30 protein-coding genes, 2 rRNA genes and 1 pseudogene (2 of these 33 cut by a window edge) are annotated in these 57,671 nt (G+C 61.9%); 17 read left to right on the top strand and 16 right to left on the bottom strand.

Going from position 1 to position 57,671, the window contains the following annotated elements; genetic code table 11:
* A 23S ribosomal RNA gene (locus tag BLU26_RS14270) occupies positions 1–2,251 on the top strand; it begins 638 nt to the left of the window's first position.
* A gap of 135 nt (positions 2,252–2,386) precedes the next feature.
* A 5S ribosomal RNA gene (gene rrf, locus BLU26_RS14275) occupies positions 2,387–2,502 on the top strand.
* 229 nt (positions 2,503–2,731) lie between these two features.
* On the opposite strand, the gene BLU26_RS14280 is transcribed toward rrf, so the two are convergent.
* Entirely contained in the window at positions 2,732–3,757 is a 1,026-nt protein-coding gene (locus tag BLU26_RS14280) for an alpha/beta fold hydrolase (protein ID WP_092287547.1), read from the bottom strand.
* A gap of 151 nt (positions 3,758–3,908) precedes the next feature.
* Between BLU26_RS14280 and glnT the strand changes: the two genes are divergently transcribed.
* The 3 genes from glnT to BLU26_RS14295 all read left to right on the top strand — a co-directional run bounded on the left by glnT (position 3,909) and on the right by BLU26_RS14295 (position 7,116).
* Positions 3,909–5,270 carry a type III glutamate--ammonia ligase gene (gene glnT, locus BLU26_RS14285; protein WP_092287548.1) on the top strand — a complete coding sequence of 454 codons (1,362 nt, stop codon included), beginning with the start codon at positions 3,909–3,911 and terminating at the stop codon, positions 5,268–5,270.
* Positions 5,271–5,354: 84 nt separating this feature from the next.
* Positions 5,355–6,449 carry a putative urea ABC transporter substrate-binding protein gene (locus BLU26_RS14290; protein ID WP_092287549.1) on the top strand — a complete coding sequence of 365 codons (1,095 nt, stop codon included), beginning with the start codon at positions 5,355–5,357 and terminating at the stop codon, positions 6,447–6,449.
* 55 nt (positions 6,450–6,504) lie between these two features.
* Positions 6,505–7,116, top strand: coding sequence for a TetR family transcriptional regulator (locus BLU26_RS14295; protein ID WP_092287550.1), 612 nt, complete (start codon positions 6,505–6,507; stop codon positions 7,114–7,116).
* A 45-nt stretch (positions 7,117–7,161) separates the two neighbouring features.
* Here BLU26_RS14295 and BLU26_RS14300 read toward each other — a convergent pair whose 3' ends face one another.
* Positions 7,162–9,126 carry an alkyl/aryl-sulfatase gene (locus BLU26_RS14300; RefSeq protein WP_092287551.1) on the bottom strand — a complete coding sequence of 655 codons (1,965 nt, stop codon included), beginning with the start codon at positions 9,124–9,126 and terminating at the stop codon, positions 7,162–7,164.
* 317 nt (positions 9,127–9,443) lie between these two features.
* Between BLU26_RS14300 and BLU26_RS14305 the strand changes: the two genes are divergently transcribed.
* Positions 9,444–10,541 (top strand): carboxynorspermidine decarboxylase, encoded by a 1,098-nt coding sequence (locus BLU26_RS14305; RefSeq protein ID WP_092287552.1) that lies wholly within the window; start codon positions 9,444–9,446, stop codon positions 10,539–10,541.
* A 46-nt stretch (positions 10,542–10,587) separates the two neighbouring features.
* Positions 10,588–11,826 (top strand): saccharopine dehydrogenase family protein, encoded by a 1,239-nt coding sequence (locus tag BLU26_RS14310; RefSeq protein WP_092287553.1) that lies wholly within the window; start codon positions 10,588–10,590, stop codon positions 11,824–11,826.
* Between the two features lie 71 nt (positions 11,827–11,897).
* Here the strand turns inward: BLU26_RS14310 and BLU26_RS14315 are convergent, their stop codons facing one another.
* Positions 11,898–13,613, bottom strand: a complete 1,716-nt coding sequence (locus BLU26_RS14315; protein WP_092287554.1) for a VOC family protein — start codon at positions 13,611–13,613, stop codon at positions 11,898–11,900.
* Between the two features lie 215 nt (positions 13,614–13,828).
* Between BLU26_RS14315 and BLU26_RS14320 the strand changes: the two genes are divergently transcribed.
* From BLU26_RS14320 to recD, 4 genes are all read left to right on the top strand, one after another.
* The gene (locus BLU26_RS14320) at positions 13,829–15,178 is read left to right on the top strand and encodes a glutamine synthetase family protein (RefSeq protein ID WP_092287555.1); all 1,350 of its coding nucleotides are present in this window, start codon (positions 13,829–13,831) and stop codon (positions 15,176–15,178) included.
* A 71-nt stretch (positions 15,179–15,249) separates the two neighbouring features.
* Positions 15,250–18,732, top strand: coding sequence for an exodeoxyribonuclease V subunit gamma (gene recC, locus BLU26_RS14325; protein ID WP_092287556.1), 3,483 nt, complete (start codon positions 15,250–15,252; stop codon positions 18,730–18,732).
* Entirely contained in the window at positions 18,729–22,364 is a 3,636-nt protein-coding gene (recB, locus tag BLU26_RS14330) for an exodeoxyribonuclease V subunit beta (RefSeq protein ID WP_092287557.1), read from the top strand. The genes recC and recB overlap by 4 nt, the downstream gene beginning before the upstream one ends.
* Positions 22,354–24,417, top strand: coding sequence for an exodeoxyribonuclease V subunit alpha (recD, locus tag BLU26_RS14335; RefSeq protein WP_092287558.1), 2,064 nt, complete (start codon positions 22,354–22,356; stop codon positions 24,415–24,417). The genes recB and recD overlap by 11 nt, the downstream gene beginning before the upstream one ends.
* Before the next feature lie 9 nt (positions 24,418–24,426).
* On the opposite strand, the gene BLU26_RS14340 is transcribed toward recD, so the two are convergent.
* Together BLU26_RS14340 and BLU26_RS14345 are read right to left on the bottom strand one after the other, a co-directional pair.
* Entirely contained in the window at positions 24,427–25,014 is a 588-nt protein-coding gene (locus BLU26_RS14340; RefSeq protein ID WP_092287559.1) for an NADPH-dependent FMN reductase, read from the bottom strand.
* On the bottom strand, positions 25,011–25,868 hold the full coding sequence (locus tag BLU26_RS14345) for a sterol desaturase family protein (protein ID WP_092288505.1): 858 nt from the start codon (positions 25,866–25,868) through the stop codon (positions 25,011–25,013). The genes BLU26_RS14340 and BLU26_RS14345 overlap by 4 nt, the downstream gene beginning before the upstream one ends.
* A gap of 69 nt (positions 25,869–25,937) precedes the next feature.
* Here BLU26_RS14345 and BLU26_RS14350 point away from each other — a divergent pair, with 69 nt between their 5' ends.
* The gene (locus BLU26_RS14350) at positions 25,938–26,888 is read left to right on the top strand and encodes an AraC family transcriptional regulator ligand-binding domain-containing protein (protein ID WP_092287560.1); all 951 of its coding nucleotides are present in this window, start codon (positions 25,938–25,940) and stop codon (positions 26,886–26,888) included.
* A gap of 25 nt (positions 26,889–26,913) precedes the next feature.
* On the opposite strand, the gene BLU26_RS14355 is transcribed toward BLU26_RS14350, so the two are convergent.
* From BLU26_RS14355 to BLU26_RS14365, 3 genes are all read right to left on the bottom strand, one after another.
* Positions 26,914–27,237, bottom strand: a complete 324-nt coding sequence (locus BLU26_RS14355) for a hypothetical protein (protein ID WP_092287561.1) — start codon at positions 27,235–27,237, stop codon at positions 26,914–26,916.
* A gap of 189 nt (positions 27,238–27,426) precedes the next feature.
* Positions 27,427–28,098, bottom strand: a complete 672-nt coding sequence (locus BLU26_RS14360) for a gamma-glutamyl-gamma-aminobutyrate hydrolase family protein (RefSeq protein WP_092287562.1) — start codon at positions 28,096–28,098, stop codon at positions 27,427–27,429.
* Complete coding sequence (locus BLU26_RS14365) at positions 28,095–29,099, bottom strand: amidoligase family protein (RefSeq protein ID WP_092287563.1); 1,005 nt, start codon at positions 29,097–29,099, stop codon at positions 28,095–28,097. Before BLU26_RS14365 ends, BLU26_RS14360 begins: the two co-directional genes overlap by 4 nt.
* Positions 29,100–29,254: 155 nt before the next feature.
* Between BLU26_RS14365 and BLU26_RS14370 the strand changes: the two are divergent.
* From BLU26_RS14370 to BLU26_RS14380, 3 genes and pseudogenes are all read left to right on the top strand, one after another.
* Positions 29,255–29,431 (top strand): annotated as a pseudogene (locus tag BLU26_RS14370) (transcriptional regulator); the annotation flags it as partial.
* Positions 29,432–29,481: 50 nt separating this feature from the next.
* A complete protein-coding gene (locus tag BLU26_RS14375; RefSeq protein ID WP_092287565.1) occupies positions 29,482–30,177 on the top strand; it encodes a TetR family transcriptional regulator in 696 nt (231 codons plus the stop codon).
* Between the two features lie 276 nt (positions 30,178–30,453).
* Positions 30,454–32,124 carry a BCCT family transporter gene (locus tag BLU26_RS14380; RefSeq protein WP_092287566.1) on the top strand — a complete coding sequence of 557 codons (1,671 nt, stop codon included), beginning with the start codon at positions 30,454–30,456 and terminating at the stop codon, positions 32,122–32,124.
* 50 nt (positions 32,125–32,174) lie between these two features.
* Here BLU26_RS14380 and BLU26_RS14385 read toward each other — a convergent pair whose 3' ends face one another.
* Genes BLU26_RS14385 through BLU26_RS14395 form a run of 3 tightly spaced genes read right to left on the bottom strand, consistent with a single transcriptional unit; the run spans position 32,175 to position 35,821 of the window.
* Positions 32,175–32,912: a 3'-5' exonuclease gene (locus BLU26_RS14385; RefSeq protein WP_092287567.1), complete on the bottom strand. Its 738-nt coding sequence runs from the start codon at positions 32,910–32,912 to the stop codon at positions 32,175–32,177.
* Positions 32,909–34,822, bottom strand: coding sequence for a DUF294 nucleotidyltransferase-like domain-containing protein (locus BLU26_RS14390; RefSeq protein WP_092287568.1), 1,914 nt, complete (start codon positions 34,820–34,822; stop codon positions 32,909–32,911). The genes BLU26_RS14385 and BLU26_RS14390 overlap by 4 nt, the downstream gene beginning before the upstream one ends.
* Positions 34,823–34,876: 54 nt before the next feature.
* Positions 34,877–35,821, bottom strand: coding sequence for a LysR family transcriptional regulator (locus BLU26_RS14395; RefSeq protein ID WP_092287569.1), 945 nt, complete (start codon positions 35,819–35,821; stop codon positions 34,877–34,879).
* Positions 35,822–35,924: 103 nt separating this feature from the next.
* Here BLU26_RS14395 and BLU26_RS14400 point away from each other — a divergent pair, with 103 nt between their 5' ends.
* Complete coding sequence (locus BLU26_RS14400; RefSeq protein ID WP_092287570.1) at positions 35,925–36,389, top strand: DoxX family protein; 465 nt, start codon at positions 35,925–35,927, stop codon at positions 36,387–36,389.
* A 68-nt stretch (positions 36,390–36,457) separates the two neighbouring features.
* Positions 36,458–37,273 (top strand): DODA-type extradiol aromatic ring-opening family dioxygenase, encoded by an 816-nt coding sequence (locus BLU26_RS14405; protein ID WP_092287571.1) that lies wholly within the window; start codon positions 36,458–36,460, stop codon positions 37,271–37,273.
* Between the two features lie 169 nt (positions 37,274–37,442).
* On the opposite strand, the gene BLU26_RS14410 is transcribed toward BLU26_RS14405, so the two are convergent.
* The 5 genes in view from BLU26_RS14410 to BLU26_RS14430 are tightly spaced (at most 33 nt apart) and all read right to left on the bottom strand, a layout consistent with a single transcriptional unit that may run on beyond the window.
* Positions 37,443–39,539, bottom strand: a complete 2,097-nt coding sequence (locus tag BLU26_RS14410; protein WP_092287572.1) for an HlyD family efflux transporter periplasmic adaptor subunit — start codon at positions 39,537–39,539, stop codon at positions 37,443–37,445.
* Positions 39,536–40,876 (bottom strand): efflux RND transporter periplasmic adaptor subunit, encoded by a 1,341-nt coding sequence (locus tag BLU26_RS14415; protein WP_092287573.1) that lies wholly within the window; start codon positions 40,874–40,876, stop codon positions 39,536–39,538. The genes BLU26_RS14410 and BLU26_RS14415 overlap by 4 nt, the downstream gene beginning before the upstream one ends.
* A complete protein-coding gene (locus BLU26_RS14420) occupies positions 40,869–41,651 on the bottom strand; it encodes an efflux RND transporter periplasmic adaptor subunit (protein ID WP_231701955.1) in 783 nt (260 codons plus the stop codon). The genes BLU26_RS14415 and BLU26_RS14420 overlap by 8 nt, the downstream gene beginning before the upstream one ends.
* On the bottom strand, positions 41,632–43,179 hold the full coding sequence (locus BLU26_RS14425; protein ID WP_092287574.1) for a TolC family protein: 1,548 nt from the start codon (positions 43,177–43,179) through the stop codon (positions 41,632–41,634). The genes BLU26_RS14420 and BLU26_RS14425 overlap by 20 nt, the downstream gene beginning before the upstream one ends.
* A 33-nt stretch (positions 43,180–43,212) precedes the next feature.
* Positions 43,213–57,671: the 3' portion of a VCBS domain-containing protein gene (locus BLU26_RS14430; RefSeq protein ID WP_092287575.1), read on the bottom strand. Its footprint extends 5,548 nt past the window's final position; the window shows 14,459 of its 20,007 coding nt (coding positions 5,549–20,007); its start codon lies beyond the right edge, outside the window; its stop codon occupies positions 43,213–43,215.

The following is a 57,671-nucleotide window of genomic DNA, read 5'->3' on the forward strand; positions in this document are numbered from 1 at the left end:
GCGTTTAGTCGCTGGGTATAGACCCGAAACCGGGCGATCTATCCATGGGCAGGTTGAAGGTGCCGTAACAGGCACTGGAGGACCGAACCGACTACCGTTGAAAAGTTAGCGGATGACTTGTGGATAGGAGTGAAAGGCTAATCAAGCTCGGAGATAGCTGGTTCTCCTCGAAAGCTATTTAGGTAGCGCCTCGTGTATCACCGCTGGGGGTAGAGCACTGTTTCGGCTAGGGGGTCATCCCGACTTACCAAACCGATGCAAACTCCGAATACCAGCGAGTGTCAGCACGGGAGACACACGGCGGGTGCTAACGTCCGTCGTGAAAAGGGAAACAACCCAGACCGTCAGCTAAGGTCCCAAAGTTATGGTTAAGTGGGAAACGATGTGGGAAGGCTTAGACAGCTAGGAGGTTGGCTTAGAAGCAGCCATCCTTTAAAGAAAGCGTAATAGCTCACTAGTCGAGTCGGCCTGCGCGGAAGATGTAACGGGGCTCAAACCATACACCGAAGCTACGGGTTCATCTTATGATGAGCGGTAGAGGAGCGTTCTGTAAGCCTGTGAAGGTCAATTGAGAAGTTGGCTGGAGGTATCAGAAGTGCGAATGCTGACATGAGTAACGACAATGGGAGTGAAAAACTCCCACGCCGGAAGACCAAGGGTTCCTGCGCAACGTTAATCGACGCAGGGTGAGTCGACCCCTAAGGCGAGGCCGAAAGGCGTAGTCGATGGGAAACGGGTTAATATTCCCGTACTTCTAGTTACTGCGATGGAGGGACGGAGAAGGCTAGGCCAGCACGGCGTTGGTTGTCCGTGTTTAAGGTTGTAGGCTGAGTGCTTAGGTAAATCCGGGCGCTTAAGGCCGAGAGCTGATGACGAGTGTTCTTTAGAACGCGAAGTGGTTGATGCCATGCTTCCAGGAAAAGCTTCTAAGCTTCAGGTAACTAGAAATCGTACCCCAAACCGACACAGGTGGTCAGGTAGAGAATACCAAGGCGCTTGAGAGAACTCGGGTGAAGGAACTAGGCAAAATGGCACCGTAACTTCGGGAGAAGGTGCGCCGGTGAGGGTGAAGGACTTGCTCCGTAAGCCCACGCCGGTCGAAGATACCAGGCCGCTGCAACTGTTTATTAAAAACATAGCACTCTGCAAACACGAAAGTGGACGTATAGGGTGTGACGCCTGCCCGGTGCCGGAAGGTTAATTGATGGGGTTAGCTTCGGCGAAGCTCTTGATCGAAGCCCCGGTAAACGGCGGCCGTAACTATAACGGTCCTAAGGTAGCGAAATTCCTTGTCGGGTAAGTTCCGACCTGCACGAATGGCGTAATGATGGCGGCGCTGTCTCCACCCGAGACTCAGTGAAATTGAAATCGCTGTGAAGATGCAGTGTATCCGCGGCTAGACGGAAAGACCCCGTGAACCTTTACTATAGCTTTGCACTGGACTTTGAATTTGCTTGTGTAGGATAGGTGGGAGGCTTCGAAGCGTGGACGCCAGTCTGCGTGGAGCCAACCTTGAAATACCACCCTGGCAACTTTGAGGTTCTAACTCTGGTCCGTTATCCGGATCGAGGACAGTGTATGGTGGGTAGTTTGACTGGGGCGGTCTCCTCCCAAAGAGTAACGGAGGAGTACGAAGGTGCGCTCAGCACGGTCGGAAATCGTGCGTAGAGTATAAAGGCAAAAGCGCGCTTGACTGCGAGACCAACACGTCGAGCAGGTACGAAAGTAGGTCTTAGTGATCCGGTGGTTCTGTATGGAAGGGCCATCGCTCAACGGATAAAAGGTACTCCGGGGATAACAGGCTGATACCGCCCAAGAGTTCATATCGACGGCGGTGTTTGGCACCTCGATGTCGGCTCATCACATCCTGGGGCTGAAGCCGGTCCCAAGGGTATGGCTGTTCGCCATTTAAAGTGGTACGCGAGCTGGGTTTAGAACGTCGTGAGACAGTTCGGTCCCTATCTGCCGTGGACGTTTGAGATTTGAGAGGGGCTGTCCTTAGTACGAGAGGACCGGGATGGACGAACCCCTGGTGTTCCGGTTGTATCGCCAGATGCATTGCCGGGTAGCTACGTTCGGAAAAGATAACCGCTGAAAGCATCTAAGCGGGAAACTTGCCTCAAGATGAGATCTCACTGGGAGCTTGACTCCCCTAAAGGGCCGTCGAAGACTACGACGTTGATAGGTTGGGTGTGTAAGCGCTGTGAGGCGTTGAGCTAACCAATACTAATTGCCCGTGTGGCTTGACCATATAACACCCAAGCAATCTGGTGTTATCAGGCACACAGAATGACAATTCTAGAACTTGTCGAGATTACGACTTACCGTTCTTCTATCACCTATTCAAGCTTTTAAGCTGTTCGGCTCGCCGGGCAGTAACGAATTGCTTGACGACAATAGAGCATTGGAACCACCTGATCCCATCCCGAACTCAGAAGTGAAACGATGCATCGCCGATGGTAGTGTGGGGTCTCCCCATGTGAGAGTAGGTCATCGTCAAGCGCTTATACCAAAACCCCCGATCTGGAAACAGATCGGGGGTTTTACTTTGGGCGGGAGAAAAGGCCGTGCTAGGCCGGCAAGCTCAAGAGACCTACCTTTGAGGTTGTTGCTGAGTCTGAGCGTTATAACGACGTTGCAGACGCCTATGATGTGGACTTGTTGTCTGCTGGCGTACGTTACAACTTCTGATGACTGAAAAAAGGAGGCTTTGGTCTCCTTTTTCATTGGCTCATTTTTTCGTCAGTAACTGATTAATCTCGCCAAGAATATACCGTGTGTCTGCGGCGTTTCGCCCAGGTGCACCTGCGCAATGTCCCCATTCAGATCTGAGTACATTCAGCCGGGCATCCGGAATAAACCCAGCTTCGTAAGCCGCGTCTTCTTTTGTGAAGTACAGATCACTGCTGCCGGGCATGATCAGAGTGCGGGCCTGGATGGCGCCGAGTGCTGCCGTCATATCGCCATTGAATATGGGGTTCCGACTGATATCGGCTGTTTGCCAAGTATTCAGCATGCACAGCAGGTCATTTGCATCCTGCTGCAGATGATCGTCCTCCCAAAAGCGCAGCAAGTCTTCGATGGACTGGTGGCCGAGTTGACGATAGGTTTCGTTGCGATAGAACGCCTGGCTGTAGGCCCAGCCGGCGTAAACGCGAGCGAATGCCTTAAGCCCAGCGGCGGGGGGTGTCGTGTAGTCACCGTTATCCCAGTTCGGGTCGCAGGTCAGCGCGGCTTTCACTCCTTCGAGAAATACCTGGTTATGCGGCCAACAGCGGGCGGTGGCGCAGATGCTGGCAACTGCACGGACTTGCTCTGGATATAGGCATGCCCACTGCAAAGCCTGCATGCCGCCCATGGACCACCCTGCTACCAAGGCGATAGATGCATTGGCAAAGGTTTCCTGCACGAGCTGATGCTGCAGGCAGACATTGTCATACAGACTGATGGTTGGAAAGCGAGCGTTTCGCTGCTCCGGGTGTGCGTTGCTTGGGGAGCTGGACTGGCCGTTGCCTATTAGGTTGGGTATGACGATGCAGTAACGCTCGGGGTCCAGGGCGCTGTTTGCACCAATCAGGGGCAAGTTGCCTTCGTGTGTTCCACCATAGTACGTGGGCAGCACGACCAGGTTGTTCTTATCGGCGTTCAACTGGCCTACCTGTGCGTAGCTTAACTGAGCGTCAAGGAGTGTCTCGCCGCTCTGGAGACTGAAATTTCTGGCCCGGTAAGTTTTAACAACTGTCTGATTTAATTTCATAAATTGGTGTTCCACGTATCCGCTTGGTGTTTCTCGGCTGCTGTAAATGGGCGCTATCCATTCAATATACATGCATGCTGGCATGTATATTGAATGAAAGATCCGTACCAGTTACCGCAGCGGGTGCGGTCAGAATCAACGGAGTATCAGCATGAGTGAGCACGCTACAACCGAGCAACTGAAACAGAACCTGCACGAACAGGGCGTCAAGTATGCGCTCGGCGGTTATGTAGATTTGCATGGCGTCATCAAGGGCAAGTTTGTGCCGCTGGAGCACCTTGGCCGCATGATGAAGGGCTCGGAGTTGTATACGGGCGCTGCGCTGGATGGGGTGCCGCAGGATATCAGCGATAACGAAGTCGCCACCATGCCTGACGCCTCCACCGCCACGGTTTGCCCGTGGAATCCTGAACTGGCCTGGTTTGCCAGTGACCTTTACCTGGATGGTGCGCCCTTTGAGGCCTGCTCGCGCAATATTCTCAAGCGGCAGGTCAGCCTTGCAGCTGATCTCGGGCTGACTTTCAACCTGGGTATTGAGACCGAGTTCTTCCTGTTCAAGGACAGCGATGACGGCTCTTTTGAGCCCATCAGTGCCCGCGATACCCTGGCCAAACCCTGTTACGACCCCCGCGGATTAATGGACAACATGCCCATTATTGGCGAGCTGGTCGAGGCTATGAACGCGATGGGTTGGGATGTTTACTCCTTCGATCACGAGGATGCCAACGGCCAGTTTGAAACCGACTTCACCTATACCGACGCGCTGGGGATGGCCGACCGTCTGGTGTTCTTTCGCTTGATGGCCAACGAGATCGCGCGCAAGCACGGTGCTTTTGCCAGCTTCATGCCCAAACCCTCGGCCACCCGCACCGGCAGTGGTGCGCACTACAACATGTCGTTGGCGGACCGGGAAACCGGCAAGAACCTGTTCGACGTGGCCAATGGCAGTGATCCGCACGGCTGTGGGGTGACTGAAATGGCGTACCACTTTATTGCCGGGATTATGAAGCACGCCAAGGCAATCAGTGCGGTGATCGCGCCGACCGTCAACAGCTATAAACGGCTGGTACGCAAGGGCAGCATGTCGGGCTCGACCTGGGCGCCGGTCTTCGTCTGCTACGGCAACAACAACCGCACCAACATGCTGCGGATCCCATCCCAGGGGGCGCGGGTCGAATGTCGGGCGGCGGATATCGCCTGTAATCCCTACATGGGCGCAGCGATGATGCTGGCTGCGGGACTTGAAGGCATTCGCGAGGGCATGGATCCGGGCGCACCGCACCGCGAGAATATGTACAACTACACCGACCAGCAGGTTCGCGAAATGGACATTGAAATGCTGCCGCAGAACCTCGGCGAAGCTATCGACGCCTTCGAGGCCGATCCTCTATCCAAAGCGGTGTTCGGTGATGCCATGTTCGCTAGCTTTGTTAACTACAAGCGCCAGGAGTGGACCGAGTACCACACCCACGTTTCCGACTGGGAGCTCAAGCGCTACCTCAAGTTCTTCTGATCCGAGCGGGTCGCTGCCGGCGGCCCGGTTCTTGCTGTCTACCTGTAGCTAAGGTGATAACTAAAAACCATCTGGAGTAGAGTCATGAAAAAGTCCGTACCTTTTGCACGACGTTTCAAGCAGGTTGTTTCCGGTGCACTCATTGCATTGGCTGCTAGCACGGTAATGGTGCCGGTCGCCTCGGCGGAAGAGAAAGACAGCTTCAAGCTGGCCTGGAGTATTTATGCTGGCTGGATTCCGTGGAAATACATCGACGAGTCCGGGCTGATGAAAAAATGGGCTGATAAATACGGCATTGAAGTCGAGATCGTGCAGATCAATGACTACATCGAGTCCATCAACCAGTACAGCGCCGGCCAGTTTGACGGTGTGGTAGCGACCAGTATGGATGCCTTGTCGATTCCCGCTGCCGGCGGCGTGGATACCACCGCGTTGATTGTTGGTGACTACTCCAACGGTAACGACGGCATCGTGATGAAAGGCAGCAGCGACCTGAAAGACCTCAAGGGCGAGCAGGTCAATCTGGTCGAGCTGTCGGTTTCTCATTACCTGCTTGCTCGTGCGCTGGATTCCGTGGGTATGACCGAGAGCGACGTTACTGTAGTCAACACCAGCGATGCGGATATGGTTGCTGCCTTCAATACGCCGGAAGTGAAAAACGTCGTCACCTGGAATCCGCTGCTGGATGAAGTTCTGACGATGCCGGGCGCCAATCGCGTGTTCGACTCCAGCCAGATCCCCGGCCACATCAAGGACCTGACCATCGTCAACACGCAAACCCTGAAGGACAATCCCGCGCTGGGTAAGGCTCTGGTAGGTGCCTGGTTCGAGCTGATGGCCGAAATGGGCACCGACAGCGAAGCCGGTCAGAAAGCCCGCGCCGCCCTGGGTGAAGCCTCGGGTACCGACCAAGCCGGTTATGAGGCTCAGTTGGCGGGCATGAAGATGTTCTGGCAGCCGGCTGATGCACTGACTTTCATCCGCAGCGCAGAAGCTGTCGAAGCGATGGATAGCGTGCGTCAGTTCTCGTTCGAGAAAGGGCTGCTGGGCGAAGGCGCGGATTCTGCCGATTTCGTCGGTATCAGTCTGCCCAACGACAAAACCCTGGGCGATACCGGTAATATCAAGCTGCGTTTTGATACCGAGTACATGCAGATGGCGGCCGATGGCGCTCTCTGATCACGCCTGACTGTTGCCGGCAGCCAGGTTGCCGGCAACATCTGTTGGAACACCCATGCGCAGAACCAAAGAAGACGCGGAAAAAACCCGCCTTAAAATCATTGAAGCCGCGCTGACGCTGTTCAGTCGCAACGGCTATTCGAATACCACCTTGGCGATGATTGGCACTGAAGCCGGTTATAGTCGTGGCCCCATCTATTGGCACTTCAAGAAGAAGGACGATCTTTTTCAGGCCGTGCTGGCCTATTCTCAGGAGCCGCTGGAACTGCTGGTGGCAGAGGCGCGTGGTACCGCCTTGCCGCCGCTGGCGACCATCGAGCGTTTTGTCGCGCGCTGGTTTGATTTGCTGGTGGAAGATGCCTGGTTTCGGCAGTCGTTCGAGATTCTGTTGAACAAGACCGAGCTGACCGACGCGGTTGCCGCGACGCTAAAGCGTGAGCGCAAGCTGACGCGCAGCATGATAGGTACCTTGCAAGAGTTGCTGGTAGCGGCACAGGCCAACGGCAGTGTGCCGCAGACGCAAGCGCCAGAGCAATTGGCACTGTTAGTCTATACCCAGTTGATGGGCGTGACCCAAAGCTGGCTGTTTGCGCCGCGCCTGTTCAATCTCGGCAAGCAGCGGGCCTTCTTTACCGGGCGGCTGATGACTTCTTTACAGCAACCCTGATGCAGAAAACCCGCCGAGTGGCGGGTTTTCTTGGTTGCTGGCGTCTTAGTCTTTTACTGGCTCAATGATCGGGAAGCTGCCGGAAGGTACTTCCAGCATCTGCAGCAGCCCGAAGAACGCTTGAGGTTCGCCCGATACCGTAATCTGGCCTGCTTTCACCGCTTCCGGAAAGGTGGTGCGCTTCAGCAGGATCTGATTCAGGGTTTCTCGCGTCATTACAACGGTCGCTTGTGCGTCGTCATCCTGAGCGTCGGCGCGATAGGTCAGGGTCGAGTGCTCCAGATTCAGTCGGTAGTTTTCCTTGGTATCGCTCAACTGCCAATTGATCACCAGATGCTTGCCGTTGGCCTTGGCCGCGTCCAGACGCACCGCCATGAGGTCGAAGAACATGCCGGTGTCCAACGCCTGCAGTACGTCGGGCGAGAGCGAGCCGTCCGTGGGTTTGGTCGAGCCGTCGCGCAGCTCCATGGCGCCGGTGAGATAGGCGCCGCGCCAAGTGCCGGCTTCGGCCTGATAACCGAGCTGTTCCAGCGCATCGGCTCCCAGCTCGCGTGCCGCCCGGTTGTCGGGTTCGGCGAAGACCACCTGGCTCATCACCGAGGCCACCCAGCGATATTCGCCGTTGGCGTAATCCTTGCGCGCCTGCTCAATCACCTTCTCCGCTCCGCCCATATACTCAACCGTCTTGGCCGCGTTTTGTGCTGGCGGCAACGGATTGAGGTTGGCCGGGTTGGCATCGTACCAGCCCATGTAGCGCTGATAGATGGCTTTGGCGTTATGGCTCAGCGTGCCGTAGTAGCCACGCGCATACCACTGTTGATCCAGGCTCTCCGGCAATTTGAGCTGCTCGGCGATGTCGCCCGGCAGGTAGCCCTTGTTGATCATGCGGACTGATTGGTCGTGCAGGTATTTGTACATGTCGCGCTGCACCGACAGAAACGTTTTGGTTTTGTCTTCACCCCAGACTGGCCAGTGGTGCTGGCCAATAAGTACATCGGTGTTGTCACCAAAACGCTCGAGTGCCACATCAATATAATGCGACCAGGCGCTGGCATCGCGCACCGCGGCGCCGCGGATGGTATACACGTTGTGCATGTGCTGGCTGGTGACTTCGCCGGTATCCAGTACCTTGAATTTGGGGAAGTACATCATCATTTCCGACTCGGCTTCGGTGCCGTGCGCCATCTGGAACTGCACTTCGATGCCATCGATGGTGAGCGTGGCGTTGTCCGGTACCGTATCGGTAGGCGCAATCAGGGTGCGATCTCCCTTGGACAGCGCTTTGCCCAGACCAGTGTCGACATGCCCGCGCTCGCCTGGTGGCAGCGTCGCGCCAAACTGGTACGCCGCCCTGCGGCTCATTGCCGGGCCGGCGATCACGTTCTCGGACACCGCGTGCTCCATAAAACCAGCAGGTGCGTAGACGTGCGCCTTGCCGGCCTTGACGTCTGCTTCGTCAAGCACGCCTTTTACCCCACCCCAGTGGTCAACATGGTTGTGAGTGTAGAGCACCGCCACAACAGGCTTCTTTGGGCGGTTCTGGTAGTACAGCTCCAGACCGGCCTTGGCGGTGGACGGCGATAGCAGGGGATCAATAATGATCAGCCCGGTGTCGCCTTCGATGATAGTCATATTGGCCAGATCCATGCCGCGAATCTGATACACGCCATCGGTCACCTTGAACAAACCATGAATGGCATTCAGGCGCGCCTGCCGCCACAGGCTGGGGTTGACGGTGTCCGGAGCGTCTTCCTGGTTGAGGAAGCCATACTCGCTCATGTCCCAGGCCACGGAGCCGTTGTCGTTGGTGACCTTGCCATCCGGTAGCTTGGCCACAAAGCCGCGCTCGGCATCGCTGAAGGCTTGCTTGTCGGCGAAGGGAAGCTGCTGCAGGACCGCCTTGTTGTGCGCGGCAGTGGTGTCGGTCGCCGCGTTGGGCGCAGCAAAGCTGTTCAGGCTGATACTCGCGGCCAGAGCGCTCAGGCAGTGGACAAGGGTACGTGATCGCATCGGGTGTCTCCCAGAATTGGCTGGCGTCACTGGATGACGCGCTATTGTTGTAAGCGAAAGAAATGGTGGCGCTATATCAACTATAGGTAGTGTCCTGGTTATATGGCTAATGCATTTTGATTGTTTATTTGATGCGTGTTACGCATGATTCTGGGCGCTGAAGTGAAATTGAAGCATTGCCGGTGTACCCTTGGGGTCTTCACGCGGCTGGCGGCGGGGGAATTTTTTATCGAAGCAACCGCCTGGTTAAACTATAATCGCGCGCTTTCCAACGCCCGATCACTGTGGGCTTTTGACAGCTGGAGGTAATAACCGAATTGATCAAGACGCCGTACTATCTCATCGACAAGAGCAAGTTGAAGCAGAACATGGAGAGGATCGCCTACGTGCGCGAACACTCCGGAGCCAAGGCCCTGCTGGCCCTCAAGTGTTTCGCCACCTGGTCCGTGTTCGACTTCATGAGTGAGTACATGGATGGCACCACATCCTCGTCATTGAATGAGGTCAAGTTAGGGCGCCTCAAGTTTGGCGGTGAAACCCACGCCTACAGCGTGGCCTATGCCGACGACGAAATTGAGGAAGTGCTGAGCAATTCGGACAAGATCATCTTCAACTCCATCAGCCAGCTGCAGCGCTTTAGCGATGCGTCGGCCGATACAGTACGCGGCCTGCGGCTGAACCCCGGCGTCAGCAGTTCCGATTTTCTGATTGCTGATCCTTCGCGTCCCTTCAGCCGCCTTGGCGAGTGGGATGCGGCGAAGATCGAGGCCGTGCTGCCGCTGATTTCCGGTTTCATGATCCACAATAACTGTGAGAACGGCGACTTTGCCCTGTTCGATCAAATGCTCGGCCAGATTGAAGAGCGCTTTGGTCACCTGCTGCAGCAGGTAGAGTGGGTCAGTCTGGGCGGCGGCATTCATTTTACCGGCGACGATTACCCGGTAGATCTGTTCTGCGCGCGACTCAAGGCCTTCTCCGAAAAGTACGCTGTGCAGGTGTATCTGGAGCCGGGCGAAGCGGCGATCACGCTCAGCACCTCGCTGGAAGTGACCGTGCTCGACACCCTCTATAACGGCAAGCAGCTGGCGGTGGTCGACAGCTCGATCGAAGCGCACATGCTGGATCTGCTGATTTACCGCCAGGATGCCAAGATGGCACCCTGTGATGGCCCGCACCAGTACATGGTGTGCGGCAAATCCTGTCTCGCTGGCGATATCTTCGGCGAGTTCCAGTTTGATCGCGAACTGAACGTTGGCGATCGTCTCTCCTTTATCGACGCGGCCGGTTACACCATGGTCAAGAAGAACTGGTTCAATGGCGTGAACATGCCCGCCATTGCGATCAAGCAACTTGATGGTGATGTGCAATTGGTCCGTGAGTTCGGTTTCCAGGATTACCTAGAAAGCCTCTCCTGAGGCCACAACCCAGCCTTTATCCAAGGAGGCGTTGCGAGGAAGAGCAATGAAGAAAAACGTTCTGATTATTGGTGCCGGCGGTGTAGCCCAGGTGGTTGCACATAAGTGCGCGCAGCATAACGATGTGTTGGGCGACATTCATATCGCCTCACGGACACTCGACAAGTGCCAGGCGCTGGTCGACAGCGTGCGTGAAAAGGGTAGTCTGAAAACCGCCGGTGAGCTGCAGGCTCACGCGCTGGATGCGCTGGATGTGGAAGCTACCAAGGCGCTGATCGCCAAGACCGAGTCGCAACTGGTCATCAATGTTGGATCCGCTTTTATCAATATGTCGGTACTGCAGGCGTGCATCGAAACCGGTGCTGCCTACCTGGATACCGCCATCCACGAAGACCCGGCCAAGATCTGCGAAACCCCGCCGTGGTATGCCAACTATGAGTGGAAACGCCGTGAGCTTTGTGAGCAGAATGGCATTACTGCGATTCTGGGCGTCGGCTTTGATCCGGGCGTGGTCAACGCCTATGCCAGCGTCGCCTACAATGAATACTTCGACAGCGTCGACTCGATCGACATCATTGATATCAACGCCGGCAGCCACGGCAAGTACTTTGCGACCAACTTCGATCCGGAAATCAATTTCCGTGAGTTCACCGGTCAGGTCTGGTCCTGGCAGAACAGCCAGTGGACCAGCAACCAGATGTTCGAGGTCAAGCGTACCGATGATCTGCCGGTAGTTGGCTCGCAGACCAGCTACATGACCGGTCACGATGAAGTGCACTCGCTGTCGCAAACCCTGAAGGTGCCGAATGTGCGTTTCTGGATGGGTTTTGGCGAGCACTACATCAATGTGTTTACCGTGCTGAAGAACCTGGGGCTGCTGTCCGAACAGCCGGTCACCACCGCTGAAGGTCTGGAAGTGGTGCCCCTCAAGGTGGTCAAGGCCGTACTGCCTGATCCGTCTTCGTTGGCGCCGGATTACAGCGGCAAAACCTGCATCGGTGATGTGGTCAAGGGCAAGAAGGACGGCAAGGACAAGGAAGTGTTCATCTACAACGTGGCCGATCACGCTGAAGCCTATGCCGAAGTGGGCAGTCAGGGTATCTCCTACACCGCGGGCGTACCGCCAGTCGCGGCGGCCATCCTGATCGCCAATGGCGCCTGGGACGTGCAGAAGATGGTTAACGTGGAAGAGCTGGACGCCAAGCCGTTCATCAACCTGCTGAACGAAATGGGTCTGCCGACCCGCGTCAAGGATGAGCAGGGCGACCGCGCACTGAGCTTCTGACAGCGGATTCCAAGTGCGGTTTGCGTTAATAAAAAGGCCAGCTTCTCAGCTGGCCTTTTTAGTTTCGCACTTCAGGGCGCGTCTGTTGGTTGCCCCCAGGGCGCCAGCAGTACTTCCAGCAGCGTACCGTCGGCGTCTTTGGCGAAGCCGACCAGCTCGCCTTCGCGCCCGGCATCCTCGGATACGTCGGGCTCTTGCAGCACGCGCTCGCCGGCCGTATCGATAGTCTCGATGAATGCCTCCGGTGACGCAGTCGCGATCTCCAGTTTGACCGGGTTGTCGGTGTAATTGCGCGGCGTGCCATTGGTCCAGTTCATCAATACCAGTGCCGAACCGCCGTAACCCTGCAGGATGTACTCGTTGTACTGGCCGGGAATGGGCAGAAACAGCGACACCTTGAAGCCCAGGGTATCGGCATAGAACGCTTTGGCGGCCGCGAGGTCACTGACGCCGATACCGAAGGCACCGAAGTAGGACTCGCTAGCGGCGCTATCGCCGACGATCTCGACCAGGTTGTTGTCCAGATCACGAGCGAAACCGACTATCGCATTACCCAGTGCAGGGCCCTGGTCTACAGGCTCGACCAGCACCACGCCGCCGGCATCGCGAATGTCCTGGGCGAAAACGTTGGCGTCTTTGGCGTAAAACACCAGCTTGCCCGGATTCTGGCGATAGTTGCGGGTAACCTCGTCGGTAAAGCCCATGAGGATTACCTGCGAGCCACGGCCGTCGGCAGATTCCAGCACGACTTCTTCGCGGTTGTCGCGGGTACGGCGCTCCATTTCCTGCATGCCCAGGCCGTCGGTATAGAAGGTGACAGCGGCGTCCAGGTCGGCCACGCCAATCGCGGCGCCGCTCAGATAGGCACGGATCGACTGGCGAATTTCCAGCAGGGTGCCGTCGGCATCCGAGGCGTAACCGACCAGGGCGTCGTTCAGGTCGGCGTCGGCAGAAGGCGCGGGCTCCTGGCTAACGTTCTCGCCAGCCTCGCTGATCGCATCGCGCAGTCGCTGCGGCTGCGCGGCTGCCAGCTCCAGCTTGACTGGGTTGTCGGTGTAGTTGCGCGGCGTGGCGCTGGTCCAGTGCATCAGCACCAGCGCTGAGCTACCGGGCACCGGCGAGGTGAGGATGTACTCATCGTACTGTCCGGGAATCTGCAGGAACTGGTCTTCCTCGAAACCCAGGGTCTCGACGTAAAAGTCACGCGCTGACTCCAGATCAGACACGCCAATGCCGAAAGCACTGAAGTAGGAGTCGGTGGCGTCGTCGCTGCCGGTAATCTCGATCAGGTTGTTGTCCTGATCACGGCCAAAGCCAACCACAATGCCGCCGACACTGGCCTGGGGCGCGGGCGGTACGGTGATGCGCCCGCCGGCGAGGGTAAAGCGGGTGGCAAAGGCGGCCGGATCTTTTACGTAAAACACCAGCTTGCCGGGGTTCTGCTGGGTGTTGCGGCCCACGCCATCGGTAAAGCTCATCAATACGACATTGGAGCCGCGCTTGTCGGCGGACTGCAGCACCACTTCGATGCGGTCATCGCGGATAACGCGCTTGATCTCGGTCATGCCGAGACCTTCTTTGTAGACCTTGAGGGCTGCGTCCAGGTCGGCAACACCTATAGCGGCGGCCTGCAGGTAGACGCTGTTTTCGCGGGTATCGGCGGCCGGAGGCGGCGGGGTGGTGGAATTATCCGAGTCACTGCCGTCACCGCTGCTTAAACAGCCGGACAACAGCAACACGAGCAGGCCAAGGCTGAGCCTTGAACCACGGCGGGCAACTGATTTCATCGGAGTACCTTTCTTGTCTTTATGGTCGCTGCGGTTGCAGCATATTGGCCGACCAATAATGAATGAATGTTCGTTCCATTTGCAAGTGTCCTGTCGCTGTCGCGATGGCTCGCTGGGACAGTCGCGTTCTCACTCGGTTGGTCTGCTTGCAAGCGGATGGGGTATCATCCGGCAACGCCATTTTCGGCAAACCGGCCAGCAAAGGTAGTCGCGCCATGACGTCCCCCCTGTCTGCAGTTCCCATGTCCGAGCGGTTGGCGGGTGTGGCTGATATTGAATGTGTAACCCCGGATCTGAACGGGGTGCCGCGTGGCAAGGTCATGACGGTGGAGGGTTTTCTCAGCGAGCGGCGCCTGCAGCTGGCGCGCGGCGTGCTGCTGCAGTGCATCATGGGCGGCTATCCCGAGGCCGAGTTTTATGGGCACGACGACGGCGATCTGGTGCTCTGCCCGCAAGCCGATCAGGTGCACGTGCTGCCCTGGCTGGATCAGTCCCGCGCGCTGGCGATCTGCGAGGCGGTGGAGCTGGATGGCCAGCTGTCGGGCCTGTCGACCCGCGCGTTGCTGCGCAAGGTGGTCAACCGGTACGCCGAGCGCGGCTGGCAGCCGGTAGTGGCGACCGAGCTGGAATTTTTCCTGTTTGAGCCCAACCGTGACGATACCCAGGCCTTCCAGCCGCCGGTTGGGCTCGACGGCCGCCGTGAAGTGGGGGCTGGCGCGTTCAGTGTCAGCACCAGTAATGGCCTCAAGCCGTTCTTTGACGAAATCAGCGCGGGCATGGCGGCGCTGGGTATCCCGCGTGACACCTTCATGCACGAGATGGGCGTCAGTCAGTTCGAAATCAACTTTGTGCATGGCGATCCGGTACTGATTGCCGACCAGACCTTTCTGTTCAAGCACATGCTGCACGAGGTCGCGCTCAAACACGGGTTGATCGCCGTGTGCATGGCCAAGCCGCTGGCCCGCGTGCCGGGTTGCTCGATGCACATTCATCAGAGCATTGTCGATCAGGCTAGTGGGCAAAACATCTTTACCGAGGCGACCACCCAGCAGCCGACCGCTGCCTTTAACCATTTCATCGGCGGCTTGCAGCACTGCATGGCCGAGCTGACCTTGCTGATGGCGCCTTACGTGAACTCGTACCAACGCTTTTGCCATGCTTATGCCTCACCCAACAATCTCTGCTGGTCGCACGACAATCGCGCCGCCGGCTTGCGCATTCCCGCCAGCGAGCCGATTGCGCGACGGGTTGAGAATCGCCTGCCCGGGGCCGACGCCAACCCCTATCTGGCGGTCGCCGCCTCACTGGCTGCCGGCCTTTATGGTATCGACCACGGCTGTGAACCGAGCGCGCCGGCGCAGGGCGAATTCACTGCGCCGGATGAGCTGGTTCTGCCTGGTACGCTGCATGAGGCGATCCACCGGCTGGACCGCAGCGAGATCGCGCGCGGGCTGTTTGGTGCCGAGTTCATCAACGGTTATCTGGCGACAAAACGCATGGAGCTGGAGAGTTTCATGGACGAGATAACCCCCTGGGAGCGACGTTTTCTGGGTAGCCAGGTCTAGGCGTCTAACTGCGACCGCGTCTGTCGCAGTGCGGTGATAGACTGCGGTCTCTTCACCCGTAAGGAGCCCCCATGCAGGACGCCAACAGCCTCGCCCCCGGTTTGATGATCATCCACGGCAACCGCCTGGAGACCCTGCGTGAACTGGCGGTGGACTGGATGCGGGCGCATCCGCTGGCGCCGCTGGAAAACGAAGTCATCCTGGTGCAGAGCAACGGTATTGCCCAGTGGCTGCAGATGGCGCTGGCGGCAGACCCTGCTCAGGGCGGCTGCGGCATCGCGGCGGCGCTGGATGTGCAGCTGCCGGCGCGGTTTCTATGGGACAGCTACCGCGGCGTTTTGGGGCGCGACAGTGTGCCGGAACAATCCCCGCTGGATAAACTGCCGCTGACCTGGCGGCTGATGCGCTTGCTGCCCGCACTGCAGGATCAGCCCGATTTTGCGCCGCTCAAACGCTTTCTCGCCGACGACCACGACTGCCGCAAGCGCTATCAATTGGCGGTGCGGCTCGCCGACCTGTTCGACCAGTATCAGGTCTACCGCGCCGACTGGCTGAACGACTGGGCCGCCGGGCGTGATCATATTGGCCTGGCGCGCACCGGCGCGCGACCGCTGGATGATGAAGAGCGCTGGCAGCCGGCGCTCTGGCGTGCTGTGCTGGCGGACGTGGGGGCTGAGCGCCTGAGCGACAGCCGGGCCGGTATTCATCCGCGTTTTGTCCAGTACCTGCTCGACTGTGACAGCCGACCGGCCAGCCTGCCGAGGCGGGTGATCGTCTTTGGTATCTCGTCGCTGCCCGCCCAGACGCTGGAAGCGTTGGCGGTGATCGGGCGCTTCTCACAGGTGCTGCTTTGCGTCCTCAACCCCTGCGAGTACCACTGGGGCGATATCGTTGCCGATCAGGACCTGCTGCGCCACGAATACCGCCGTCACCAACGGCGGCCGGGCAGCCCGATTCAGCTGGACGACAGCACCCTGCATCAGCACGCCCATCCGCTGCTGGCCGCCTGGGGCAAGCAGGGCCGTGACTACATCAACCTGCTCGATCAGCACGACGAGCGCGCCAGTTACGAAGCGCGCTTCGCCGATATCGCCGGTGGCCGGGTTGACCTGTTTGAAGCGCCCACTGGCGACACATTACTGCAGCAGCTGCAGCAGGACATCCTGCACCTGCGGCCGCTGGCCGAGTCTCGCGCATTGTGGCCGGCGGTCGACCCGGCGCGTGATCAGTCCATCCGCTTTCATCTGGCACACAGCCCGCAGCGCGAGGTGGAAGTACTGCACGATCAGCTGCTCGCCGCCTTTGCTGCTGACCCGGACCTCAAACCGCGCGACATCATCGTTATGGTGCCGGACGTCAATCTCTACGCGCCGCACATTCAGGCGGTGTTCGGTCAGCACAGCGGTGACGACCCGCGGGCGATCCCCTTTACCCTGGCCGATCAAGGCCAGCGCGGCCAGGAACCGCTGCTCATTGCACTGGAGCATTTGCTGCGCCTGCCCGACAGCCGTCTGCCGGTCAGCGAGGTGCTGGACCTGCTCGATGTGCCGGCGCTGCGCAGCCGCTTTGGTCTGAGTGAGGCCGATCTGCCGACTCTGCAGCGCTGGATCGAGGGCGCAGGCATCCGTTGGGGGCTGGATCAGCAGCGCCGCGCCGCTCTGGGTTTGCCAGACGGGTTGGAAGCCAACAGCTGGCGTTTCGGCCTGCGCCGCATGTTGCTGGGTTACGCCAGCGGCGGTGCCGAGGCGTGGCAGCAGATCGAACCCTATGACGAAATCGGCGGGCTGGATGCCGCGCTGATCGGCCCGCTCAGCGGCCTGATCGATGCGCTGGATCGCCACGAAACCCAGCTGGCTGACGCGGCGCTGCCGGTAGTCTGGGGCGAACGCCTGCGTCAGCTGCTGGATGACTTCTTTCTAGCCGAGAGTGATCGGGACCAGCTGCTGCTGGCGCAGCTGCACGAAGGGCTGGCCAACTGGCTGGAGCTATGCGACAGCGTTGCGCTGGATGTTGCGCTGCCGCTCAACGTGGTGGCGGAAGCCTGGCTCGATGGTGTCGGCCAGAGCCAGCTCAGTCAGCGCTTTCTCGCCGGTGCGGTCAACGTTTGCACGTTGATGCCGATGCGCGCCATTCCATTCAAACGCATCTGCCTGCTGGGCATGAACGACGGCGACTACCCACGCGCGCAACCACCGCTGGATTTCGACCTGATGGGCAAGGACTACCGCCCGGGCGACCGCTCGCGGCGCGAAGACGACCGTTACCTGCTGCTGGAAGCGCTGCTCTCGGCCCGCGATGCGCTGCATATCAGTTGGGTGGGTCGCAGCATTCGTGATAACAGCGAACGGCCGCCGTCGGTGCTGATCGGCCAGCTGCGCGACCATTTGGCCGCTGGTTGGCACACGGCGGATGACGCTGATCTGTTGCACGCGCTGACCGTCGAGCATCCGCTGCAGCCCTTCAGCCGCGCCTATTTCAGCGCCGATTCCGCGTTGTTCAGTTACGCCTGCGAGTGGCGTCAGCTGCACGATCCTCATGCCGAGGAGGACGCCGACCAGCCGCTGGCGCCGGTCACGCTGGAAGCGCCCATCGAGCTGCTGGCGCTGCAGCGCTTTTTGCGTAACCCGGTCGAGCACTTCTTTGCCGCCCGGCTGAAGGTGTGGTTGCAGGAACAGCAAAGCAACACCGAAGACGACGAACCCTTTGCGCTCGACGGTCTGCAACGGCACCAGCTCAGCCAGTGGTTGCTGGAGCAGGTGCAGCAGGCCGATTTGCAGGATGACTGGCAGGCCCTGCTGGTCGAGCAGGCCAGTCGCCTGCAACAGCGTGGCAGCCTGCCGCTGGCCGGTTTTGGTGAGTTGACGCTGGCCCAGTTGGTTGAGCCGCTGGGCGGGCAGCTGGAGCGCTTCCGTGAGCAACTGTTGTTGTGGGACCAGCCGCTGGAGTATCCGCTGCCGCTGCAGGCGTCGGCGCGTACGGCAGAAGCGAAGATTGAGGTAGTCAGCTGGCTCGCCGGTGTGCGCCGCTGCGCCCAGCTCGATGGCCTGATGCGCGTGCAGCTGGTCACCGGCAAACTGCTCGGTAAGAAAGACGTGCCGCGTTGGCGCAAACTGCTGAGTGAGCTGTGCCAGCATGTGCTGGCCGCGGCCTCGGGCCATCGACTCACCACTTGCCTGATCAGCGCCGACGCCAGTATTCAACTGCTGCCGCTGGAGCAGGAGCGTGCCGAGCACATCGTGAATGACTGGTTGCTTGGCTACCTCCAAGGCCTGAAGCGACCGCTGCCTGTGGCAGTAGAAACCGCCTTTGCCTGGCTGACCGAGGGCAAGGACGAGAAACGTCTGGGTGCTGCCAAACTCTGTTACGAGGGCAACGATTTCAGCCGTGGCGAGGTGGACGGCAGCCCGGCACTGCAACGCAGCTTTCCCGACTTTGCCAGCCTGCAGGCGAACGACGAATTCATCGGCTGGGCGCAGTCACTCTATCAGCCGCTGGCGCAGGCAATTGAGGATGAATGGCTGATGATTACGCAGGCATCGGAGGGCGAAGCATGAGCAACCAACGCCCCTTGGCCCTGCGCTGCCCGCTGCGCGGTAGCCGCCTGATTGAAGCCAGTGCAGGTACCGGCAAGACCTTCACCATCTCTGCGCTGTATCTGCGGCTGGTGCTGGGCCACGGCGAGGGCGAAAGCGCCTTCAGCCGTGAACTGCTGCCGCCGGATGTGCTGGTCGTAACCTTTACCGAAGCCGCGACCCAGGAACTGCGCGACCGCATTCGCGCGCGGCTGGTCGAGGGCGCGCAGGCCTTCCGTGGCGAATTGAATGAGCCGGACCCGATCGTCGCCGGGTTGCTGGCGGACATCCCCGAAACCGAACACGCCAGCGCCGCGCGCAAGCTGGATATCGCCGCCCAGTGGATGGATCAGGCCGCGGTCTCGACCATTCACAGCTGGTGTCAGCGCATGCTGCGCGAGCACGCCTTCGACAGCGGCAGCCTGTTTACCCAGACGCTAGAAACTGACCAACGCGACCTGCTGGCCGAGGTCGCGCGTGACTACTGGCGATTGCATTGCTATCACTTGCAGGGTTCAGCGCTCGCCTGGGTGCAGCAAAGCTGGCAGCAGCCGGAAGCGCTGCTCGGTAAGGCACGGTTGCTGTTCACCCCCGCTGCAAATGAACCGACAACGGCACTGCAAGCGCTGCTGGACGAAGCTCTGGCCCAGCGCGATGCGCAACTGGCTGAACTCAAGGCTCCGTGTGCCGACTTGGCAGACAGCCTTGAAGCGCTGCTGGATCAGGCGGTAGAGCAGGGCGTGGTCGACAAACGCAAGATTCAGAAGCGCTATTACGCGCCCTGGTTCGAAACTCTGCGCCAGTGGGCGCTGGCGCCCGAGCAGGTGAAGCTAGAGTTGCCGCCGGCAGCCTGGGCCCGGCTCAGCGAAGACGGCCTCGGCGAGGCCTGGAAGAAGGGCGCCGTGCCCGATCACCCGGCGTTGCGCGGCTTGCCGCAATTGCGCGAGGCGCTGGCCGCATTGCCCAACCCCGAGGGTGATGCGCTGCGCCACGCGGCGGACTGGATGTCGGTGCGTTTCGAGCAGGAAAAGCGTCGCCGCGCGCAGATGGGGTTTGATGACATGCTGACCCGGCTCGATGCCGCGCTGCAGGGCCCCAACGGCGACCGACTGGCGGAGGTGATCCGCCAGCAGTTCCCGGTCGCGCTGATCGACGAGTTTCAGGATACCGACCCGTTGCAGTACCGCATCTTCGACCGAATCTACCGGGTAGCGGAAAATGATCAGGACAGCGCGCTGCTGCTGATCGGCGACCCCAAGCAGGCGATTTACGCCTTCCGCGGCGCGGATATTCACACCTACCTGCGGGCCCGTGGCGACACCGCCGGGCGGCACGAGAATCTGGATACCAACTTCCGCTCCAGCCAGGCGATGGTCACGGCGGTGAACCGGGTATTCGAGCAGGCAGAGCAGCACTTTGCCGCTGGCGCCTTCCTGTTCCGCCAGGGCGACGATAACCCCATGCCGTTTTTGCCGGTGCAGGCGCGCGGGCGCAGCGAAGTGTGGAGCTATCAGGGTGAACAGGCGCCGGCCTTGACCGCCTGGCTGCTGGAGTCCGAAGAGCCGCTGACGGGTGACACCTATCGGCGGGAAATGGCCGAGCGCTGCGCCAGCGAAATGACCGCCTTGCTGCAGGCCGGACAGCAGGGCCGCGCTGGCTTTGCCCGCAGCGACAAGCCGTTTGTGTCGGTACGCCCGGCCGATATGGCGGTGCTGGTGCGTACCGGCCGCGAGGCGCAGCTGATTCGTGATGCCTTGGCCGCTCGCGGTGTGCGCAGCGTCTATCTGTCTGACAAGGATTCGGTTCTGGCAACGCAGCAGGCGCAGGATGTGCTGCGCTGGCTGCGCGCCTGTGCCGAGCCCGGCAACGACCGCCTGCTGCGCGCGGCACTCGCCAGCCACAGCCTGCACCTCAACTGGCAAGCACTGGATCAGTTGAATCAGGACGAGCGCCTGTGGGAGCAGCGGGTCGACCAGTTCCGCGATTATCGCCGCATCTGGCAGCGCCAGGGTGTGCTGCCGATGCTGCACCGCCTGCTGCACGACTTTGCGCTGCCTGCCCGGCTGCAACAGCAGGACGATGGCGAGCGGGCGCTGACCAACCTGCTGCATCTGGCCGAGCTGCTGCAACGCGCGGCCCGCGAGCTGGATGGTGAGCAGGCGCTTATCCGCCATCTGGCCGAGCTGATCCGCCGCGCTGACGAGGGCGCAGGGGACGAACAGGTGCTGCGGCTGGAAAGCGACGCCGAGCTGGTTAAGGTGGTGACCATCCACAAGTCCAAGGGTCTGGAGTACCCGCTGGTATTTCTGCCCTTCATTTGCCTGAGTCGCCCGGTGCGGGCGGATCAGCCGCTGCGCCTGAGTGACGGCTGGGTATTGAAGCCGGACGCGGATCAGGTGGCCGAGGCCGACCGCGAGCGACTGGGTGAAGATCTGCGGTTGCTTTATGTGGCGCTGACCCGCGCCCGCCACGCCTGCTGGTTGGGTATGGCCGACCTCAAGAGTGGCAACAACAAGCAGTCGGTGCTGCATCACGGCGCGATCGCCTGGCTGCTCGGCGGTGGCGCCGCGCTGGAGTCGTCTACTCAACTGAAAGACTGGCTGACCCGCTGGCAGCCGGACGGCGAGGTGGTCGCGCTGCAGGCCGCGCCAGAGGTCCGTGATGAGCGGCTGGCGCAACTGAATGACGGCCCGGCGCTGGTCGATGCCCGCAGCCCGGCGCACGGGCGTTTCGATTCCTGGTGGATCGGTTCCTACAGTGCGTTGGCGCTCAGCGGAGAGAGTACCGACAGTGCGCTGGCCGAGTGGATTGCCGACGACGAGCGCCAGAGTCGCTTTGTGCCGCTGCGCCGTGGCGAGCAGCCGACCATTCACCGCTTCCCGCGTGGCCCGCAGCCCGGCACCTTTTTGCACGGCTTGCTGGAGTTGGCGGCGCAGGAGGGCTTTGCGGCGCTGAAGGATGCCGAGCGTTGCCACCGCTGGCTGGCGCCGCGTTGCCAGCGTAGAGGCTGGGGTGAGTGGAGTGAGTGTCTGAGTGACTGGTTGGGGCAATTGCTGCAGCGCCCGGGGCTAGTACCCAGTACCGAGCTGGCGCTGGGTGAGCTGCCGCCGTCGCGTTACCAGAGCGAAATGGCCTTTATGTTTGCCGCCAGCAAGGTCGACGTGCAGCAGATCGATCGGTTGGTCACGGCGATGACGCTGGACGGGTTGCCGCGCCCGGCGTTGCAGCGTGACCGCCTGAATGGCCTGTTCAAGGGCTATATCGACCTGGTGCTGGAGCATGAAGGGCGTTATTACGTGCTCGACTACAAATCCAATTGGCTGGGTGCGACCCCGGCCGACTATAGCGAGGCGGCCATGAGCCGGGCGCTGCTGGAACACCGCTACGACCTGCAATACGTGTTCTACCTGCTGGCGCTGCACCGCCAGTTGCAGGCACGGCTGACGGACTATGATTACGACCGCCACATTGGCGGTGCGCTTTACTGGTTTGTCCGCGGCGTCGACGCGGAGAACGGCGGCCTCTGCCATCAGCGCCCGCCGCGCGAACTGATTGAAACACTGGATCGCCTGTTTGCCGGTCAGCCGGTTGAGGAGATTGACCATGCAGGGTGATCAACTGGATCTGCTCGGCACGCTCGACCGTTCTGCAGAGCAGCTCGATAGCGCAGCCGCGCTGCTGCAATTGCTGGATGACTGGCAGGCCAACGGCTGGCTGCGCGCGCTGGACCGCGCCTTCGCTGGCTTTTTGCTGGAGCAGGCACCGGACACCGGCCCGGCAGTGCTGCTGGCGGCGGCGCTGGTCAGCCATCAATTGGGCCATGGGCATGTTTGCCTGGATCTGGCCGCGACGCTGGCCGAACCGGACTTTGCCTTGTCGCTGCCACCGGAGGGCGAAAGCCTGCTCGACACGCCGTTGCCTTCGGCCGTGCTGGCGGGCGTCACGCTGGAACTATGGTGCGAGGCGCTGCGGGCCAGCCGGGTAGTTGATAGTCAGCCGCCGGAGCAGGGCAGCTGCCCGCTGGTGCTGATCGGCCAACGCCTGTATCTGCGCCGCTACTGGCAGCACGAGCGGCAGGTCGTATCGATTCTGCATCAGCGCCTGCAGCAACCGTTGCCTGTGGCAGGGGACCTGCCCGCGCGGCTCGATGCCCTGTTTACCGGCAGTCAGCAGAACCCGGACTGGCAGCGCATTGCCTGCGCGCTGGCGGCGCGCGGGCGCTTCAGCATCATCACCGGCGGCCCCGGCACCGGTAAAACCACCACGGTGGTGCGCCTGCTGGCGCTGCTGCAGACGCCCGCGGTGGAAGCGGATAAGCCGCTGCGTATTCGCCTGGCCGCACCGACCGGCAAGGCCGCTGCGCGGCTGACCGAGTCGATTGGGCGGCAAGTGGGAGCACTGCCAGTCGACAAAGCGGTGCGCGACGCGATTCCGACCGAAGTCAGCACGCTGCATCGTCTGCTCGGCAGCCTGCCGGAGAGCCGCCACTTCCGCCATCACGCGGGCAACCCGCTGGCACTGGATGTGCTGGTGGTAGACGAAGCCTCGATGATCGACCTGGAAATGATGGCCAACTTGCTGGCCGCTCTGCCGCCGCAGGCGCGCCTGGTGTTGCTGGGTGACAAGGATCAGCTCGCCTCGGTGGAAGCGGGCGCGGTGCTGGGCGATCTGTGTCGCCGCGCCGACGCCGGCTGCTACTCACCGGCCACGGTCGATTGGCTGCAGCAGGTGAGTGGGCAGTCGCTGGCAGGCAGCGGCCTGCAGCCCGGCGACGAGTCGACCCATCTGCTGGAGCAGCAAACCGCCATGCTGCGCCACTCCCACCGCTTTGGCGCCGACAGCGGCATCGGCGAGCTGGCCCGCGCCGTGAACCGCTGCGATGCCACCGCCGCGCGCGATCTGCTGCAGCGTGGCAAATTTGATGACATCCAGAGTCGCCGCCTGAATGGCAGCAACGATCCCGCGTTCAGCGCATTGGTGCTGGGTGGTGACGGGGCGCTGCCGGGCTATGGTGCTTATCTGAGCACACTCAGGGAGCAGCGCCCGGGAGCAGATGTACCTGCTGATGACCCGCGCTGGGTAGCCTGGGCTGCTGCCGTGCTGAATGCCTTTGATCGCTTTCAGCTGCTCTGTGCGGTACGCCGGGGCGAATGGGGCGTCGAAGGTATCAACCAGCGGGTCGCCGATCTGCTGACCCGCCGCGGCCTGCTGCGTGCCGACACGCTCTGGTATGAAGGACGCCCGGTGCTGGTGACCCGCAACGACTACAGTCTGGGCTTGATGAACGGCGATATCGGCATTGCCCTGCGCATTCGTGAGCCGGCCCTGCACGCCGGTCAGTCGGAAACCGAAGCGCTGCGCGTTGCCTTCCCGCGCAATGATGGCAAGGGCGGCATTCGCTTTGTGCTGCCCAGTCGTTTGCCAGAGGTGGAAACGGTGTTTGCCATGACCGTGCACAAGTCCCAGGGCTCGGAGTTCGAGCACGCTGTGCTGGTGCTGCCGGAGGCGCGCAACCCGGTGCTGACCAAGGAACTGGTCTACACCGCCATTACCCGCGCCAGTCAACACTTCAGCCTGCTGGAAAGTCGCCTCGGTGTGCTGGAGGCGGCGGTGCAAACGCCGGTGCGGCGCATCAGCGGGCTGGACCTGAGTCCGGGCGCCAGCTGATGCCGTTCGTTACATACCGTTCATGAAGTCCGGCGGTGGGCTGCGGTGCTTCTCGTGCAGCTCGCGCATGGCGCCGGCGTAATCCAGCAACAACTGCAGTGACCAGTCAGCGCGGGCGCGGATGCGTTGATCATCCTCGCCGCCATCCTGTTCACCCATCACCGACTCCACATGGCGAATGATCAGGTGCTCCGGCAGGTAGCACAGCCGGCAGTTCTTGTAGCTGGAGCTACGCATCTCGGCAATCGGATAGGCGCCGCCCTGTCCCGCAGAGACGCTCACCAGCAGCCCTGGCTTGTGTGCCAGCTCGCGGCGCCCAGCGTAGAGGAACAGGTTCTTCACCGCCGGGCAGGCCATGCCGTGCCACTCGGGGGTAATGACGACTACCGCCTGCGCCGCGCGCAACTTCTCGGCCATGTCAGGCCAGGGGTTGTTGTCAGTTTCTGCTGGCCACAGCGGCAAGGGTTCGGCGGCCAGGTCGATGATGTCGCTCTCGGCGCCCAGTTGCTGCAAGCGCGCAGCCAGGTAGCGGGCTACCCGGCTGCTCTGGGCGTCCGGGCGGTTGGAGCCGGCGATCAGGGTAATGCGTAAACTCATGAAGAAGCCTCTGTGGTGGGCGCGGCGGGTTTTTTACGGCGCGCTGGCTTGCGCACCAGTGGCCAGAACAGCTCCTGCTGCCAGCTCGCCGGGCGAATATTTTCGATGCCGTACTCGGTCGGGCGCCGACGGGTAATCTTGGCGGTGCCAAAGAGCACGTCCCAGAAGAATAACAGGTTACCGAAGTTGCCCTTGTAGTTGGTCACGCCGTCATCGGCATTCAGGCCATGGTGCGCTGAATGCGTGGCCGGGGTGGAAATGGTGCGCTCGACCAGCCACATCAAAGGCTGCAGCGCCTTGATCTTGTACAGCTTGGCGTCCCAGGGCACGCTGCTGTGGGCGCCGAAAATCACGCTCAGCTTGATAATCAGGTACACGAAATACACATGCGCCAAGCCCATGTAGATCAGCATGCCGGAGAGCCAGATGCCGGGCATCAGCAAGTAATAAAAGCTGTTGTTGCGGTAGACGATACGGATGCTCATGTACTTGGCCGAGTGGTGTGCACGGTGCAGGTCGTACAGCCAGGGCACGCGGTGTGCCAGGCGGTGCCACCAGTACTGGGTCATGTCATCGAGCAGCAGAAACAGGGCGAAGCCGGCAATCCACGGGATGCCCGCCAGGCTGTCTTTCCACTGGGGCAGGAAGTGACCGAGCAGGGCGGCAGACGCAAAGGTGATGGCGGGTACAGTCACCCCCAGCAGCAGGGTGGAGCCGATGGTTTCGAGCAGCGCGTCACGGCGCTCGCCCTTGGGTTGGAAAAAGCGCCCGAGCACCATTTCCAAAATGATGAAACCGAAGAAGATCGCGGCGACAACTACGGTAGGGTTCAGATTTGTTATTGTTGTTTCCATGCTAACCTCGTTGAGCATTGGCTATGAGTCAGGACATAACAATGAAAAGCCAAATCGGATTTCCTCAACATGCGCACTGAGGACAAAAACCTCGTCGAAGCGGCCAAAATCCCCGCGCAGCGATATCACCACGGCCCGCTTGGCCAGGTGCTGCAACGCTTTCTTGATCAGCAGGGCGCGGCGCAGGATGACTTCAGCCTGATCGAACTGGAGCAGCTTTGGCAGCGCGCGGCGCAGCATGACCCGGCCATCGGCCTGCATCTGTTTTCACTGTTCACCCGGCAGGACTGGCACGTGTTGGCCTACATGGGCTTTTTTGCCGCGAACGTGCGGCAATCGCTGGACAGTTGGGTGCGTTATGCCAGTCTCGCCTCGGCGATGGATTCGGTGAGTTACGTCGAGGAGGGCGAGCACCTCGTGGTCCGGATCAGTGTGGAGGTGCCACCGGCGCTGGAGCGTTATCTGGTCGAGCACTACATGAGTATGGCCATGACGCAATTGCGCGCGGCTTCCGGTCAGCATTGGCTGCCCGAGCGCGCGAGTTTCCGCCACGTACGCCCTGGCTACGCCGAGGAGTATGTCGCGTTTTTTGGCGAGCACCTGCGGTTCTCTGCTGAAGCCAACCAGTTGTGGTTTGCCAAAAACACGCTGGCGTTGCCCATGCCCGGTCGCAACCAGGCGCTGTTTGAAACCGTCTGTGCCGAGCTGGACCGCCGTTTGGCGCAGCAGCAACGCTTTGGCGGGGTGACCGGCAAGGTGGCGGAGCTGGCGCGCCAGCAACTGCTGCAGGGCGACACCCCGACGCTGGAGCAGCTTGCCGGCAGCTTGCACCAAACTCCGCGCACCCTGCGTCGTCGTCTGCACGAACAGGGCCTGACCTTCCGCCAGTTGCTGGATACCGTGCGCGCAGAGCTGGATGACTATCTGCAGATGCAGGGTTTGACCCGTGCACAGATCGCCGAGCAGCTGGGCTACAGCGACACTGCGGCTTACCTGCACGCGCGCAAGCGCTGGCTATAGAGTTATAGAGATATAGCGGCTCAATTCAGCCGAAATAGTCCTGCATCCAGTCAAACAGCGTGGCGCTGCTCATCTCTGCCAGCGGCAGCTGCTTGAATTCACCGCCAACTTCTTCTTCCCGCGTCACGAACTGGTAGAGCACCATGCCCGGTTGCTGGTCGTGCAGGATAAGAGTGATACGGCGCTGGGTACGCAGGCAGTCGAGGGTGACTACATCGGCGGGGATGCCCGCATCACGCATGCTCTGGCGCACTTCTACCACCGGATTGATGTGTTGATGCGTGGCCTGAATCTGCGCATGGGCAGCACTGACCAGGTCGGAAAGGGTTTTCAGTGGATCATTGAGCATCGGCTGCTCCGGCTTGAATGGATTGGATAGGCCACAGAGACGCGACCGCTTTGTGCGGGCGAGGTCATGGCGGCGCTTGGCGGGTAATCACGCTGTGCCGCCGAGGCTGCCAGCGACTCCGGAGTAAGGCAAGTCCGCCAGACTTCTCCAGGTTTGCCGCGGGTCACGAATAGGTTTTTTACCACTGCGCTAGCCCACTTCCCGCGCGGCCGTCACCAGCGCCTTGAACAGCCGGCGCTGGCGGTGCATGAACAGTAGAAACTCCGGGTGCCACTGCACGCCCATTACAAAGCGCCGCCCGGGTGCTTCGATGGCCTGGGTGATGTTGTCCAGATCGCGCGCGCTGATCACCAGCCCTTTACCCACCTGATCAATCGCCTGATTGTGCAGGCTGTTGATCTTGCCGCGCTCTACCCCGAGCAATCGCGCCAGGTGGCTGTCGGGCTCCAGGCACAGGGTTTTCAATGGCAGTAGGGTGCGGCGGTTGGAGGTCAGTTTGCGGCGTGACTTCAAATCCTGAAACAGGTTGCCGCCGCAGCGGACGTTGAGCAGTTGTGCGCCACGGCAAATCCCCAGCAGGGGTAGTTCGCGGGCAAGTGCATCATCGATGATCGCGGTTTCGAGGGTGTCACGGGCGGCGTCATACTTGGGTTTGACTTCCGGTTCGGCGGCATACAGCACCGGGTCGATATCGTGCCCGCCGGTGACTACTACCCCTTGGTAGCCATGGTGTTTTGTTTCGTCGCCGGGCTTGAGTTGCAGCGGTTCACCGCCGTAGTAACGCACCGCCTGGGCGACCAGAAAGCGCGGGCCCACGGCCCCCTTGGTCGGGCCGGTAATCGCTATGACAGGTTTACTCATGGGATGTCGGGCAGCCAGTCACGGGTCAGGCGCTCTGGCCAGTTATCCAGCAAGCGGCCGAGGCCCTGCCCCAGGTAAGCCTGATAGGCGCTGCAGCAACCCTGCAGGCGATCCTGATCGTTGGCGAGCTTTTCTACCTCCAGCCAGTCGTTCCAGGCCGGCGTCAGGTCCCAGCCAGGTTGGTCGATCAGGCAGTCGGGCAGCCGATAGTGAAAGGTCGGGCGCGCCTTGATCAGCTCGTCCTGGGTGTGGGCCAGCACCCGGTCCTCGTCCAGATGGCGGAACAGCGGCAGCATGTCGAGCGCGCGGTTGCGTGTCGGGTTGTGCTGCAGGTAGTCGTCGATCAGCGTAGGCAGATCAGGCCAATAATCGGGCGCGGTAACCTTGCGCACATAAGCGCTGGGAAAGGGGTCCACATAGGTGGTCAGACGCCGCGCAAAGTTGATGCGCGCGCGTTCATGGATCCAGTCGTACAGGCAAAGAAAGGCTTTCAGGTAGGCGGCCAGGGTGCGCGCATCGGTGGCCGGTACTTCCGGGTTGAACTGCATGCCAAAGGCGTTGGTCAGGCGATCGGTAGTACCCTTGGCGCCGGCATCGCGCAGCAAGGCGATCAGCTCGTTGATCACGCCAAGACGGTCCAGTGGCAATGGTGGGCTGACCAGTTCGTAGGGCACCAGCGATTCGGCTACCCAAATGATGGCGTCTTCGGCGGAGCTGACCAGTTCGGCCGAGGTCGGGTCCTGGGGCCGCTCGGCGCGGCCCATCTTTTTCAGCAGGCTGGAATCGAGCTCGACTATCCAGTCGCCAGCGGCGTCACCCTTGAGTGTGCGCTCGTAACGGCTGGTGCGCTCTACACTGCAGCCGCAATGCTCGGCGACCAGGCGGGTCAGCTGGTCGAGCTCGATACCGTTCATTTCCAGCTCGACCCCAACACGCCGCTGCGCGCCGTCGCGGGTTTGGGTCAGCGGGGGCAGGGTGAGCGCATTGGGCTCCGGCTGCATGGTGGTGTCTCCGCTTCGATGGATGATGAACGCAGCCTAACATGCAGCTGTGCGGCGTGCGCAGTTACGGCGGCTGCATGTGCGCGTACTTGGTGTAGAATCCAGAAACAATCTTTTTCTACCTTTTTCTCCTTACTCTTTATTGACAGGTAACCATGAGCAAATTATCCGAGTTTCGCGCGGCCGAGCGCCTGCTCGCCGAACAGTTGGCACAGTTGGAGAGCATGAAGCAGGATGTCGGCTTAAAGGAGGAGCTGGCCTTCAATGATGAGTTGAAGGCCTTGATGAAAGAGTACGGTTATAGCGCCCGCGAGGTGCTGCAGATTCTCGACGTCGGCTCGCGTTGATCCGGTTATGCGCCCATCCGAGCGGCAGGTGAAGCATGGCTGAAGCCCGCAAGACGGGAACTCGACCGGCAGAGGCGCCTGGAAAGCGCGCCCTGATGGATGCTGCGGTGCGTCTTGCCGCCAGCAGTCGCTGCATAACCAGCCTGGGCCTGCGAGAACTGGCGCGTGAGGCTGGCCTCAACCCGAATACCTTCTACCGCCACTTCCGTGACATGGATGACCTGGGGCTGCAACTGCTGCGCGAAAGCAACCAGACGCTGCGCGCGCCCTTGCGCCAGTTGCGCCGCAAGGCGGCGCGACAAAGTATCGCCGATGGCAGTATCGACCCGCTTCAGGAAGAGGCGCTGCGCGGCCGCCGGGTCGCGCAGCAAACGGTCAAACTCTACTTCGAGTACGTGCTCAAACACCGTGACCGCGTGGTGATTGCGGTGCGCGAGTTGCACGGCCCCTCCGAGCTGCTGCGCGCCGAGCTGCGCAAGCAGATGGACGGCTTTGCCGAAGACATGGCTGCCGATGTGCAGGCGCTGGGTTTGGCGCCCAAGGGCATCAGCCCGGCCCAGATCAAGCTGATTGCCACCCTGTTGAGCCGCAACCTGCTCTATCTTTCGCTCGACTATATCGGCGAGCCCGAGCGCCGGGAGGCCATTCTGGAACTGGCTCATGAGCAGATCAACATGCTGTTTGCCGGCGCCTACCTGTTACAGGAAAGGGCAAAAAACGACAGCCCATAATCGGTCAACGTCGGCCAATCTGCGACACCCGCGCGGCCCTGCGATTTCCATAATGGCGCTCTAATGGCTATCATGTAGCGCAGCAACACTTGGATACAAGCTGAACAGTGTCTTGAACCGCTTGGCGGTAAACGCTGCTATGTCGATACCTGCTGTACACATCATTGGCCTTCTGAGGGCTGTCAATTCTTGCAGTTATTTCGCTATCGCGGAGCGACCTGCACCCTCTTCGTGGTTGTTTTTGACCGCGTCACTTTGCACATCGGAGCACTTCAAATGGCAACAGAACCATTGAATGATCACGACCCGCTAAAGGAGCTTGCCGAGCATGAAGGCATCCCGGCTCCTACCGGCGATGCCAACCTGATCGACACGGATTACGTCATCGGGCAGGACAATATTTCCGGCAATTTTTTGTTCAACGTGGATATCCACGGCAAAGTCTTCACCATTTCTTCTCTTGCTGTAGTGCTTTTTGTGGTGCTCACGCTGGCACTGCAAAGCGAAGTGGCGCCGCTGTTCACCGAGCTGCGCAACTGGCTGACGGGCAGCCTGGACTGGTTCTTCCTGGGGGCGGCGAATATTTTTGTGTTGCTGTGCTTGTTCCTGATCGTCTCGCCGCTGGGCAAGGTGCGCCTGGGTGGGATGGATGCCAAGCCGGACTACAACTATCTGGGCTGGTTCTCGATGCTGTTTGCCGCCGGTATGGGCATCGGCTTGATGTTCTACGGCGTCTCCGAGCCGATGTCACACTTCGCGTCCTCGCTGGGCGGCGTCACTGTCGGCGAAGACGGCTTGCGCACCGACTGGGCACCTCTGGGCGGTGCGGCCGGCGATGCTGAGGCTGCGGCGCGGTTGGGCATGGCCGCGACCATCTTCCACTGGGGCCTGCATCCCTGGGCGATCTACGCCGTAGTGGCACTGGCGCTGGCGCTGTTCTCCTTCAACAAGGGGCTGCCGCTGACCATTCGCTCGATCTTCTATCCGATTCTGGGTGAGCGGGTCTGGGGCTGGCCTGGCCACATCATCGACATTCTGGCGGTATTTGCCACGCTCTTTGGTCTGGCTACCTCGCTGGGTTTTGGTGCGGAGCAGGCCACGGCCGGCTTGCACTACCTGTTCGATTTCGGCACCGGCAATGTCACCAAGGTACTGCTGATCACCGGCATCACCGGGCTGGCGCTGCTGTCCGTGGTGGCGGGGCTCGACAAGGGCGTCAAGCGCCTGTCCGAGCTCAACATGGTACTGGCCATCGTGTTGCTGGGTTTCATCATCATCGTTGGGCCAACGCTGGCGATCGCTACCGGCTTCTTCGATAACCTGATGGCGTATGCCGCCAACCTGCCGGCGCTGTCCAACCCGATTGGTCGTGAAGACGCCAACTTTACCCAGGGCTGGACTGCTTTCTATTGGGCCTGGTGGATCAGCTGGTCGCCCTTTGTCGGCATGTTTATCGCCCGCGTGAGCCGTGGTCGTACGGTACGTGAGTTTCTGATTGCCGTGCTATTGGTGCCCTCGCTGGTGTCGGTGCTGTGGATGACCGCTTTCGGCGGTACCGCAATCGGCCAGTTCGTTACCGACGGCTTTACCGGCGTGCAGGAAGCCGCGCTGGAGCTCAAGCTGTTCGTCATGCTGGGTGAGCTGCCGCTGACCGCGATTACCTCCTTTGTCGGCATTGTGCTTGTGATCGTGTTCTTCGTTACCTCCTCTGACTCCGGGTCCCTGGTGATCGACACCATCACCGCCGGCGGCAAGGTCAATGCACCGGTGCCGCAGCGTGTATTCTGGGTTATCAGTGAGGGTGTGGTAGCCATCGCATTGCTGCTTGGCGGTGGCCTGGCGGCGCTACAGGCGATGTCGGTGTCTACCGGCCTGCCGTTCACCATAGTGCTGTTGGTGGGGTGTATTTCCATCATCAAGGGCTTGATGAGCGAACCGCGCAAGTAAGGTTGGTGCGCTGCAAAAAAGCCGGGCCCTTGTGGCCCGGCTTTTTTGTATCAACTCCACAGCGAACTGACCCGGACCTTAGGGTCGTAGTGCGTCAGCGCCTGGGCCTGCAGCAGTTCGGCAGTAGCAATAGCGTCGGTCAGCGCGTGGTGCGCCTGGTAGTGGGGCAGGTGATAGCGTTGGCGGCTGTCGTCCAACCGGATCGATTGGCTGCGCTTGCCGAGAAACCGCTGAAACCAGTTGGGTTCGCCGCTGCCACGGTGCAGGCGGGCTTCCAGCGCCATAGTGTCGATCACCGGGAACTGCAGGCCCTCGCCCAGATGCCGGCGACAGACCTGATCAAGAAAGCCGCGCTCGATGGCCTGGTAATGCACCACTACCACTTTTCCGGCCATGGCCTGCAACAGGTTTTCGATGATGCTGGCGATCCGCGGTGCTTCCTGAATGTCGGAGTGGGTGATGCGGTGAAAGGTGATGGATTCTTCGCTCAGCTCACTGCTGGGTTTGACCACCTGATACTGCGCCTGTCGACACTGGATACGGCGCAGGTTGAAGGGCACCAGGCCGAGGCTGACGATGGCGTCACGCTGCGGGTTCAGGCCGGTAGTTTCGATATCCAAGGCGAGCAGCGGCGCCGCATCAAGTGGACAGTCTACTGCCGGGCAGCCAGCCGCATAGAAAGCTTTCAGCGCGGGGTGCTGCGCTTGTTCAGTCAGTCTGGCGAATTGTCGCTGCCAGTCTGGTGGAGCGCTGGCTTGTTGCGGCGCGCCTGGCGTGAAACGAATCATAGTGGCCGCGTGACCGGCAGGTGAGGGTAGCGAAAACGCAGGAATTTCTGCGCGTTGCTGAGCACCTGAAAGGCATCCTTGAGAGCCTGGCGCTCGGCGGCCGAGATGTTCTCCGGCTCCACGTCGTTGTCGGGCTCGTCGGCCTCTTCGATGGCTAGTGCCTGATGACGGATCCGCACCAGCGACAGAAACTCCAGCGCATAGCGCAGCCGCTCCAGGGCCTCGGGGGGCATCAACTTGGTCGCGGCGATGGCGTCGAGCCGCTCGAAGGAGTTCTGCGCGCGCGAGCCGCAGGCCAGCGCATGCACGCGGATCAGGTCGGTCAGCGGCGCCGTGCCGCGGCGCTTCAAGTTGATCACGTTCTTGTGCTCGCCGTCCTTCTCCATCACAAAGGTGCGGAAAAAGCCCAGCGGCGGCGTGCGATTCAGGGCGTTGCGTGCCAGGGCGCCGAGGAAGGCTTCGCTGCGGCTGGCCTGCTCTGCCAATAGCTCCTGCAGCTCTTCGACCAGTGCCGATTCGCCGTACACGCTGTCCAGATCGAAGAAGATGCAGCTGTTGAGCAGCGCCTCCGGTTTGGGGTTGGCGATCCAGTCACTGAAGTACTTGCGCCACACCTTGAGCGGCTGGCGCCACTTGGGGTTGGTGGCCATGATGCCGCCCTTGCAGTAGGTGTAACCGCAGGCGGCCAGCCCATCGCTGACGAAGGTGGCCAGCTTGAGGAAATACGCATCGTGCTGTTTGGGATCAAAGCTGTCATCCAGCACCAGGGCATTGTCCTGATCGGTGACCACCAACTGCTCATCGCGTGCCATGGAACCCAGCGCCATGAAGGAGTAGGGCACCGGCGCCGGCCCCAGCTGATCCTCGGCCAGCTCGATCAGGCGTTGGGTAAAGCTGCGGCCGATACCCGACATGGCGCTGCCGATCATGTGGGCACTGGCCTCATCGCGTGCCATGCGCACGAAGGTGGCGCGCACATCGGGCAACAGGCTCTGCAGCTCAACGACCGATTGCCGGTTGTAAATGCTGCTGACCAGATACAGGCTGCTCTGCGACTCGTACTTGATGATGTCGCTAAGGTTGATCAGCCCGATTGGCCGGCGCCGCTGCACCACCGGGAGGTGGTGAATGTTGTTGCGCAGCATGCTGAGCATGGCCTCGAACACAGTATCGTCACCCTGCACTGTGATCGGGTTGGGCGACATGATCTCGGCCACCGGTGTTTCCAGCGGCAGCCCCTCGGCCAGCACTCGGGTACGAAAGTCGCGGTCGGTCATGATGCCGACCATCACGGCGTGTTGCGGGTCGGCTACCGGCACCCGTTCAGGGTCGGGCCAGGCCAGCTGCGGATCGACGACCACCAGGGAGGACACGCCCTGCTCGGTCATGACCCTTGCGGCCTGCTGCACGCTGGTGTTCAGGCTGACGGTAACGGGCAGCCGCGAGATCAGCTTGCGCACCTTGATCTTCATCAGCTCGCTGGCGCGGCCGTTATCCACGGCGGCCTTGAGGCGCGATTGGCCCTCGGCCTCGACGAAGTCGGCAAAGGTTTCGTGCTGTTCACAGAGCTGATCAAAGAGCACGCCAGGGATGTAGTAGAGCAGGGTATCTTCGATGGCGCGCGCCGGAAAACGCACCCGGTTGTGCCGCAGCAGACCGAAGTGGCCGAAGATGCCACCCTCGGTCAGGCGGTTGTAAAGGTCACCATTGCGCCTAAATATCTCCACCGCGCCGCTGCGCACGTAGTGCAGCTCGTGGATTTCCTGGTTGAAGGCCAGAATGTCAGTACCGGCCTTGAAGTAGGCAATTTCCACCTGGCGGGCGATATCGTTGAGTACCTCTTCGGGCAACTCATCGAAGGGGGGAAAGCGGCTCAGGTGGTCGCGAATCTCGATCAGCTCAATCTGCATGCGGAATCCAGCCTTGGGTGTATGAGCAGAGTGTAATGGCTATAGCGCTTGCGGTCAGGTCTGTGCTGGGGTTTGTGCCTGTAGTAGTGCCAGCTCGGTGCGCAGAAACTCGCGAAATACACGCACCCTGGCTGGCGCTTCGGCGCCGCCGAGGCTGATGGCGTACAGGCTGCCACGGCTGATATGCCACTCGGGCAGCACCGGTAGCAGCGCGCCACTGGCCAAACTTCGGGCGGCGACCAGGTCTGGCAACGTGCCGATGCCAGCGCCGGCCAGCAACAGGCGTTGAGCGCTGGCGTAATCGCTGGTGCGGACACTGGGTTGCAGCAGGATCTCGCTGGTTTTACCCCGCTTGTCGGTCAGGCCCAGGCTGGTGGTGCCGACCAGTTCCCGGCAGGTCACCAGCGGATGCAATGCCAGCTCGGTTGGATGCTGCGGAGCAGTGCCCTGCCGCAGATAAGCGTTGCTCGCATACAGGCCAAGGGTAAAGCCGCAGAGGATGGACGCGCGGTAGTTCATGCTGGGCAGGTTGCCGGGGGTGGCGCGCAGCGCGAGGTCAACCCGGTTGGCGGCAAGATCGAGCGGCGCGTCGGTCAGTAGCAGCTCGACACTGATCTGCGGATGCAACGCGCGGAACTGCACCAGCATCGGCGGCAGCACATCAATGCCCAGGTCCATGGGCGCAGTGATGCGCAGATGGCCTTGGGGTACCGAGCTGGATTGCCGAGCATCGTTGGTGGCCTCGGCCAACAACGACAGCGCATCGCGGGCCTTCAGGTAGAACGCGGTGCCTTCCTCGGTGGCGCTGACCGCGCGGGAGGTGCGGGCCAGCAGTGCGGCGCCCAAGCGGGCCTCTAGGCGAGACAACCGGCGGCTGACGCTACCCTTGGTTTCCTGCAGCTGGCGGGCGGCCGCCGAGATGCTGCCGAATTCCATCACCGCGCAAAAGGCCTGCAGGTCGTCCAGCGAGCCGCTCAGGGTTTCTGTTCTGTCAACCATGAGTTCCAATCCTGCTGTCTTATGTGTTTTCGGAAACGATTATAGGATGTCTTCCAACCACGGGATAACCCGTTTTCATCATCAGTTCTACAGGAGCACCACCATGAGCAGCACTATCGACAGCAGCACCGCTACCCCCGGCCCCGTGTTCATCGCACGACTGGCCCCGCTGGGTTATCCCCTGATTCGCATTACTGCCGGTCTGATGCTGATGCCGCACGGTGCGCAAAAGCTGTTTGGCTGGTTTGGCGGCTACGGCCTGCAGGGCACCGGTCAGTTCTTCGGGGAGACCCTGGGCATGCAGCCGGGGGTGCTCTTCGCTCTGCTGGCCGGGCTGGTGGAGTTTTTTGGCGGTCTGGCACTGGTACTGGGCCTGCTGACCCGTCCGGCCGCGCTGGCCATCACCTTCATGCTGGGTGTTGCGCTCACGGTGCATGTTGCCAACGGCTTCTTCTGGACCAACGGCGGGGTGGAGTATCCCTTGTTCTGGGCTCTGACCGCCTTCGGCATTTTCCTGCGCGGCGGCGATCGCTTCTCGCTGGATGCCCGCCTGCGCCTGCCCATCTGAACTCAGCCTCTCTTCCCAAGTAGCGCGGCAGCACCGTCGCGCTCGGCTTTCTGATCAAGGAGTCGCGTATGGCCAGCGAGCTGCTGCCCACCGTCTTTTTACCCCACGGCGCCGGTCCCTGCTTTTTCATGCCCTGGCAGCCAGCGGATACCTGGGATGCTACGGCGCACTGGTTGCGTGAGCTGCTGCCTACGCTGGGTATTCGCCCACAAGCGCTGCTGGTGATTTCCGCGCACTGGGAAGAATCGGTGTTTACCCTCAACACCCAGGCCGCGCCCGGCCTGCTGTACGACTATTACGGCTTTCCGCCGCATACCTACGAGCTGCAGTGGCCGGCACCAGGCGCGCCGGACCTGGCCGGGCCAGTGGCGCAGCTGATCGAGCAGGCCGGTTTCGCAACCGCTATCGAGCAGCAGCGCGGCTTCGATCACGGGGTGTTCATTCCGTTGAAACTGGTACGCCCGCAGGCCGATATTCCGGTCCTGCAGCTGTCGCTGCGGGCCGATATGGATGCTGCTGCTCACTTGGCGTTGGGGCAGGCGCTGGCACCGCTGCGGGAGCAGGGGGTATTGATCATTGGCAGCGGCATGAGCTTCCACAACATTCCGTTGATGCGCGCCAATCTCGCGCTGCCGACACCCGTCGTCACGGCGTTCGATCAGTGGCTGACCGAGACGGTCGGCTTGCCGCCGAGTGAGCGCAATCAGGCTTTGCAAGACTGGACAGAGGCCCCTAGTGCGCGTTTGGCTCATCCAGATGCCGAGCACCTGCTGCCGCTGCATGTGGTGGCGGGCGCTGCAGGCAGTGACCGAGGTGCTACTGCCTTCCACACCGTAGCCATGGGCGTCCCGTTGGCGGGGTATGTGTTTGGTGGGAGGGAGTGAACGGGGTCCCTCCCGGCCTCACATCCGCGGCAGCTTGAGCAAAGCAGCCAACTCCAGGGACAGCGCAAGGGAGCCCAGTGGGCGTTAGGGAAAGCGGCTAACCCGCAATCGCTCAGAGCTGACTTGCATCTGTAGGTGAAATGAGATGCGTGCGGCAGTTTCGCCAACGCTAAAAACCACTTTCGCGCAGGAACACCGCCGCCATGTAGGTCAGCCCTTCGGCCAGCAGGCTGCGGCGGGTGCCCTCAATCTGCACGTCACCCAGGCTTTCCTGCGCGGAGGGTGGGGCCTGCTCCAACTGAATCAGTACGTGAAACAACGAGCTGCTCGGCGCCAGCTCGCGGCTACCGTCGGTGGTGCTCAGCGGGCCACCGAAACGGCTGGCCAACATGGGGTGGGCCAACTGGCTGGCGCGGGCGCTGGCAACAGCGATGACCTTGCCGTGCAGCGGACGGGGCTGGCCACGGCTGTAGAAGCGCACTTCGGCGCCCCTGCGCAGTCGGTGTGCTTCATCCTGCGCGACATAGGCATCGACCTGCCAGCTACTCGGGTCGATCAGTATGCCCAGCGGCTCGCGGCTGCCGATCCACTGCCCCTCTTGCCACTCCGGATTGACGTCTTGCCACTGGCCGGAAAAGGGCGCCTTGAGGGTGAGACGTGCTACTTCCGAGCGAGCGGCGATGATCTCCTCCTGCTGTACCTGCAGGCGCTGCTGGGTAGCGGACTGCAGCGCCAGGCCGCTGGGGTCGGCCATCAGCCCGGTGAGCCTCGCCTGATAGCTGCGAATGCTGGCCTCGTTGCTGCGCATCCGGGCGATGATGTCGGGCTCATCCAGCGTCACCAGGGCATCACCTTCCGCGACTGAACCCCGCGGGTGAATGTCGCGCAGGACCGCCGGATAGGGGCTGAACACCCGCAGCTGGCGTTCGGCGCGGGCCACACCATCGCCATGTACCTGTGTGTGCCACGGCAGGGCGAGTAACAGCAGCACGCCGAGCAGCGCGCCCCAGAACATGAGTTTGTGTTTGGCTGGCACTTGATTGCGCGCTCCCCACCAGTATTTGAGTTCTCGCCAAACCGGCATCACCACGAACCAGGCGATTTCCACGATAAACAGAAATATCCCCAGCGCCTTGAAGAACAACAGGTACACCGCAATCGCAATACCGAGAAACAGCAGCAGGCGGTACAGCCAGGTCATGAACGCAAACATGATCAGCAGCCGGCGTTGGCGCAGGGGAAAGGTTTCCGGCCAATCCTCCTGCAGGCCCAACAGGCGGCGGCGCAAGAAGGTGCGCGCCTGCGCCGAGGAGCGTTCATGCAGGTTGGGAAAGTCGAGCAGATCCGAGAGGATGAAGTAACCGTCAAAGCGCATGAAAGGACTGGCGTTCAACGCCAACGAGAGTATCCAGCTGGTGGTGGCCAGGTACAGCAGGGCATTGCGCAGGGTGCCGGGCTCACACAGCGCCCAACCCAGGGTGGCCAGGCCCGCCAGCGCCAGTTCGGTGGTGATGCCGGCGGCGGCAATGGCCAGGCGCTGCCGTGCGCTGCGCAGCTTCCAGCTTTCGCCGGTGTCGGTATAGAGCATGGGCCAGAGCACCACAAAGGCGATGCCCATGTGCGCGACCCGCAGCCCGAGCCGCGTGGCGACCAGGGCGTGACCCATCTCGTGCAGCGTTTTGGCGACAATCAACGCCAGAGCAAAACTGACCAGCCCGGCGGCGCTGAAGGAATCTACTACCGCGCTGGTGAAGGTATCCCACTGGTGCAGCACCAGCAGAATACCGAGCAGGCTGAGCGCCACCAGCAACCAACCGGTCAGGGGCTGGAACAGCCAGTCGAGGCTGGCGGCCAGGCGTTGCAGTGTTTTTTCCGGGCGTACCAGCGGCACCCGGAAGAACAGGTAGTGGTGCAGCCACCAACGCCAGGTCAGCCACTGGTTGCCTTCGCTCTTGCCTTGCAGGCGACTGACGGCGGCGCTGTCGGGGCGCACCAGTTGATGTTGCTCGAGGAACTGGCGCAGGCCCAGAATTTGCGCGGGCTCCGGTCGCAGGCTGGTCTGCTCGCTGACCTGCTGACAGATCTGCCGCGGTGTCTGTTCCCAGCGTAGCAGGCACTCGAACTCCAGCCAGCCGATACGGTAGAAGCGATTGATCACTGTGTCCTGAATTACCCAGGTGGGTTCGCCACTGCTGCCGGGCGCCGCTTCGCTCAGGCGCAGATCGTTGCGCAGCGGCGGCGTTGGCAGGTCGGCTGGATCAATCACCAGCCGGTCCAGGCACGCACGGCGGCCAGCGGCCGGCGCAGTAGATAATATCCGAGTAGCACGCGCTCGCCGTACAGCTTGGCGGTGCCGTGCAAGCCGAGGCGGGCGTTGTCGGGCTCGCCCTCAATGCTCGCCAGCAACCGATAGGACGAGACGCCTTCATCGCTGGGGTGCGCCTGATAGCTGGTTTCCAGCACTTCCCCGTGCAGCGGGCTAAGCGGATAGGCGGTGAGAAACAGGGTCACTTTGGCGCCTGGCTCCAGCGCGATGGCGTCTGCTACTGCCAGTTGTATGCGCATGGCGGGTTGTGCCGGGTCAGCCACCTGCAGGATGCGCTCGCCGGTGGAGACCGGTTTGCCCAGCCAGTCGTTGGGGTCGCTGTAGACCGCGATACCGGCTTTAGGCGCGTGCACCTGGGTGCGCGCCAGCTGTGCCTTGACGGCCGCGAGCTCGGCGCGGCTTTGTTGCGCGCGACCACTAAGCAGGGTCAGCTCGCTCTTGCTCTGCGGGTTGTCAAAGGCGCGCTGGCTGGCGGCTAGCAGCTCTGCATCGGCGACGGCTACGCCCTTGCTAAGCACCTCGGCGCGGTTGCGCAGGGTGGTCTCGTCCAGGGTGAATAGCAGACTGCCGGTCTCTACCTGCTGGTTCGGCCGTACGTGCATCTGTTTGATTACGCCGTCAACCGGTGAGCTGATGATCTGCGCTTCACGCGAGACGATCTCCGCCGGCGCCAGTACGGTCTGCCGCACTGGAATCAGCAATAGCAGAAGCAACACGCCGAGACCGATCACTAACTTGCTGCGGCTGGCGTTCCAGCGTGGCAGACGGCGTTTGCTGTCGAGCGCCTGCCAGCAGTAAATCCAGGTCTGCCACAGGCTGCTCAGCAGCTCGGGCAGCGGTGCCGGAGGCGGGGCGTCGAGCAGAAACAGCACCAGACCCAGGCGCTGGCCGTCGCGATTGTGCAGTGGCACACACCACAGGCCGGCGGGCCACCACTCGGCCCAGCCATCGCTGATGTCGGCCGGTGGCTCGAGTTCGGCGCGGGCGAGCCAGGCGGGCTGATTGCCGTCCAATTGCTGATTCAGCCAGCGGCCGGCGCGCTTCAGCCAAACCAGGTAGGGCGAGTCTTCGGCTGGCTTGGCCAGCCCGGAAACGCACAGCAGTTCAACCTGTTCACCCGTTACGGCAAGCACCAGCGCCTGATGGTATTGCAGCAGTGAATAGGCATCGTTGGCCATGCTGAAGGCCAGTGCATTGAGGCTGTCTGCGGCTAGCGCGCGGTCACGCAGGGTGTTGATGCGCAGCAGCAGTTGCGGGCTTGGCAGGCGCTCAGTCATGGATTTGCGGGAAGGTGGCGATACCGCTCATGCCGGCAATCAGCTCTGGGTGTTCGGCGTCGAGCTGAGCTTCCAGCTCGACCGTTTGGGCTACCGCATCCACCCGCGAGTTGATCGCGCTGATATGCGCTGCATAGGTATTGCCGGTTTCCAGTATGCGCACTTCCAGCGGCATATCCGGCTTGAGCTGGGCAAACAGCCGCGAGGGCACATTGAGGCGAACCTTGAGCGGGCCATCGCTGACCAGGTCGAACAGCGGGGTGCCGGCACTGACGGTTTGATAGGGTTTGACGTAGACCTTGGCGACGCGGCCCGAGAATGGCGCCTTCACTGTGCAGTAACTGCTTTGCGCCGTGGCCAGCGAGCGTGATGCCTCCGCTTTGTGTACCTCGGTCTGGGCAATGGCGACCTCCAGATCGCCAACGGCATCCAGCTTGCGCAGGTTGCGTTTGGCCTCCAGGCTCTGGCGGGTCATCGCCAGCTCGGCGTTGGCGACCTTGGCGCGGGCGTCCGCTTCGGTGCAGTTGAGCTTCACCAGGGTGGCATCATCTGCCACGCTTTGGCCCAGGGCGGCATTGAGCTCACCGAGGGTGCCGTTCATCTGGCTGGAAAGGGTGGTTTCCAGCTTGGCGCTCAAGAGTACGCGGATGGCGCCAGGGTCATTCAATAACAGGTTTTCATCGGATTGTTGCGCCTGCAAGGGGAGGCTCGTCGCGAGCAGGCACATCAGCAAACCGGGTCCGGAAAAAATACGCTTAGGGTGCAGCAGGCGCATTCACCACTCCTTGCAATGGTACACGTGAGACCAGCATTCCCTGGCCTTGCTGGGCATTAAGCGTGCGCTCTATTTCATGTGCCAGAGTCTTTATATCATGTTGCGCGATCTCTTCCGGCAGTACGTCCAGGCCGATCGAATTGTACAGCCGCCCCCAGGCGGCCTGGGCCCGTGAGTAAGCCGCCTCGCGCTGGTATTGCGACAGCAGATAGCGGCCTTCGGCGCGGATGACCTCCAGTTCCGAGCCGATCGAAGTGCTGCTGGCGGCCTTGGCGTAGTCGAGCAACTGCTGGTCGACGCGCAGGCTTTCGTCGGCATAGCCCATGTCCTGTTGGGCCAACTGATAGCGCAGCGTGCTAACGCGCACCTGGGTGAGAATAGCCATCGACAGCGCCACCCGGCGCAGGTCATCGGTGGCGGCTTGCGACTCGGAGGCGTTATCCAGCGACGGCAGCTGGAACAGTCGCATCAGGTTCATCGATACGTTGATACCGGTATCGGACCAGTCGTTGTTGTACAGGTACTTGTTGGAGTCGTAGTTGTAGCCCAACTCCAGGCTGACGTTTGGCCACAGCTGCGCCTTGGCAATCTCCAGGTCGGTGATATTGACGCGCTTGCGATACCACTCCTCCATGATTTCAGGACGGTTTTCCAGTGCCAGGTTTTCCAGTCGGGTGATGTCGGCGGCCAGGCTGGGCAACTCGGGCTCGCTGCCGTCACCGACCAGAATCAGCTTGGAACGCGGCGGTAACGACATCAGTGCCTTGAGCTCGGCCTGGGCAAACTCCAGATCCTGCCGGCGAGCGGTCAGCAGCGATACCGAATCAAGCAGTGAGCGTTGATAGGCCAGAATCTCCTGGCGTGGCAGCAGCCCTTGGGTTTCTGCTTCACGGGCGGAGCTGAGGGCCTGCTCGGTGCGCTGCAGCAAACGGTCTACCTGGGGTAGCAGTCGCTGCGCGCCGAGTGCGCGCCAGTAAGCATTGCGCACATCCTGCAGCACGTTCTGCGCGACGCGGCGGCGACGTTCTTCGGCCATCAGAATCTGATCGGCTTTCTGTTGGCTGCGGTAGTAGGCCACGCCAAAGTCCAGCACGCTCCAGCTCATGTTCAGCCCGGCGATGTCGCGGTAGCGCTCCTGTGAGGTGGAAGGGCGCAAACTCTGCTGACGGTCCTCAATGCCGATAGAGGTGCCGCCGGAGTCGTTGTTGCGCCCAGCATAACCGGCTGAGGCAACCACCCGCGGCAACATCTCATGACTGGATACGTCGTGCAGGTCAGACGCCAGCGCGCTTTCCATCAGCTTGAGGCGGTAGTCGAGGTTGTATTTCAGCGCCCGCGCGGCGGCTTCGTAGAAAGAGATCGGCGCGGTGACCGGCTCCTGTTCGGCGTACATGGTGAGCTGATCCGCAACGATGCGCTCACGCGCCTCTTGCTCGCTGTAGGGCTTTGGCTCCAGGTTGCTGCAGGCGCTGAGCAGAATCGCCGACGTCACCGCGAGGCTGAGAGTCTTTAGCTGGTTTGCTGGCATGGTCTGTCCTTGTGCATGAAATTAGCTCACTCCTCAGCTGCCTGACTGTGACGAAGGCGAGGAGGAATGTAAACGCTGCGCGGCGGCCAGCATCTGTGCCCTAAAGCTGCTGGCCGTGCGAATCTCGGAATTGTTATCAACGTTGTTGTCGGCCAGCGGCTCGCGGTTACCGCTGAACAGCCCCGGATCGTCGAGCAGGCCGTCGGCACTCAAGCTGATGCGGCCCTGGCGACCCAGTAGCCAGGCGATGTCGAGCTCCCGGTCGAACTGGCTGTTGCGCACCACGCTGTGCACGAACTGTCCCTGCACATTGCCCAGGCCTTCGCCAATCGACTCACTCTGGTTGAAGTTCTGCAGGCCCTGACGCAGATCGCCGCCGCCGATTCGGCCGAAGCTGTATTGCTGCAGCAGATTGTTGCGCTCCAACACGGGACCAATGAACACGGCCGGTTCAACGCTGGGCAGCGGGTTAGCCCCGGAGCCACCAGCACCGGCATCGTCCTGATGAGGGCCGATCGGGGGATCGATGTAAGGCGCGGTGATGTCCAGCGCGATGACCAACTCGGCCTGATCGGTGCCGCCAGCCAGATCCCCGACGGTGTAGGTGAAGATATCGTTGAGCACCTGGCCCAGGCCGGCCGCGCGCAGCACCTCGGGGTTGGTCATGTCGATGCTGTAGGTGTAGCTACCATCGGCGTTGATCACCAGGGTGCCGTACTGGCCATAGATCGGCTGGCCAACAGTGCCGGCGGCACCACCGCTGCCCTCGGCGCCGGCGTTGATGCCGACCACCTGCAAGTTGTCGCCGTTGTCGACATCGCTGTCGTTGGGCAGTACGTTGCCGCTGGATTGCGGTGTGGCGTCCTGATCGCTGGCGCTGTTGCTGTCGTTCTCGGCGACCGGGTTGTCGTTGTTGCCCTGAATCAGAATGTTCAGGTTGGCGCTGGAGGTCAGGCCTGCCGCGTCGCGCATCTCGTAACTGAAGGTGTCGCGCAGGGTCTCGCCAGCGGTGCGCATGGCGTTGACCACGGGATCGTCGTTATTCAGTACGTATTCGTAGCTGCCGTCAGCCTGCAGCGTCAGTTGGCCATAGCGGCCCTGCAGTACCTCGCCAACCCCGGCGCTCTGGCCTTCGGCGTTGGAGAACCCGGTGACGCTGAGCACTTCGCCGTTGGCGGCGCTGTCGACGTCCTGGTCGTTGTCCAGCACGTTGCCGGTGGGGTCGATACCGTCGCTGCTGTTATTGCTGCCGCCGGCTTCCACGGCAATGGCGTCATCATCCACGGCAATGGGCGCATCGTTGGCGCCGGTGAGCGTCAGGGTGAGGGTGGCGCTGTCGCTGAGCCCCGCTGCATCGGTCACCTCGTAAGTGAAAGTTTCCGTCAAGGTGTCGGCGCTGCTGCGCAACGCCTGCACCTCTGGGTTTTCATTATCTATAACGTAGGTGTAGGAACCATCGGCGTTGAGCGTCAGGCTGCCGTACTGACCAGCCAGCGCGCTACCAAGGGTACCAGCGCTGCCGCTGCCAGTCTCATCACCGCTACGCACGGCAGTGACGCTGGCGGTTTCGCCGTTGGCGGCTCTGTCGACGTCGGTATCGTTGCTCAGCACATTGCCGCTGGCGTTGCTGCCAGCGGTACCGTTGCTGTTGCCGCCAGCTTCGTCTGCGGAGCCAATATCGTTGACGGCGACCGGGGCGTCGTTGGCGCCTTCAATGGTGATGGTCAGGGTCGCAGTGTCGCTGAGACCTGCCGCGTCGGTCACGCTGTAGGTGAAGCTCTCGCTGAGCGTTTGGCCCGCCAGGCGCAGCGCCTGTACTTGCGTATTGTCGTTATCGATTACGTAGCTGTAGGAGCCGTCGGCGTTTAGTGTCAGGCTGCCGTAGGTGCCAGTCAGCGAGCTGCCTACCGTGCCGGCAACGCCACTGCCGGTACGCACCGCGCTGACCTCTTTGGTCTCGCCGTTATCAGCGCTGTCGACATCGGTATCGTTGCTCAGCACGTTGCCAGTGGCGTCGCTGCCGGCGGTGCCATTGGCGGTGCCGCCAGCCTCGACAGCGGTTGCGCTGTCATCAACGGCGACTGGCGCATCGTTGCGTCCATCAATGGTGATGTTGATCTGCGCCTGATCTGTGGCGCCCCAGATATCGGCCAGAGTGTAGGTAAAGCTGTCGACCAACACTTGCCCGGTAACGCGCAGGGCTTCCACTTCGGCCATGCTGTTGTCTACTCGGTAGCTGGCGCTGCCGTCGGCGTTGATCGTTAGCCAGCCGTATTGGCCACGCAGTTCGCTGCCAAGGCTGCCGTCGGTGCCGCTGTCGGCTTCTGTTCCGGTGCGAATGGCAGTGACTTCCAGGGTGTCGCCTTCCAGATCGGTATCGTTGGCGAGTACGTTGCCGAACGGGTTCACGCCGGCTTGCGCGTTGTTGACGCCGCCGCTTTCGACGGCAGTGGCAGCATCGGTCTGGCCGGATGGCGCGTCGTTGCGGCCGCGGATCACGATGGTCAGCTGGGCTTCGTCGCTGAGTCCGGCGAGGTCTGTGGCAGCATAGGTGAACTGCTCCAACCGCGCTTCGTCAGGGCGAAGGTTCTGGATCTCGGTATTGCCGGGATCCAGGGTGTAGCTATAAGTGCCATCGGCGCTGAGCACCAGTGTGCCGTATTGGCCAACCAGGCTTATGCTGCCGCCCGTGAGCGCGTCGAGGCTGCCGCCTGTGGCTTCAGTGCCGGTCCGCGCCCCGCCAACAACGAGGCTGTCGCCGGCATCCACGTCACTGTCGTTGGTCAGCACGTTGCCGGTGGGGTTGATGCCGTTGCCGTTGCCGTTGTCCGGCGTGGAATAGGCAAAGTTGTTCTGCGCCGTCGGGGTGTCGTTGGCACCGCGGATGGTGATCTTGAGAGTGGCGCTGTCCTGCAGGCCGGCCAGATCGCTGATGGTATAGGTAAAGCTTTCGCTCAGGGTCTCGCCGGCGGTACGCAGGGCTTGGACCTCGGCCATGTCGTTGTCGAGGCGGTAGTTGGTAGTGCCGTCAGCGCGGATGGTCAGCCAGCCATACAGGCCGCGCAGCTCAGTGCCTAGGGTCCCGGCGGTGCCGCTACCGGACTCGCTACCGGTGCGGATGCCGACCACAGAGAGTTGGTCATTGCTGTCGATGTCGGTGTCGTTATCCAGCGCGTTGCCCTGAGGGGCAGTGCCGGGTGTACCGTTGTTGACGCCACCGGCTTCCACGGCGATGGCGTTGTCATCGTTGGCGATCGGCGCATCGCTGGCGCCGGTGAGGGTAATGGTCAGGGTGGCGCGGTCGGTCAGGCCGTTGGCGTCGATCACCTCATAGCTGAACGATTCAGTGAGTGTGTCGCTGCTCAGGCGCAGGGCCTGCACGGCGGCGTTGTCGTTGTCTATGACGTAGCTGTAGCTGCCATCGGCGTTCAGCGTCAGGCTGCCGTAGGTGCCCGCAAGAGCTGCGCCCAAGCTGCCAATAGTGCCGTTTTCCAGTTCCGAGCCCGTGCGCACTGAGCTGACATTGGCGGTTTCACCATAGCCGTCTATATCGGTGTCGTTATCCAGCACGTTGCCGGTGGCATCGCTGCCGGCGGTGCCGTTGTCTGTGCCGCCGGTTTCGACGGCGATGGCCGTGTCGTCATTGGCGATCGGCGCGTCGTTGGCACCGCGAACAGTGATGGTCAGGGTGGCCTGATCGGTGGCGCCCAGGGCATCGCGTACGGTGTAGGTAAAGCTGTCGGTGAGGGTGTCGCCACTCTGGCGCAATGCCTGCACGGCAGGATTGCTGTTGTCGATGACGTAGGTATAGGAGCCATCGGCGTTCAGCGTCAAGCTGCCGTACTGGCCGTCCAGGGCAGTGCCCAGAGTGCCGGCGGCGCCCCTGCCAGCCTCAGCGCCGGTACGAATAGCGGAGACGTTCTTGGTCTCGCCATTGGCGACGCTGTCCACGTCGGTGTCGTTGCTCAGCACATTGCCGTTGGCATTGCTGCCGGCGGTGCCATTGGCGGTACCGCCCGCTTCGACGGCGGTGCCGCTGTCGTCGACTGCGACCGGTGCGTCGTTGGCGCCACGTACGATGATGGTCAGGGTGGCGCGGTCTGAGAGGCCGGCCTCGTCGGTCACTACGTAGCTGAACGACTCGCTGAGGGTCTGGCCGCTGGTGCGCAGCGCCTGCACGGCGAGGTTGGTTTCATCGACTACGTAGGTATAGGAACCGTCGGCGTTCAGCGTCAGGCTGCCGTAGGTGCCGGTCAGCGCTACGCCTATGCTGCCGGCGGCGCCTGTTTCACTTTCTGCGCCGGTGCGGATGGCGGTGACGGTTTTGCTTTCGCCATTGGCGGTGCTATCTACGTCGGTATCGTTGCTGAGCACATTGCCGGTGGCGTTGCTGCCAGCGCTGCCGTTGGCGATGCCGCCGGCTTCAACGGCGGTGCCGCTGTCGTCGATGGCGACCGGGGCGTCGTTGGCGCCTTCGATGGTGATGCTCAGCACCGCGCTGTCCTCTGCGCCCCAGATGTCGGCCAGGCGGTAGGTAAAGTCGTCGGTCAGGGTCTGGCCCGACAGGCGTAGCGCTTGAACCTCAGCCATGTCGTTGTCGACACGGTAGTCGTAGGTGCCATCGGCATTCAGTGTCAGCCAGCCATATTGGCCGCGCAGTTCACTGCCCAGAATGCCTTCTACGCCGGTGGCGACATCAGTGCCGTTAATGACCCCGGTGACCTCAAGCGGGTTGCTGTCCTCATCGGTGTCGTTATCCAGAACATTGCCGCTGGGGTCGGTCCCGGTGTTGCCATTGGCGACGCCACCGGCTTCGACGGCGATGGTGCTGTCGTCATTGCCGACCGGCGCATCGTTGCGGCCACGGATGATGATGGTCAGTTGCGCCTCGTCGCTGAGACCGCCGAGGTCGGTGGCGGCGTAGGTGAACTGGTCCTGCAGGGTATCCAGGGCGCCCAGGGCGATGACGTCAGGATTGGTGACATCAACAATGTACTGATAGCTGCCATCGGCGCCGATCACCAACTGACCGTACTGGCCGGTCAGAAGGGTGCCGTTGCTGCCATTGGTGCCGGCGCTGACGCTGTCCAGGCTGCCGCCATCGGCTAGCGCACCGGTGCGTGCGCCGCTTACGTTGAGGGCGTCGCCATTGTCGATGTCGCTGTCGTTGCCCAGCACGTTGCCACGCGGGTTGACGGCATTGCCGCTGCCGTTGTCGGCGGTGGCGTAATTGAAGTTGTTGGTTGCCTCGGGTGCATCGTTGGCGCCGCGCACGGTGATGGTCAGGGTGGCGATGTCTTCCAGCCCTTCAGCGTCTCTCACGCTGTAGGTGAAGGTCTCGCTCAGGGTGTCGGTAGCGAGGCGCAGCGCCTGTACTGCTGCATTGTCGTTGTCGATGACGTAGGTGTAGGAGCCATCAGCGTTCAGGGTCAGGCTGCCGTAGATGCCGGTTAGGGCGCTGCCGACGATACCGCTGGTGCCGGACTCGCCCTCACTGCCGGTGCGTACGCTGGAAACTGCTTTGGTTTCGCCGTTGGCGGTGCTGTCCACGTCGGTATCGTTATCCAGCACGTTGCCGGTGGCATTGGAGCCCGCTGTGGCGTTGGCGGTGCCGCCGGCTTCGACTGCGGTGCCGGCATCGTCTTGCGCGACTGGTGCATCGTTGCGGCCATCCAGCGTGATGTCGAGCTGCGCGGTATCGGTCGCGCCCCAGATGTCAGCCAGGGTGTAGGTAAAGCTGTCGGTCAGGGTCTGACCGGTTACACGCAGGGCCTGCACTTCGGCCAGGGTGTTGTCGATACGGTAATCGTAGGTGCCGTCGGCATTGAGGGTCAGCCAGCCATACTGGCCGCGCAGCTCGCTGCCGAGGGCGCCGTCGGTGCCGGTTGCAGCCTCTGAGCCGGTGCGTACGCCGGTAACGTTCAGCGGGTTGCTGTCTTCGTCGGTGTCGTTATCCAGCACGTTGCCGCTGGCATTGCTGCCGCTGTCGGCGTTGGCGATACCGCCGGCTTCGACTGCTGTGGCGCTGTCGTCCACGCCGACCGGCGCATCGTTGCGGCCACGGATGATGATGGTCAGCTGGGCCTCATCGCTAAGGCCACCGAGGTCAGTGGCGGCGTAGGTGAACTGATCCTGCAGGGTATCCAGGGCGCCCAGGGCGATGACGTCCGGGTTGCTGGTATCCAGGGTGTAGCGGTAGCTGCCGTCGGCGTTGATCACCAGACTGCCGTACTGACCAGTGAGGGTCAGGCTGCCGCCGGCAAGATCAGTCAGGTCGCCGCCAGCGGCTTCGCTGCCGGTGCGGCCGGCACTGACGCTCAGGGCGTCGCCGTTATCAATATCGCTGTCGTTGGTCAGCAGGTTGCCCGCCGGGTTGACCGCGTTGCCGGCGCCATTGTCGGCGGTGGCGTAGCCAAAGTTGTCGGCTGCAACCGGTACGTCGTTGGCGCCGCGCAGGGTGATGGTCAGCGTCGCGCTGTCGCTCAGGCCCGCGGCATCCGTCACGCTGTAGGTGAAGGTCTCGGTCAGGGTGTCGCTGGCTAGGCGCAGTGCCTGCACCTCGGGGTCGCTGTTGTCGATGACGTAGGTGTAACTGCCGTCGGCATTGAGGGTCAAGCTGCCATAGGTGCCGGTCAGCGCGCTGCCGAGGCTGCCGGCAGTGCCGGTCTCGCCCTCGGCCCCGGTGCGCACGCTGGCAACGGTTTTGGTTTCGCCGTTGGCGGCACTGTCCACGTCAGTGTCGTTACTCAGCACGTTGCCGGTGGCATCTGTGCCTGCCGTGGCGTTGCCAGTGCCGCCGGCTTCAACTGCTGTGCCGGTGTCGTCCACGGCGACCGGTGCATCGTTGGCGCCTTCGATGGTGACGCTCAGGGTGGCGGTATCGTTGGCGCCCCAGATGTCAGCCAGCGTGTAGGTGAAGTCGTCAGTCAGGGTTTGGCCGCTAATGCGCAGCGCCTGCACCTCAGGCATGTCGTTATCAACGCGGTAGCTGTAGCTGCCGTCGGCGTTGATGGTCAGCCAGCCGTACTGGCCGCGCAGCTCATCGCCGAGCGCACCATCGGTGCCGCTGGTGGCTTCATCGCCGGTGCGTATGGCGGTGACATGCAGCGGATTGTTGTCCAGGTCGGTGTCGTTGCCCAATACGTTGCCGCTGGGGTCGACGCCTGCCTCGGCGTTGCCGGTGCCGCCGGCCTCTACCGCGGCGGCGGTGTCGTCCACGCCCACTGGCGCATCGTTGCGGCCACGAATGATGACGGTCAGTTGAGCTTGATCGCTGAGGCCGCCCAGATCAGTGGCGGCGTAGGTGAACTGGTCGCGAAGAATGGCGGTCGCGCCCAAGGCGATGACGTCCGGGTTGCTGGTATCGAGGGTGTAGGTGTAGGAGCCGTCGGCGTTGATCACCAGTTGGCCGTATTGCCCGGTCAGGCTGAGGCTACCGGCGATCAGTGGGCTGAGCGCGCCGCCTGCGGCCTCGGCGCCGGTACGTGCGCCGCTGACTGCGAGCACATCGCTGGCATCGATATCGCTGTCGTTGGTCAGCAGGTTACCGGTCGGGTTGACGCTGTTGCCGGCGCCGTTGTCGGCGGCAGCGTAGGCCAGGTTGTTGGCGGCCTCTGGCACATCGTTGGCGCCCTCGATGGTGATGGTCAGGGTAGCGCGGTCGGTCAGGCCGTTAGCGTCGATCACCTCGTAGCTGAATGACTCGCTCAGTGACTCGCCGCGGGTGCGCAGGGCCTGCACCTCGGGGTTGTCGTTGTCGATGACGTAGGTGTAGGAGCCATCGGCGTTCAGGGTCAGGCTGCCGTACTGGCCGAGCAGGGCACTGCCAATGGTGCCGCTGCTGCCGGTTTCTGTTTCTGCGCCGGTGCGCACCGAGGAAACGGTTTGGGTTTCACCGTTGGCCGTGCTGTCGACATCGGTGTCATTGCCCAATACGTTGCCAGTGGCGTTCGAGCCGGGTGTGGTGTTGCCGGTACCACCAGCCTCGACTGCCGTGCCGCTATCATCAACAGCCAGCGGGGCGTCGTTGCGGCCCTGGATGGTGACATTGATCTGCGCCTGATCGGTCGCGCCCCAAACATCGGACAGGGTGTAGGTGAAGCTGTCGACCAGTGTCTGACCGGCGATGCGCAGCGCTTGCACCTCAGTCATACCGTTGTCGACCCGGTAACTGGCGCTGCCATCGGCGTTGATGGTCAACCAGCCATACTGGCCGCGCAGCTCAGCGCCAAGCGTGCCGTCGGTGCCGCTGCCGGCTTCAGTGCCGCTGCGAATGGCGCTCACAGAAAGCGCGTCGCCATCCAGATCGCTGTCGTTAAGCAACACGTTTCCGCTGGGGTCGACCCCGGCGGTGGAGTTGTCCACGCCGCCGGCTTCAACCGCGATGGCGTTGTCGTCGGTGGCCTGCGGTGTATCGTTGCGGCCGCGAATGACGATGGTCAGCTGGGCTTCATCGCTGAGGCCGCCCAGATCAGTGGCTGCATAAGTAAATTGGTCTTGCAGCAACTGGCCGGGTCTGAGGGCTATCACGGCGGCATCGCTGGTGTCCAGGGTGTAGCTGTAGCTGCCATCGGCATTGATGATGAGTTCGCCATGCTCGCCGGTCAGGGTGATGCTACCGGTTAGGTCGGTCAGTGCGCCGCCAGCGGCTTCGGCACCGGGGCGGGCAGCGGTCACGCTGAGGCTGTCACCGGCATCCACGTCGCTGTCGTTGGTCAGCAGATTGCCGGTCGGATTGACGGCGTTGCCACTGCCATCGTCGGCGGCGGCATAGCCGAAGTTGTTGTTGGCCACGGGTGCATCATTGGCGCCGGTGAGGGTAATGGTCAGGGTGGCGCGGTCGGTCAGGCCGTTGGCGTCGATCACCTCATAGCTGAACGATTCAGTGAGTGTGTCGCTGCTCAGGCGCAGGGCCTGCACGGCAGCGTTTTCGTTGTCGATCACATAGCTGTAGGAGCCATCGGTGTTCAGGGTCAGGCTGCCGTAGGTTCCGGTCAGGGCGCTACCGAGGGTGCCGGCGGTGCCAGTCTCGGCTTCACTGCCGGTGCGCACCGAGGCGACGGCCTTGGTCTCGCCATAGGCATCCACGTCGGTGTCGTTGTCGAGCACGTTGCCGGTAGCGTCTGAACCGGCAGTGCCATTGGCGGTGCCGCCCGCTTCGACGGCGGTACCGGTATCGTCCACGGCGACCGGAGCGTCATTGGCGCCGGTGACGGTGATGGTCAGGGTGGCCAGGTCGGTGGCGCCCAGGGCATCACGTACGGTGTAGGTAAAGCTGTCGGTCAAGGTGTCGCCGCTCTGGCGCAGGGCCTGTACGTCGGGGTTGTCGTTGTCGATGACGTAGGTGTAGGAACCGTCGGCGTTCGGCGTCAGGCTGCCGTACTCACCGACCAGGGCGCTGCCGACCGTACCGGCGGTGCCTGTGCCGGCCTCATTGCCGGTGCGCAGGGCAGAGACATTTTTGGTCTCGCCGTTGGCGTCGACATCGGTGTCGTTGTCGAGCACATTGCCCGTGGCGTTGCTGCCAGGCTTGCCATTGGCGGTGCCGCCGGCCTCGACGGCGGTACCAACATCTTCGGCAGCGACGGGGGCGTCGTTGGCGCCCTCGATCGTGATGGTGAGGGTGGCGCGGTCGCTCAGGCCGGCGGCATCGGTCAACTCATAGCTGAACGACTCGCTCAGGGTGTCGCCACTCTGGCGCAGGGCCTGCACGGCGGCGTTGTTTTCATCCACCACATAGGTGTAGCTGCCATCGGCGTTCAGGGTCAGGCTGCCGTATTGGCCGACCAGTGCGCTGCCGAGGGTGCCGGCCGTGCCGCTGCCGGCCTCGGTGCCGGTGCGTACCGAGGTGGCTGATTTGGTCTCGCCGTAATCGATAGGGTCCGAGGGGCTCTCGCCGCCGTCGACGTCGTTATCGGTGTCCAGCACATTGCCGGTAGCGTTGGAGCCAACGCTGCCGTTGCTGGTGCCGCCAGCTTCCACGGCGGTGCCGGTGTCGTCCACTGCGACCGGCGCATCGTTACGGCCCTCGATGGTGATGCTCAGCTGCGCGGTGTCGGTGGCGCCCCAGATGTCGGCCAGGGTGTAGGTGAAATCGTCGGTCAGGGCCTGCCCATTGAGGCGCAGCGCTTCAACCTCGGGATTGCTGTTATCGACCAGATAGCGCCAGGTACCATCGGCTTGCAGCGTGAGCTGGCCGTACAGGCCCTGCAACGCAGTGCCAACCATGCCACTGGTGCCGCCTGCGTTGCGGATGCCGGCAACCCGCAGCTCGTCGCCATCGGGGTCGCGGTCGTTGGTCAGTACGTTACCGCTGGGGTTCAGCCCGCTGTCGGTATTGGCCACGCCACCAGCCTCGACGGCGGTAGCGCTGTTGTCGACGGCAATGGGTGCGTCGTTGCGGCCACGGATGATGATGGTCAGTTGGGCTTCGTCGCTGAGTTGGCCCTGGTCGGTAGCGGCGTAGGTGAACTGCTCCTGCAAGGTCTGCAGGGGCGTCAGCGCCAGTACATCGGGGTTGCTGCTATCGAGGATGTATTCGTAGGTACCGTCCGAGCCGATGATCAGTTGGCCGTATTGACCGCTGAGCAGGGTGCCGTTGCTGCCGTTGGTTCCTGGATTGACCCTCTGCAGTGCACCCCCTGCGGCTTCGCCACCGGCGCGAGCGCCAGTGACACTGAGCTGGTCGCCAGCATCCACGTCACGGTCGTTGGTCAACACATTGCCGGTGGGGTTGAGGCCATTGTTGCTGCCATTATCGGCTGCGGCAAAGGCCACATTGTCGTTGGCGACGGGGGTATCCCAAGCGCCGTTGATATTGATCGTCAGTTGAGCGTTGTCGGTAGCGCCGGCGGTGTCACGCAGGCGGTAGGTGAACACTTCCTGCAGTACATCGCCGGGTTTCAGCGCTTGAACCGCCGCGCTGTCATTGTTCAGCTGGTAGTTGTAGCTGCCATCGGCGCCCACGGTGATGCTGCCGTAGAGGCCATCAAGGGTGATACTGCCGTTGACCTCGGTGAAGCTGCCGGCGGCGGTTTCTGCACCACTGCGCAAGCCATTCAGTGTCTTGCTGTCGCTGGCGTCCACGTCGCGATCGTTGGTCAGCAGGTTACCGCTAGGGTTGCTGCCGGGCGTGGCGTTGGCGGTGCCGCCGGCTTCCACGGCAGTGGCGGTATCGTTGACGGCGACCGGGGCGTCGTTAGCGCCCACGATGGTGATGGTCAGTTGCGCCGAGCTGGTGGCGCCGGCCAGGTCACGAATGATGTAGGTGAAGGTTTCAGTAAGTCTGTCGTTGCTGGTTCGCAGCGCTTGCACAGCAGCATTGCTGTTGTCGACAACATAGCTGTAGCTGCCATCAGCGTTGACTGTCAGGGTGCCATAGCGAGCCACCAGCGGCGTACCGGCATTGGCGCTTTGCTGCCCTTGATTGACGCGGGTGACGCTGAGGCTTTCGCCATAACCATCCACGTCGGTGTCGTTGTCGAGCAGGTTGCCGGTGGGGTTGACGCCTGCTGTGCCATTGTTGACGCCGCCGGCCTCGACGGCAGTGGCGCTGTCGTTGTTGGCCACGGGGGTATCGTTGGCGCCCTGTATGGTGATGTTGAGGCTGGCGCGATCTTCAGCGCCGTCGGTATCGGCCACCGTATAGCTGAAGCTGTCGGTCAGGGTGTCACCAGCACCGCGCAACGCCTGCACCTCGGCCATGCTGTTGTCCAGCCGGTAGCTGTAGCTGCCATCGGCATTCAGCGTCAACCAGCCGTAGTCGCCGCGCAGTTCACTGCCGAGCGCGCCCTCGGTACCACTGGCCGACTCACTGCCGGTACGCACCGAAGACACGGTTTGGGTCTCGCCATAATCAATTGGGTCGCTGGCGACCTCGCCGCCGTCGGCATCGGTATCGTTACTCAAGACGTTACCCACCGGGTTGGCGCCCGGCTGGTTGTTGTTGCCACCGGCTTCGACTGCGGTGGCGCTGTCGTCGGCGGCGACCGGTGCGTCGTTCTGGCCGCGCACCAGAATGATCAGTTCACCGGCAGCGGTGCCGCCCTGGCCGTCACTGATCTGGTAACTGAAGCGTTCCTCCAGGTGGTCGGGAAGTCGGCGCAAGGCTTCTACTTCAGGATTGTCGTTGTCCAGTTCATACGTAAAGGTGCCGTCGGCATTGAGGGTGATGCTGCCATACAGGCCGGCAAACGCCGCGCCGACGGCGCCATTTTGACCCTGGCTGTTGGTGACGGTAACGACACTGAGCGGGTCGCCGTCGGGGTCGGTTGAGCGGGTCAGTACGGTGCCGCTGGGGTTGTCTCCCGGCGTAGTGTTGTTGACGCCACCGGCTTCAGTCGCCAGCACGGCGGTTGGCCCGGCGTCGGGTATATCGTTGGCGCCGCGTACGGTCACCACCAGTTGGGCCAGATCGGTGAGGCCGGCGCTGTCGGTAATCTGGTAGGTGAAGGTATCGTTAAGGGACGCACCGACAGCCAAGGCGATGACGTCGGGGTTCTCGCTGTCTACGTCGTAATAGTAGGAGCCGTCTGCGCCGATACGCAGGCTGCCGTATTGGCCGGTTATCAGTGTGCCGGTGGCGGAGTCGGTGCCGGCGGTCACCGCGTTGAGCAGGCCAAGGTCGAGGCTGACATCCGCTTCGCTGGCGTTGACGATGCCGGTGAGTGTGAGCTGGGTATTGGGCTGATCTACGCGGTCCACGTCCTGATCAACGCCGTTGCCACCCGGGTCGGTGATGTTTCCGGGCCGGCTGGGTAGAGTAATCACGTTGCCACTGGGGTTGCTTTCTTCGCCTGCGCCGTTGCTGCTGGCAGCCTGCGCACTGGCAACGTCGTCACTGGCGACCGGGTTGTCGTTGGCGCCGTCGATCACGATGCGCAGGGTGGCCAGGTCATTCAGGCCGCCGGCATCGGTGACCTGGTAGTTGAAGGTGTCGGTCAATTGGTCACCGGTCACCATGCGTTCGACCGTTGGGTTGCTGTTGTCCACCACATAACGGTAGCTGCCGTCGGCACCGATGGTGAGTGTGCCGTAGCTGCCCTGAATGACGGTGCCATTGTCGCTGGTGGTGCCGGCATTGACGGCGCTGGGCGGGCCGGGGGTGAGTTCGGTCTGGGTGCGAACGCCGGTGACCGATTTGCTCTCCCCGTTCGCAGTGCTATCGACATCGGTGTCGTTGTTCAGCACATTGCCACTGGCGTCACTGCCGCCGCTGCCGTTGGCCACACCGCCCGCTTCGGAAGCGGTGCCCTGATCGTCAACGCCGACCGGCGTATCGTTGGCGCCGCGCAGGGTAATGTTGAGCACAGCACTGGCGGTGGCGCCTTCTATGTCGGATATCTGATAGCTGAACTGCTCACTCAATGACTGCGCGGCAAGCAGCGCCTGCACCTCGGGGTCATCGTTGCGCACCAGGTACTGGTAGCTGCCATTGGCCTCGACCACCAGATCGCCATATTGGCCGGTCAGGGTAATACTGCCAGTCGCGGGCACTGTTACGCTGCTACTGCCCGAGCTTACTGAAATCAGGCGCAGCACATCGTCATTGGTGGCGATATCGACGTCGGTATCGTTGCTCAGCAGGTTGCCGCGCGGGTTGACCCCGGTCACGTCGTTGTCGGTGCCGCCGGCTTCGACCGCTTCGGCGGCATCGTTATTGGCGATAGGATCGTCGTTCACCGCTTCAAGCTGAATCAGCAGGTTGTCCTGGTCGATCAGCGCGTCGCCGCTTTCGCCAGGAATGCCGTTGCCATTGGCGTCGCCAAAGTTGCCCAGGTCGCTGGTAACCATGGTCAGGGTGTCTTCACCGTTGTAGTTCAGATTGCCCTGATAAATCAGCGCCGCGAGTGCGGCGTTGAGGTCGTCGACGGTGCCGCCGAGGGTGAGTGTGGCGCTGCCGTTGCCGGCGATTTGCAGATTGCCCGGCAGGCTTGCGCCGGGGGCCAGGGTGAGGGTGCCATGCAGCACACTGAGGGTGATTTGCAGGCTTCCAGTGCCGGCGTCGACGTCACTGATCGACAGTGGATCGAGGGTGAAGGGCACGTCCTCCAGGCCGTTCTGGGTGCCGGGCAGGCTGTTTACCGGCGCGTCGTTCTGCTGCACGTAACCGGCATCGGCATTGCTTGTGCTGCCTTCGCCCAAGGTGACCTGAATTTGCCCGAGCGTGCCGCCGTCGGTGTCAATGCGCACGCGCAGATCGCCCAGCGGCTGCGGGTAGCTGATGGTATCGGTAGGGGTATCCAGGCGATAAATGCCGGCGGGCAGAATGCCGAATTGGTACTGGCCGTTGGCGTCGGTGGTGGTGCTGAAAGTCAGGTTGTCGTCGGTGGTGTCCAGGTTACCGTCGAGGCCCGCCCAGGTCAGGTTAACGGTTTGGCCGGCCAGGCCGGGGCCGTCCGGTGTGGTGCTGCCGTCGGCGGAGAAGCTGTCGTCCCAGAGGGTGCCGCGAATAATGCCCAGGCCGGCGCCTTCGCGCAGTATGTAGTTGTTGG

This window comes from Halopseudomonas sabulinigri (assembly GCF_900105255.1).
GTDB lineage: Bacteria > Pseudomonadota > Gammaproteobacteria > Pseudomonadales > Pseudomonadaceae > Halopseudomonas > Halopseudomonas sabulinigri.

Coding starts and splice junctions, on each gene's coding strand:
- BLU26_RS14360 (WP_092287562.1), bottom strand. CDS start 28,098: ATGAGTAAACCTGTCATAGCGATTACCGGCCCGACCAAGGGGGCCGTG.
- BLU26_RS14395 (WP_092287569.1), bottom strand. CDS start 35,821: ATGGTTGACAGAACAGAAACCCTGAGCGGCTCGCTGGACGACCTGCAG.
- recD (WP_092287558.1), top strand. CDS start 22,354: ATGCAGGGTGATCAACTGGATCTGCTCGGCACGCTCGACCGTTCTGCA.
- recB (WP_092287557.1), top strand. CDS start 18,729: ATGAGCAACCAACGCCCCTTGGCCCTGCGCTGCCCGCTGCGCGGTAGC.
- BLU26_RS14310 (WP_092287553.1), top strand. CDS start 10,588: ATGAAGAAAAACGTTCTGATTATTGGTGCCGGCGGTGTAGCCCAGGTG.
- BLU26_RS14340 (WP_092287559.1), bottom strand. CDS start 25,014: ATGAGTTTACGCATTACCCTGATCGCCGGCTCCAACCGCCCGGACGCC.
- glnT (WP_092287548.1), top strand. CDS start 3,909: ATGAGTGAGCACGCTACAACCGAGCAACTGAAACAGAACCTGCACGAA.
- BLU26_RS14295 (WP_092287550.1), top strand. CDS start 6,505: ATGCGCAGAACCAAAGAAGACGCGGAAAAAACCCGCCTTAAAATCATT.
- BLU26_RS14315 (WP_092287554.1), bottom strand. CDS start 13,613: ATGAAATCAGTTGCCCGCCGTGGTTCAAGGCTCAGCCTTGGCCTGCTC.
- BLU26_RS14320 (WP_092287555.1), top strand. CDS start 13,829: ATGACGTCCCCCCTGTCTGCAGTTCCCATGTCCGAGCGGTTGGCGGGT.
- BLU26_RS14415 (WP_092287573.1), bottom strand. CDS start 40,876: ATGACTGAGCGCCTGCCAAGCCCGCAACTGCTGCTGCGCATCAACACC.
- BLU26_RS14375 (WP_092287565.1), top strand. CDS start 29,482: ATGGCTGAAGCCCGCAAGACGGGAACTCGACCGGCAGAGGCGCCTGGA.
- BLU26_RS14300 (WP_092287551.1), bottom strand. CDS start 9,126: ATGCGATCACGTACCCTTGTCCACTGCCTGAGCGCTCTGGCCGCGAGT.
- BLU26_RS14405 (WP_092287571.1), top strand. CDS start 36,458: ATGGCCAGCGAGCTGCTGCCCACCGTCTTTTTACCCCACGGCGCCGGT.
- BLU26_RS14385 (WP_092287567.1), bottom strand. CDS start 32,912: ATGATTCGTTTCACGCCAGGCGCGCCGCAACAAGCCAGCGCTCCACCA.
- BLU26_RS14365 (WP_092287563.1), bottom strand. CDS start 29,099: ATGCAGCCGGAGCCCAATGCGCTCACCCTGCCCCCGCTGACCCAAACC.
- BLU26_RS14400 (WP_092287570.1), top strand. CDS start 35,925: ATGAGCAGCACTATCGACAGCAGCACCGCTACCCCCGGCCCCGTGTTC.
- BLU26_RS14390 (WP_092287568.1), bottom strand. CDS start 34,822: ATGCAGATTGAGCTGATCGAGATTCGCGACCACCTGAGCCGCTTTCCC.
- BLU26_RS14350 (WP_092287560.1), top strand. CDS start 25,938: ATGCGCACTGAGGACAAAAACCTCGTCGAAGCGGCCAAAATCCCCGCG.
- BLU26_RS14355 (WP_092287561.1), bottom strand. CDS start 27,237: ATGCTCAATGATCCACTGAAAACCCTTTCCGACCTGGTCAGTGCTGCC.
- BLU26_RS14280 (WP_092287547.1), bottom strand. CDS start 3,757: ATGAAATTAAATCAGACAGTTGTTAAAACTTACCGGGCCAGAAATTTC.
- recC (WP_092287556.1), top strand. CDS start 15,250: ATGCAGGACGCCAACAGCCTCGCCCCCGGTTTGATGATCATCCACGGC.
- BLU26_RS14290 (WP_092287549.1), top strand. CDS start 5,355: ATGAAAAAGTCCGTACCTTTTGCACGACGTTTCAAGCAGGTTGTTTCC.
- BLU26_RS14345 (WP_092288505.1), bottom strand. CDS start 25,868: ATGGAAACAACAATAACAAATCTGAACCCTACCGTAGTTGTCGCCGCG.
- BLU26_RS14425 (WP_092287574.1), bottom strand. CDS start 43,179: ATGCCAGCAAACCAGCTAAAGACTCTCAGCCTCGCGGTGACGTCGGCG.
- BLU26_RS14420 (WP_231701955.1), bottom strand. CDS start 41,651: ATGCGCCTGCTGCACCCTAAGCGTATTTTTTCCGGACCCGGTTTGCTG.
- BLU26_RS14380 (WP_092287566.1), top strand. CDS start 30,454: ATGGCAACAGAACCATTGAATGATCACGACCCGCTAAAGGAGCTTGCC.